Below are 56854 nucleotides of genomic sequence, written 5' to 3'. Positions count from 1 at the left end.
ATACCCTTCATATTTGCGATAATGGAATATGATGCCTGGAGTTGATTGCTGGTATCATTCAATTGGACGGAAACCTGTGCCAGATCTGCATCCTTTGCCGTTCCAAGCTGGGTCGTAAGAGCGGCTTTCATCTGTGCCAGCATCGTACTCTGACTGGTCAAGGTGTTCTGCTGTATTCCAAGTGAACCACTGATATCGGATAGCCCTTCTGTCACACCGGTATTCGTCGTCTGTAATCCTTGAACCAACTGTGTGTAATCTGTGGTCCCTGCGTCATCAGAACTCAGAGAGGCAACAACCATCAGGTTTCGCATGAGATCTCGGATCGGAGAGCCTGTTGACGTTTCTGACGATGTACTCCCCTCTGTCGCCACGATGCCTGCAGAAACTGTTTGATTAGTTCCAACGGTGATTTTTAATTTCTGCTGTGCAGCAGTAACCGGGTCAGTCGAAAGTGCAGCGGAAAATGGCTGATTCTGGCTGGTGTCTTTTGCAAGAGAAAGCGTCTCTGACAGAACATCTGACGCACTACCATTTCCCATGCTTTTCACAGTCTCCTGTATAGAAGATGCGAGGCTGGAACTGCTTAAGCTGGTGCTTACGGGAGCAGTGGAAGACTGCAACCCTGAAAAAATATAGCTCCCACCCTCCTGCGTGTTCAACAAATTACCCAAAGACGATAAATATGATTTAGCCTTTTCCGAGGCAGAACTTACGGCCGTTGGGGAAACATTCCCGACAAGAGTTGAAAGAGTGTCATTCAGATTATCTGCGATTGTCGCAATTTGGCTGACTGTACTCTGCGTGACCGTTAATCTGTTTTGTGCCATGGTCACGTTGGAGTTCCAGGACGAAACCTGAGTGATTGCAGGCTGGAGCGCTAGCGCCTGAGCACGCGTTTCCCCAAGCTGGGCGTAGTTGCTGGATTTTACGCCCGTAGAAGCTTGTTCCTGAAGATTATCTTTTATCTGGGATAACGAAGCCAAGTTTCGCGTCTGCTGATTCGATAATCCGCCATAACCAAACGATGCCGTAATTCCAGTCATAATCAGCTTCCAACAGCGTTTAAAAGGGCGGTGAACATGGACTGTACGGACGAAATAACTTTCGCATTGGCTGAATAGGCGTTCTGTAATGTAACGATATTTGCCATTTCAGTATCGACAGAGACAGTTGATGTTCCTGCCAGGCTTGAAGAGAGATTGGTCTGCGTTGTTTGTGCAAGAGAAAGACTGCTACTTGCATTATTAGCTGTCGCAGCCTGGTTGGCTGTCAAAGACGTCGCAAGAGCCACAAGACTTTGACTTCCACTATATCCGGTAGACAATTTCCCCGTCACACCTAAATTATTGGTAGGGGCGGCTACCTGTCCTGTGCCATCTGATTGAGTGGTTCCAAACGCATAAGACAGAATGTTCTGGACAACACTGCTACTTGCGGTCTCACCAGATACAAGAAGCGATGGATCGTCCTGATAGGACTGGGAAACCTGAATATTCTGGGCAAAACCAGCGCTTCCCTGAGGCACAATGGACGTCTGGGACGCAGAGGGAATATTGCCACTTGATGTTGTAAATAAAGACATGCCCTGCGCATCGAAGCGGCTGGCTACAGTATAGGCTAGAGAGTCAAATTGGGCCTGCATCGTTGGGAGCGTGGTATCTCGCAGCGTTATATCGGCTCCGAGGCTTCCACCGGTCAGATGACCAGTAATATCTTTTCCGTTCAGGGTAATTGCCGGAATCGCATTAGCGTCTGAGTTACCCGGATAGCTCATACTGGTTGAAATTTGCGCTGAGGCTGTCGTCAAAGGCCAGGTGCTGGAAATGGTATCTGCTGAACCCGAAGACGTATTGTGTGTAGGGAGCGTGACACCGTCTTGCGTAGTAATGGACATGTCTCCATTGGAGGAAACCTTCCAACTCACACCCAATTCACTGGAGAGCGATGACAAGGCCGTAAAGCGCTGATTTTCAATATCCGCAGTATCGAGCCCTTGCCCTTTAAGAGCCATGATCTTGGTAGACAAAGAGCCAATAGTCGTCAGGTTGGTATTGATATCCGAAACTGACGAGACAACACCATCCTGTGCGTTCTGACGTTGCTCCTGCACAGTGTCTGCAAGAGTGTTCAACGACTGGGTAAAGCTATTGGCCGCCGAAAGAACTGTGCTTTGAGTGGTCGAACTCGACGCGGAGCTGGTCAAAGAAATAAGGGCTGACTGAAGATTTCCCAACTGGTCAGAAAGTGTCCCGCTGCTACCAGAATCTGCAGAGGTTGAACCTTGTAGAGCCGTGACGACAGAAAGCGCGTTGCTTGTTGTCGTATATTGGGAAACATCTGAATTCTGGGAATATAAAGCAGTCTGGATATGTGCGTTTGTAGCCAGACTGGTCGTTGCGCGCCGTACGCCGCCACCCGTCCCGTCATTTACGACAGACTGAACGTTTGCGACTTCTTTGATGTAACCTGCAGTAGACGCATTGGCGACGTTCTGGGAGGCCGTAGACATTCCATACTGGACGGCCTGCAAGCCAGAGACGGCGATCGAAAGTGAATCAGTCAGCCCCATGATATAGAGTTCCCTTCACCCGGCCTTACTGAATCATCGCCAAAGTGGTCTGCAGAAGCTGATTTGCAGTGGTCACGATTTTTGTATTGGCTCCATAAGCCTGCTGCGCGACGATAAGTTTGGTAAGATCGCTGGTCAGATCCGTCGTTGAGCTTTCAGTGGAACTGGTGCTAAGCGTCCCTGCCCCATTCGTGTTCACTGCATTGACTGTCGGTGCACCAGATGACGCCGTTGCCGTATATGCCTGTCCGTTTTGGGCAGAGAGTCCATTAGGGTCTGCGAATGTTGAGAGTGGTATTTTTGCAAGGAGCTGAGAAAGCCCATTATCAAATGTCGCCATCACGGACCCGTCGCTTTGCATAGACAGACCCGTGAAGGTACCGCTTGTGACGCTGTCCGTCGTCATTGTGGGATTGGTGCTATAATTACTGCTGTCTGTTGCCAGGCTCACACCGGACGTGCTCCCGATGGTTCCCAGATTTACGGTCATATCCTGCGGCAGCCCCGTATATGAAAAGGTTGCCGCTGAACCCGTAGACTGGGACGCTCCATTTACAGACGCCAGAGAACCATCACTGTTAAACTTCACTGTGGCTGAATTGCTCGAATCTGCTGAATTACTGACAGTCCAAACCAAGGGATCCGTGGAAGACTGTTTCCAGTTCAGGCTCACCTCCTGAGCATTTCCCTTACTGTCATAGGCTGTTGCCGTAGATGTGTTGGTACCTTCTGCCCCAGAGGTGCTGCCAATTGCAGCAGACAGAGAAACAGTTGTGCTCTTGGTCGGCTGAAATGCGACGGAATCAGAGATTTTTATAGGTGACAGAGTGCTACTCAAAGCACCCTCTGAACCCACCTGATACCCTTCCAGATAATAACCCGAAGTGTTGACCAGATATCCCTGGTTATTTTGTGAGAAGTCACCATTTCGCGTATAAAACTGCTGGCTGCTGAACGTCGGCGCTGTGCTGGATGTCGTGCTTCCTGTGGGTTGGACAACGTTGAAGAATCCGTTGCCTGAAATTGCGAGCGCCAGCGTATTTGTCGAAGAAACAACCATACCCTGATTGTCAGTATGCTGCCTGGTTGTCGCAGCCACACTGTCGCTCAGTGACTCCCCGTCGCTTGCCAGATCATTGCTCGTCACATAATCGGCAAAGCTTGTTGTTGCAGCTTTATATCCTGTCGTTTGACTATTCGCGATATTGTTGGAGAGATCGCTGAAAGCATGTGACTGGGAATTGAGGCCACTGACAGCCGTGTTGAGAGAATTGATGATCGACATGGCGGACTCCGGCAGAAACTGGGATTCGGGCCTCACGCCCGGGTGTTATCTGACCTGACAGTTCCACACCATGCGTTAACGAAACCCTTACACTCGCGGAAAACCTCCTTCTTCCTCCCACGCTCCCTTTCCTTTCTGGCAGACAGAAAACCTTCCCAACAAAGCACTTCAGGCACTGGTTCTTTGTCACGGGACGAGGCAGTATATGCCGACATGCCAGTACCATCAGATGACCCATCCAAGCCCAGAATCCCTGACGATTCTCCCATAAAACCGGCGAGATTCGTACATGGCAGCATCATGCGTCATGTCATCACCATGGCGGGAACCGGGGCCATTGGCCTCATGGCAGTTTTTGCTGTCGATCTTCTGAACTACTTCTACATCTCCCACCTGCATGATTCTGCTCTGACGGCCGCCATCGCTTTTGCGACGTCTCTGAGCTTTCTGCAGATTTCAGTATCTATCGGCATGACCATTGGACTTGGTGCCTGTATTGGTCGACTGATCGGCGCTCGCCAGCATGCGGAGGCCCGAAGTCTCGCATCTGCTTTCATTGCTGTCATGGTTGGCATCGCGGCCGTTCTGGGCACGCTCACGGCGGTATTTGCCACGCCACTTCTCAGGCTGCTTGGCGCTCAGGGAGCAGCTTTGGAAAACGCGGCGACCTTCCTGCACATAGTGTCGCCAGCTCTTCCATTAGTGTGCCTGGGAATGGCTCTATCAGCTCTGTTGCGCGCAGTTGGTGATGCCAAACGGTCCATGCGCATTACCCTGACAGGTGCACTTGTTTCAGCTCTGCTGGACCCCTTGATGATCTTTGTGCTGCATCTCGGCCTGGAAGGTGCAGCCATCAGCACCATTCTGGCCCGATGTGCCATTACAGCGAGCGGCTTCCTGAACCTTCGGGGGCACGCCATGCTGGAATGGCCAAAGAAAGAAGCCTTTGAGCCTGCGATGCGAAAAATTGGCGGCATTGCTGTCCCGGCGATTGCAACCAATCTCGCCACACCAACCGGCGCACTGTTCGTAACTCATGCCATGGCACAGTTTGGGCTGGACGCTGTTTCGGGACAGGCAACTATCGACCGCATTGTGCCTGTTGCGTTTTCATTGGTTTTTGCTTTGACAGGTTCTGTCGGACCTATCATGGCGCAGAACCTTGGTGCCCAACAATTTGATCGGGTGCGTGAAGCCCTCATGGCCGCACTGAAGCTGACAGCGCTCTGTGTTGGAACCACCTGGTTTGTTCTTGCTGCCGGGCACAATGTCATTCTCCAGCTTTTCAACGTTCAGGGCATTGGGGCGGAAATCGTACGCCTGTTCTGTTGCTGGCTGGTCCTGAGTTATATGTTCGTCGGGCTGCTATTTGTCGCCAATACGGCGTTCAACAACCTTGGACACCCTTTCTATTCAACCGGCTTCAACTGGGGACGCGCCACACTGGGAACCATCCCGTTTGTGTGGTTCGGCTCAGCTTATGGCCCGATTGGTATTCTCGTTGGGCAGTCTCTGGGTGTCGTTATTTTTGGCACGTTTGCAGTTCTGACAGCTTTCCGCGTCATTGGACGGCTCGGGCCGCACACAGCCCACTGATAGATGCAGGCATGATCTCATGCCTGCATCGTTGAGACTCAGGGAGCGGGGTTTGAATGCACCTGGTGAATGGCGTTGATCTTGGCTTCCAGTTCAGGCGTGATCTGTAGACGGGTTGAATCCAGAATTGTCTGAAGCTGATCCGTGCTCGTGGCCCCAATGATATTGGATGTTACGAAGGGACGCGACGTCACAAAAGCAACAGCTAACTGAACCGGATCCAGTCCTTCCTCACGGGCCAAGGTGTGATAGGCCTCAATGGCAACATCCACACCGGGCTTCTCGTAACGCTGACCACGGTTAAAGAGCGTAGTGCGTGCGCCCGCAGGGCGCGCTCCGTTCAGATATTTCCCTGTCAGATATCCCTGAGCCAGCGGAGAGTAGGCCAGAAGCCCGACATCTTCCCGCAGGCACATCTCTGCCAGACCAATTTCGAACGTCCGGTTAATGAGATTGTAGGCGTTCTGAATGGATGCCAGCCGCGGAAGACCATTCTGCGAAGCCGCAAGGAATTGTGAGAGTCCCCAAGCTGTTTCGTTTGAAACACCGACATGACGGATTTTACCTTGTGCGACCAGATCACCCAATGCGCCAAGAGTTTCAGCAATCGGAACTTCATTGGCTGCCGGCACATCCCGAAACGTCGTCCCGCCTTCACCAAACAACCCGATTTTACGGTCGGGCCAGTGTAGCTGATAAATATCAAGATAGTCCGTCTGCAGACGACGCAAAGAGCCTTCAACTGCATAGTGAATCTGCTTTGGCGTCAAACGGGCTTCCTCACCGCCGGGCCGAAACCACGGTGAAGAACTGCGGCCAACAACTTTGCTCGCAATAACAAGTTTGTCACGGCCGCCCCGAGCTTTTAGCCAACTTCCGACAATGGTTTCAGTCGCGCCATAGGTTTCAGCACGTGGGGGAATGGAGTAAAGTTCAGCAGTATCAATAAAATTGATCCCCTGATCGAGCGCCATATCGAGCTGCGCATGCCCTTCGGTTTCCGTATTCTGCTGACCGAAAGTCATTGTGCCCAGGCAGATTTCACTGACCTGAAGACCGGTGCGTCCAAGTTTACGATGTTTCATAGAAGGTCCGATGAGATAATTTTTTGGATGTCAGGTTGCGCATCCAACAGTGAAATGCGCAACCGGTTAAGCTGAGTCTCTCCTGTGCCAGGATCAAACGCAAGGGCAGGCCATGCATGTTTGAGCTACCCGCGAAAAAGCAACTTCATTCTTTCCGATTGAATATTTCTTATTCAGAACATTCAAACATACCATTCCGGAATAAAATCGAATTTTTATAAAGTTTTCTATTTTGATTTCTTTATTCATATGGCCGGATCAGCGGATGTGGCAAAAACAGTTCGGTAAAATCTCAGCTCTCTCTCAAGAGCATCTTCGACAACCTCACGGGCTCTAAAACCGTGACCTTCGTCCGGATAAACATGGAGATCAGACTGTGCCAGTTTTGTTCTCATGGCTTCAGCCTGTGCGAGAGGCACCACCTTGTCAGCACTACCATGCAGGAACAGGACAGGAACGGAAATTTTCTCCGCATGTGTGAGAGGAGAACGTTCCAGATACATAGCTTCTTTTTCGGGATAAGGCCCAATCAGACCATCCAGATAGCGTGCTTCGAATTTATGCGTCTCTGCTGCCAAGGCCCTTAGATCGGTAACGCCATAAAGAGAGGCGCCTGCCGCAAAGAGATCAGACTGTGCCAGCGCAGACAGAACCGTCAGGCCTCCCGCACTGCTTCCGCGAATAACGCAGCGTGCTGGATCAACCAGCCCTTGTTCAATCAGGGACTCAACACCGGCCAGACAATCCTCGACATCTGCAACACCCCATTGTTCGTTTAGGGCTTCCCGATATTTGCGACCAAACCCTGTTGAACCGCGGTAATTGACATCAAGAACAGCGAAACCGCGGGAGGTCCACCATTGCACTTTGAAAGCAAAGCCTGAATTGGCACGCCCTGTTGGACCGCCATGAGCCATAACAACCAAAGGTGGTTTTTCGCCTTCTTCTAGATGCGAAGTGCTACTCGCAGGTTTATAGAAGAGCGCATATGCCTTCGATCCACCGGCTGTTGGAAAGGAGAACAAAGAAGGCTTGGCAATGTCGTCAGACGTAATCGTATCAGGCAGCACAACACTTGAGCGAAAAAGCTCGAAATTCCCATCCATGTCACCAATAGCCAAAGCAGGTGGAGCGTCTTCGGGGGCATCAATCCAGGCAAACTGTCCATTCGACAGACGCTCTGGAACGTTGACGGGCGCTCCCATCTGAACAGTTTTCCAATGTCCATCTGCAAAGAGCAGAACGCCAGTGAGGCCTTCCCGAATTCCTAATGCGAGAAGCTGGCCGTCAGGCAGTGGCGTGAGTGTTCTTTGTCCGAAGATCCAATGCGGCAGACCAATCTCAGCTCCAGCCTCTGGGAAAAACTGCTCTTTCCATCCCGTTTGATCATGCACAAATTTAACAGGCGTCCAGCAACCCTGAGCATCTGATGTCGCATAAAGGCTACCATCTGCTCCCCAACGCGGTTCAATAATACTGCAGGGTGTCTGGCCACTCAGATCTGTGGCTCGTCCAAGCTTGGGGCCGGTTCGGTCAATAGGTGCCACATACAGTCGGGTCACTGTCCATGGCATCTCCGGATTCGTCCAGGAGAACCAGGCCAGAGAGGCACCATTTAACGAGGGGCGAGGGGCTGCATAGAAATCAGCTCCGTCTACCAGAACCGTTTCCTGGCCCAACCGTGATACATGAACTAGCGCCGCTATTGGCAGACCTTCGTCATGCGTTTCACGAACGCAGAAAACACCGTCTCCGGCTGTATCCCATGTCAGATCAGCATAACGCATTTCCGGTGCACGATCGCCAGATAACGCCTGAAACGTGCCTTCTCTGTTGCTGAACCACAGGCCGCCGACCTTTCGGTCACTGAAAACAACTTCCGGATATCCGTTTTTCAGGCGGACATCCCACGCTCCTCCACCATATTCGTGAACACGGGTTCCGACAGTTCTCTCTGGCGGGATAAGGTCTACGAGTGTTCCATCGTGACGTCGTCCGACGATCACCGTGCGGCCTTGCTCTTCTGGTCGGGTCTCCTGCCAGAATACCCAGTCTTCGACCGTTCTGAGTTCAGAGAAAGAAAGAGTGCGGCCAGCCACGAGTTCAGGGCCAACCCAGGAGGGCCAGTTTCCGGCTACGTGAAGAGGGCAAAGCTCAGTCATTTTTCATCCCGTGTCTGATGTCCTAATATCGTAGCTGGCGGTTTTGCCTTCCGCCATATTCGCACAGGATCACGACACTGTTTCATCTCACGCAATTTCTCGATCACCTGCTCCAGGAATATGGCTACGGCGTTATCGGCGTGACAGTCATGCTGGAAAGCATGGGCCTGCCACTGCCAGCGGAAAGCATCATCATCGCTGCGTCCCTCTATGCAGGAAGTACGCATCATCTCGAGATTCGATGGATTGCCCTTGCCGCTGTGACAGGCGCCATCATGGGCGATAATTTCGGGTATCTGCTCGGCCACCATTTTGGCTACAGCATCCTGAAGAAACACGGCAAGAAAGTCGGCTTGACTGATGAGCGCCTGATGCTCGGCCGCTATCTTTTTCGCAAACACGGCGGGATTGTTGTCTTCCTCGGACGCTTTGTCGCTGTTCTGCGTGTGTTCGTTGCTCTTCTGGCTGGAGCAAACCGAATGCCCTGGCATTCGTTTCTTTTTTTCAACGCGCTGGGCGGTCTCTTCTGGGCTGGGGGCTATGCCTTCATCACTTATGAACTCGGTAAGCAGATTGAAAAGATCACCGGGCCGGTTGGAATTGCTCTGGCCGTCGTAGGGGCCTGCTGTCTGGGAGGAGCGTTTCTCTTTCTTAAAAAGAACGAGAAACGACTGACTGAAGAAGCCATGAAACAGGCTGAAGAAGATGAAAAGCGCTCAGCCGCCGGAGCCCACGAAAAAGGACAACACTGATGACCCGTCTTCCCCAGACCAGCTGGTCTCTTGATAATCTGAATCGTCTGGATGGTCAGACTGCGCTCATTACGGGCTCTACAGGCGGCCTGGGTTTCGAAATTGCCTGTGGGCTGGCTGAGCGTGGCGCTTCCATCATTTTGAGTGGGCGTAACCTGGAGAAGGGCAGGGCGGCTCTTAACCGTCTGTATGAACGTGTTCCAAGTGTGCAGGGCCGCTTTGAAGTGCTGGATCTTGCCTCACTGGCCTCTATTGCAGCTTTTGCCACCGCTTTGCGCGAGCAGGGACGCCCCATTCAACTTCTTGCCAATAATGCTGGCATCATGGGCCCTGCATCCCGTCTCACCACAAAAGACGGGTTTGAACTTCAGTTTGGTACCAATCACCTTGGTCACTTTGCTCTGACCGGGCGGCTGCTCCCTCTGTTAGCCGCGGGCAATGCGACAATCATGACTGTCGCGTCCCTTGCTGCCCTGAAGGGTGAAATTCCGTTTGGTGATCTGAATGCCCGGCACCGCTACAATCCGATGGCACGTTACCGGCAGAGTAAACTTTCAAATCTGCTCTTTGCTCTGGAACTAGACCGCCGGGCCAAGAAAGCTCCCTGGCCTATTCATTCACGGGCTGCTCATCCCGGCTGGGCGGCAAGCGATATTGTCTCCAATAACGGCTCGCTTGATCGGAATGGTACCCCGGTTGGTCGCTGGGGTCGTAAAATTGCCCGAAGCTTCGCCGGCCCTGTGTTTCATATGATGGGACAGACAGTGGAGGAGGGGGCTTGGCCGCTTCTCTATGCTCTGGCGTCTCCTGAAGCGCAGGACGGGGGTTATTATGGGCCTCAGGGCAAGGGAGAAAGAACCGGTCTCCCGGGTGACGCCGGTCTGCCAGAGACTGCGTCAGACCATACGCTTGCAAAACGCCTCTGGGCAATTTCTGAAGAAATGACTGGCGTCAAATACGGCCTTCTCTAAGGCCGTATTTTAACAGGCGACGTGTCTCAGGGCCGAACCATGATCATGATGACAATGATCACCATGAGAATGGTTGGTACTTCGTTTGCGATCCGGTAATATTTCTCGGAATGCGGATTACGGTCTTCTGCGAACAGACGACGCCATTTGCTGCATGCCCCATGAAAGCCCATGAGGCCGAGAACGCAGATCACTTTTGTCCACCACCAGCCGCTGTTCCAGTCCACCAGACCCGGCACAGACGACATCATCCCCCCCACGAGCACAGTAACAATCATCGCAGGCGTCATGATCTGACGGAGAAGCTTGCGTTCCATGATTTTGAAACGTTCGCTCTCCGCAGTACCAGGCGTTGTCTGGGTATGGTACACGTAGAGACGTGGCAGATAGAATGTCCCCGCCATCCAGGCCGTGAAAGCCATGATATGGAGGGACAGGAACCAGCTCAGGTGATCAACAACAAAGTCCATCAGTTCTCTTTCTGGCTTTGAAGTGTCTTGCGAAGCAGCGGTACCAGTTCAGAAAGGTGACCGATCCTGACAAAGCCTGGCGTTGGCCAAAATGCCGGAAGAGGGAGGTCTTCAGAACGAAGAAGCACACAACTCATACCAGCACGCCGGGCGGCTTCAGCACCCGTGTCACTATCCTCAATCACAACACAGTTTTCTGGCAGAACACCTTCTGCTTTTGCAGCGTACAGATAAACCTCAGGAGATGGCTTCGGTTCATCCATGTCATTTGCTGAATGGACCCGGTTTTCCGGGAAAAACATGGTCATCTGTGTCCGTTCAAACTTGGCATCCATCTCAACGACAGACGAGTTCGAACCAACACGAAACGGCAGTTGCAAACCACGTATTCCATGTAGCATTTCTGGCGCACCCTCTACAGGTTCTGCCATTTTCTGCATTAGACGTACAAGATTTTCCCTCATTTTGAGTGCCGTATTTTCAGGTAGAGCACGTCCTGTTTCGTGCTCCAGTTCCTTCACGACCTGAGAGAGTGCCTTACCTGAAAACCGGTCATGAGCCTCATCGTCTGAAATCTTAAGACCCAGGGACCGAGCGAACTCTGCTGTGGCCCGGCAGGACGCACGCTCACTGTCAACGAGTACACCGTCACAGTCGAAGATGACCAGTTTCAGCTGGCCTGCTGCATCCAGAGCCGTGGTCATATTGCGCGCACCGCTTCCACGAGAGCGCCGACATTTTCAGGCGGCGTGTGCTGCATAACGCCGTGTCCCAGGTTGAAAACATGCGAACGCCCACGAAGCGCATCCCTGATTCCCTGAGCCTCACGCACCATGGCCTCACCGCCAGAAAACAGGACCATCGGGTCCATGTTCCCTTGCAGCGTCACGTTTGGTACTAACTCCGCAATCTGCACCGGATCAGCCACTGTATCGAGCGCCAGCGTATTGATTCCGGTCTTTTCTGCGTATTCGCGTATCATGATCCCTCCGAGGCGCGGGAAACCGATAATCGGCGTATTCGGATGCTTCTCCTGAATATGACGCACGATCTGCCGGGTAGGTTCAATCACATAGCGACGAAACGCGTTGGGAGGGAGAATTCCTGCCCAGGAATCAAAGAGCATGACAGCTTCAGCGCCTGCTTCAATCTGACCGCAAAGCATCTCTGCCGTGCTGATCGTCAGGGTTTCAATCAGACGATCAAACAGCGCTGGATCAGTTTGCATCATTTTGCGGGTATTGGCGAAATCCCGCGATCCGCCGCCCTCAACCATGTAACAGGCGACCGTAAATGGGCTGCCGGCAAAGCCGAGCAATGTCGTGACATCTGGGAGTGATTTACTCAGTCGCGAGAGTGTTTCCCGAACAGGTGCCGTGGCCTCCTGTACACGCTTGGGATCAAGTTTTCCCAGATCTGCCTGAGAACGGATGGCGCCAAGAACCGGGCCCCGACCATCAATGAATTCAAGGGACTGACCCATTGCCCAGGGCAGAATGAGAATGTCCGAGAACAGGATTGCTCCGTCCATTCCATACCTGCGGATCGGCTGAAGGGTGAGTTCTTCAGCCATGTCTGGAGTCATGCAGCGTGTCAGGAAGTCAGCCTTGTCACGCATGGCACGAAATTCGGGAAGGTAACGCCCTGCCTGCCGCATGAGCCAGACCGGCGGGGGCCAAACAGCTTCACCCTTGAGAGCTCTCAGGAGCGGTTTCGAGGATGGGGAGAGGGGTGCGTTTTCCGAATTCATGCCGCTCACTAACCATGAAAGAAATAAGAAAGAAATCCTGGAGGATAGGATGATCCCTGTGGATACCGGGGTACCCGGCTCTCTAAAAATGTACCCCGTCTTACTCACACTGTGTACAACTGCAAAACCCGCAGTGGACAAGGGGGTGTAGGATTCTATCCCGATTTGCTCACAGACCCCCTGTGTACAACCCCCAAAAATTGGGGGCGTAACCAACAATCCACGGTACTCGGTACCTTCCCGCAAACTTCAAGTACTGTCCCCATGTACCCCAGTACTGACACAATCTTTTCACCGGGTCATACGCAGTACTGGTACTCGTGCTCGCCGTCGATAGTTTGGAGTCGCATCTTATGACCTTGCTCAATAATTCCATAATCCTCGCAAGTGGCTCGAGTGCCCGGCGAGTACTTCTGGAAGAGAGTGGTCTGATCATTCAGGTTCGACCGGTAGATCTGGATGAAGAGGCTTTGCGCCAGCAGTGTGAAAGTGAAGGAAAATCTCTGGGAGACACGGCTTTGGCTCTCGCGGATGCCAAGGCGAGGCTTGCGGCCGATGTCTCGTCTGACACCAGTCTGATTATCGCGGCTGACCAGATCCTCGATCTGGACGGAACAGCCTTTGCGAAGCCGCAGGATCTCAATGAGGCGAAGACGCATCTTAAATGCCTTCGAAACCGCACGCATACTCTTCAGACAGCTGTCGTTTTGTATCGGGGCACACAGAAAATCTGGGAAACACTCGCTACGCCTCAAATGACGATGCGCCCCTTTTCTGATGAATTTCTGGAGCTCTATCTAAGAGAAGAGGGGGACAGGATACTGTCCTGCGTAGGGGCTTATCGGCTGGAGGGCTTGGGTATTCAGCTCTTTTCCAAAATTTCGGGCGATCAGGATGCTATCCTTGGGCTTCCACGACTTTCGCTTCTTGAGAAGCTGCGTCAGGAGAACGTGATTCTAGCCTGAAAAAGTGTTTTTATGGCTTGTCACGATGAAAACATCCTTATATACCGCGCTCATCCGGCTCCACCCCAAAGGGGCTGTAGATGAAACACGTGGGGCCATAGCTCAGTTGGGAGAGCGCCTGAATGGCATTCAGGAGGTCGTCGGTTCGATCCCGATTGGCTCCACCAGTTTCTCCCAAAAAATCTGAAATTTCCGCTCTACGATTTTTGTGTCTTTATACACAAAGCCCGTATCGCCGGCCCAGACCTTGTCCTTTCAATATGAAGGGTCAGGTCTGTGTCCAAATTCAGGGCAGTGGGCGAACGAGGTCTGCAATCAGACCGTTCGTCGCTATGAGAGCATCCTGAGGTCCAAGTTCCAGAAGAAGGCCTCGGTCTCCACCATTGATGACGACAGGGGGGCCATCCATTGCACTCTGATCAAAAGCTGTTGGTACAATACTGCGCTGGCCGAATGGGCTGACACCGCCAATCTTGTACCCTGTCCGCTGTTCTGCCTCCGGGCGAGAGAGCATTTTGGCTTTTCTCCCCCCAAAGGCTGTTGCAACACGTGTGAAATCCAACTCGCGATCAGCAGGCAGGACAACACAGGCAGGGCGCCCGTCAATCTGCACCATCAGGGTCTTGAGAACATGATCCGGGGAAAGACCCAGAGCTTTGGCGGCGGCGATACCTAGTTTCCCAGCGGATGGATCATAGTCATAAATGCGACGCTGATAGGGTATGGACAGAGCATCCAAGGTCAGGGTTGCGGAAGTATCCTGTGTATTCATTCCTGTTGCTCTTATTCTTTCGGCTTGTTGTGTCAGGATGGCAGGTAGGGTCAGGGGATGCTAGACTATGAGCTTCTTTAATAAAGATGACAGGGTTTCATGGCCGCTGGTTTCCTAGCCTGTATGCTTGCTTCGGCTTTGCATTATCGTATTCCTCCCCGTGTTCTTCCTGCCATTCAGCGGGTTGAGGGTGGAGTGATGGGCAAGGTTAGCCAGAATAAGGATGGATCAGTGGATATTGGTCTCATGCAGATCAATTCGCGTTGGATCCTTCCTATTTCATCCATGCTGCACCAGAGCCCTGCCCAGATTGCAACGCGACTGGCCCTTGAGCCTTGTTTCAATGTTGCTGCCGCTGCGATGATCCTTCGCACCGCTCTGGATAATGAACACGGGAATCTCATGCGCGCCATTGGAGATTACCATTCACGGACCGTGCCATTGAATATGGCGTATCAGCGTAAGGTTCTTGCCGCAGCAACCGAACTTTACGTAAAGCCGCCGTCCCGAGGATAGCCAAAAGAAGAATGTTATCTTATAACGTTTTTCCTTTCCATCCGTCCGGGGAAACTCATGCGCTGTGTCCGAACCCTGTTTCTGGCTGGTTCGCTTCTGACTGCGCCTTTTGCGTATGCTGCTCCGCTGCCTGTGGTCTGCGTTGAGGCAGCCTGGTGTAATATTGCAGCGCAGATTGGTGGACCGGCCGTCCAGACACAGTCTTTAATTTCAACTCCGGGCATCGATCCCCATGAATTGACGCCAACGCCATCCATGGCGCGGAATATGGCTCATGCCGGCGTCATCGTTCTGAATGGCGCGACCTACGATGACTGGGCAGTCCATTTTTCTCCTTCATCAGCAACGCAGATTATTGCGGCTGAAGAAGCGGGATGGCGCGCAGGGGACAATCCGCATCTGTTCCTCGATCTGAACGCCGTGCGTAAAGTGGCCTCAGCCGTGGCGGACGCGTTTATAGCGCGAGGCCTGGATCAGACGGATATTCGTAGCCGCCTAACGAGCTTTCTGACTCAGGTTGATGCTCTGTCTGGCCAGACAGCAGTCATCAGGCAGAAACACGACGGGACTATCATCGGTGTCATGGAACCGGTGGGAGCTGATCTGATCCAGACGATGGGCCTCAGGATCATTGACCCCGGGTTCGCCCTGTCGGTCATGCATCATAGCGAACCGTCTCCGCGCGATGTGGCTCAACTGGAAACTGCAATCGACAGCAGACAGATCAGATTTCTGATCGTCAATCCTGCCGTCAGGTCTCCACAGATTGACCGTATGGTAGAGCGGGCCAGGGGCAGCGGTCTGCCGCTGGTTATGATAGGAGAGACGCTCCCTGTCAGCCAGCAATGGCAAGACTGGGTCTCGTCGATCCTTCAGTCCGTTCAGCAGGCACTTGATGGCCAGTCCCGATAACCTTGTTCTTGAGAATGTTACCCTCTGTGCAGGCCAGACACGTGTTTTAAATCAGGTTTCCCTGACCGTCCCTCTTGAAGGTATTACGCTTCTGTCAGGACGAAATGGTGCAGGAAAATCGACTGTTCTGCGGGCCTGTCTGGATCTTGTAAGGCCCGAAAAAGGACAGATCCTGATTGATGGCCTCCCACCCGGAATGGCCTGTGAACGCATTGGATACATGCCGCAGGGCTTGAGCGATGCGGCTCTCATGATCCCGGCGATCAGTCATGTGATGGGTGCCATGGATGGTGCGCGTTGGGGTGTGCCTGTTCGTTTTGGTCAAAGAAAAAGGGAGGCCGAGAGGCTTCTTACCCTGACTGGAGCACTCTCTTTCTCAAAACGGCCTCTGGGACATCTGTCAGGGGGAGAGCGACAGCGTGTCTGCCTGGCACAGGCACTTGCTGGTCAACCGGGTCTGCTCCTTCTGGACGAACCCCTTGCCGCTCTGGATCACGACGCGCAGCAGCAGATTGTTGCCCTGCTGGTATCACTCACCCAGACCCTTGGCGTTTCAATCCTTATGACATCTCATGAAACTGCTGCGCTGGAAGGAAAAGTAACGCGCGTTCTGGCTCTGGAAAATGGCGAGTTGCATGTTCGAATTTGAATTCATGCGGCATGCATTTCTGGGGTGCACGCTCGTCTCTGTTCTCGCAGGAACTGTGGGATGGTTTCTGAGCCTCCGGCGACAGGCTTTTGCCGCCCATGCACTGTCCCATATTGGCTTCAGTGGAGCCGCAGGGGCAGTCTGGCTTGGTGTTTCGCCTCTCTTCGGGATGATTGCTTTCAGCCTTCTGGCAGGCCTTGCCATAGGAAGCGAAGGTGAGGGACGCGGTAAAATTCCCCCTCAAAGAGACAGTACGATCGGCCTTGTGCTCGCCGCCAGCCTTGGCTTGGGCACCTGGTTCCTTCATGAGGCTAACGGAGCCTCCAGCATGGCGACGACACTGCTATTTGGGGATGTGCTCGGAATTGATACCCCGACGCTGTTCATTCTGGCTGGAGTGACAGCCCTCTGTCTGGCGGGCCTGGTTTTTCTTGGGCGGCCGCTCCTGTTTTCGAGCCTGACGCCAGAAGTTGCACGTGCACGTGGCATTCCTGTGCGTCTGACGTCTCTTGGATTTATGGCTGTAGCAGCTTTGGCCTGTTCAGCATGTGCCGAAGTCTCCGGGGCACTGCTGGCCTTCAGTCTCATGATTGGCCCGGCGGCTACGGCATTGAGACTAGGGTTATGCCCGGCGATGGGACTACTGGTTTCCGTATTGCTCGCGCTTGTCCTGTCCTGGGGCGGTCTGATGCTGTCCTGGATAACGGATATCCCCATTCCATTCTGGATTGGGTTGGGAGCAGGGATTTTTTATGGGTGGGCGAACCTCTGGACGAGGCTGAGGACTAATTAAGAGATCCGGCGAACCAGTGCACACATACGATGAAAGTAACCAGAATGATGTGCATGATGATCAGGGCTCTTCCAGAAATGTAGGGCACATCACGGGTGGTATCGGGTGTGGGCGTCAGCATAGAGGGTCTCCGGAGCAGTCCTGATATCCATATAGAATTCTGATTTTCGTGGCCAGAATAAGTGGAAGCTCACTTAATTTTCAAAAAAATAGAAAAATGCGGAAAAACTGAATAGATTGCGATATGTTAATGTCATTATGCCAAATGATACAAAAACATCTCGACCTGCTCGTGAACAAATAGACCTCTCACAAATTGAGGTCTCACCGAACGCGAAATTGATCCTGATGCTTGCAGCCATGGTTGCTGCAATCTGCGGTGGCCTCTACGGCTACGACACAGGCATCATCTCCGGCACATTGCCTTTGATTGGCGATGATTTTCATCTGAACTCTACAATGAAGGAAAGCGTCGCTTCGGCTATTCTGCTTGGTGCAGTATTCGGAGCCTTCGGTGCCGGCTCTCTCTCGGAGAAATTCGGACGGCGCACCACAACATGCCTCGTCAGTGGTGTCTTTGTTCTTGGCGCGACAGCGTGCGCTTTCTCGCCGGATGTATGGAGCCTCATTGCTGCACGATTTGTGCTCGGACTTGCCGTCGGCGGTTCCACACAGGTTGTGCCGATGTATATTTCGGAGCTGGCCCCCCAGGAACGGCGGGGAAGCCTTGTGACGATGTTCAACGTGGCAATCGGCCTCGGTATTCTGATTGCCAATATCATCGGTCTTACACAGCGCACGAACTGGGGCTGGCGCCCTATGGTGGGGATTGCCGCCATACCGGCTGCCCTCGTTTTTGTATCCATGTTCTTCATGCCAAAGAGCCCGCGCTGGTCTGCTGAGAATGAAGGCATGAAGAATGCCATCCTTCACCTTAGCCGTATCCGCACCACAAAAAGGGCAGTTCGCAAAGAAGTTGAGTCCATTCGTGAGAATGCAGAGGGCATCAAGCAGGAAAACCGGGGATGGCGCGGTCTTTTCCAGCCCTGGGTTCGACCGGCTCTTGTCGCAGCGCTGGGTGTGGCGTTCTTCACCCAGTGTGGTGGCTTGGAGATGATGATCTACTATGCTCCGACATTTCTGAATGATGCTGGTTTCGGAGCCTCTTCGGCACTCTGGGCATCGCTAGGTGTTGCGATCGTTTATTGCATCATGACCATTCTGGGCTGTCTCTTTGTGGACAGGATTGGCCGGCGTCGCCTGATGCTGATCATGGGGCCAGGGGCCGCACTCTCGCTGGTTGGCCTAGGCGTGATGTTTATGCTCCATCCTGCCGCAGGCAGTGCGGGGTCATATCTGATCGTAGCGTTCCTGCTGCTGTTCATGATGTTCAACTCGGGCGGTATCCAGGTCTGTGGCTGGCTGCTGGGTGCTGAGATGTTCCCACTGTCCATGCGTGGACAGGCGACCTCCCTGCATGCTGCCACCCTGTGGGGGGCTGATCTGCTTGTCACCAGCACGGCTCTTACGATGGCAGAAGGAATTGGCCTGACATGGACGATGTGGTTTTACGCCTTCGTTAATCTCGCTTCAGTTATCTTTGTCTTTTTCTTTGTTCCAGAAACGTCCGGTGCTTCTCTCGAAGATATTGAAGATGCTCTGGTAGAAAATCGTTTCCGGCCCACTCGCGACAACAAGCGTATTGTGCCGGAAGAGGATGAAGAGGACGCACGTTCCGCCGCATGATAGCTTTCCCTTTTTGAAGGGAAACATACATGTTGGATGTTATTGCAAAACGGGTTGTTGCCGCGCGAAGTGGCAGCAACCCGTTTGTCATTGGGCGTATGAAATCTGGCTGGCTTGTTATTGGTGAGACGCAGCCTCTTGCAGGATATTGCCAACTCCTCGCCGATCCTGTTGTGCCGTCCCTGAATGACCTGAAAGGTGAGGAGCGGATTCAATATCTTCTGGATGTCGCCGCTGTCGGGGACGCTCTTCTGGCTCTTACCGCCTCAAACCGCATCAATTACGAAACATGGTGCAATCTGGCACCGTCTCTTCATACGCATATTGTTCCGCGATATGGCTCAGAACCTGAAGACCTGCGCATCAAGGCAGCCAGTATTGCTTATGATTATGCGTCTGCGCGCCCGTTCAGTCTTGAGCATGACGGGGCCTTCATGGATGCCATGCGACGTGAGCTACATATTCAGCCTTGAGAAGGCTGCCGGACTGCAAGAAGAAACCACAGACGGAAAATAGCGGTCTCACAACGTGTCTGGCGCTGAAGCTCTCTTCGCCTCCAGAGGATTTTGATTCTGGCTCTTAACGTTCGGGCTCCGGCCAGTTCTGACAGAAGGGTCTGTGCGTCTTCTGTCAGGATATCCGGTTCCTGGAGCAAGTGCTGAACATTGGACTCAAAGATCGTCATGAAGACGCCGGGTCCACGTCTGAGAGCACTTAAGCCGCGGCTGAGAAGCGAGCGTTTGGCCCCGACGGTGTTGCGCGCGTGCTGGCGATAATAGCTGACACACCGCTCATCAAAAAAGACTTTGCCGCCAGAGGCCATCGTAACGAGATAAGCCCACCAGTCATGCAGGATGAAGGGCGGAGGTAGTCGCTCATATAAAAGCTCATATGTCGCTGCGTTGATAACAACTGTGTGCCCGGTTGCGATGTTTTGCGTCAGAGCGGATGCAAAGTCAGGAGTTCTGCTGAGGGACGCCGACTTACTGAACACGTTGAGCGAAGAATCTGTCAGATATTGACGGGCACAATATAAAGCGGGCACATCGAGCGGCTGTTTCTGGAGCCATTCCAGCGCCCATTCCAGCTTTTGAGGCTGCCAGACATCATCCTGATCCGCGAACGCTATGAAGGGCGTGGGAGGAATGGAATCCAGAAGATGCAGATAAGACCCCGTCACGCCCATATTGCCCATGACGGATGTAATTTCGACGCAACGCCCGTGTCCGCGATGCTCTTCAAATGAGAGCATGATCACACGGGATGCATCAGTTGATCCGTCATCACGCCAGTAAAGGACCCAGTCCGTGTGGGTCTGGGCGAGAATGCTGTCGAGCTGTGCGTTGAGATAGGTTTCGCCGTTATGCAAGGACAGTAGAATGGCGACACGGTCTGTCCTGTCGGCGGTCTGGCTTGCTCCTCCCCGTATCATCTGTGGGTTCCAGCGGCGAATGCCGGAGTGGGGAGAAGACATAATATCCTTGGTTAAGATGGGTCAGGGCAGGAGGGTCATCCTGCGTAATTGCCGAATGACCCATTTTTTCAGATCGCAGCGAAAAGCCGGTGGACTGTTCGTGCAACGCTTTCACGCCATTCAGGCAACCGAACGCCAAACACACGATAAAGTTTTGAACAGTCCAGCCGTGAATCCTGCGGACGCTTGGCCGGGGTCGGCCAGTCTTCAGTCCGGATTGCACTGACTGTCGGCATGGATTGACCATGCTTTTCTGCTTCTTCCAGTGCAGCGACAGCCAGACCGTGCCACGTCGTCTCGCCTGTGCCGCTAGCATGATAGATGCCAGCAAATTCCGGTTTCCAGCCATCTTTCTCGATGAGGGCCAGAATAGCGAGAATAGCGTCAGCCAGATCGTCAGAACTGGTGGGGTTGCCGCTTTGGTCGCCAACAACCTTGAGCGCCGGATTTTTGGCGCCAGCATTGATCATGGTCTTGACGAAATTTTTTCCGTGCGAGGAGTAAACCCAAGAGGTCCGAAGGATGATGCTCTTCGGGTTTGCCGCTAGAACAGCCTGTTCGCCGTCAGCTTTTGTGCTGCCATAGACTGTTTCAGGGCTGGTAGGATCCTCTTCCGTGTAAGGAGATCCCTTGTCACCGGAGAAAACATAGTCCGTTGAAACGTGGATGAACGGAATGCCAGCCTTTGCGCAGGCTTCTGCGAGCGCCTTAGGGCCGGAGCAGTTGGCGCGCTCAGCTCCAGCTGTTTCCGTTTCTGCCAGATCAACGGCCGTCCAGGCAGCTGCGTTCACGACAGCTTCAGGGCGGTATTTTTCGATAGCTGCGGAAATGGTTTCTGGCTTGTCAAAGTCGAATTCAGGGCGCCCAACACGGATGATCTGATCACCCCCGATGTTCGCAAGAGATGTCGCAAGCTGGCCATTGCCGCCCGTGACGAGGATAGGACCTGTGCTGGACATAATGCGACTCACTTTTCGTAAGAGAACCAGCCCTTGGCTGCGGAGAAGTGTGGAGCGACCTTATCTTTGTCAGAAAGGATAGCCTCTTCTTCGGCGATGGGCCAATCGATGTTCAGGTCCGGGCAGTTCCAGATGACGGCGCGCTCGGAAACCTTGCTGTAAAGCGAAGTGCATTTGTACTGAACTTCCGTGTTCTCTTCGAGAGTCACGAAACCATGCAGAAAGCCCGGCGGAACCCAGAGCTGAGACCAGTTTTCAGCAGACAGCTCTGCAGCTACCCACTGACCATAGGTTGGGGAGCCTGTACGGGCATCTACGGCAACATCCCAGATTGCACCGCGTGTCACACGAACCAGCTTTCCCTGCTCGTAAGGGGCAAGCTGGCAGTGAAGTCCGCGCACAACGCCTTTTTCGCAGGATAGGCTCTGATTGTCCTGAACAAAAGGAAGGTTGATGCCCGCTTCCGTCATACGATCGAAATTGTAAGTTTCTGAAAAGAAACCCCGGTTGTCACTAAAACGTGGCGGCGTGACGAGAATGACGTCGGGAATGGCGAGACGTTCAACCTTCATAACAAATTCCTTTTTTATAAATGACGTTTGAGAACCGGAGGCCAAATAGAGATTGCCTCCGAAAAAACGCTGCCTGAAAACTCAGACAGCGTTTGGGGTTTTTATTTCAGGAAGCGTGGTCCGCGAGTTCAAGCAGAAGGCGCCCAAGCTCCGTTTTGCCCATCTTCTTCGCATGGGCGCGAAGCTGGTCAGCGTTAATGAACTTGTTGCGGAACGCGACTTCAGCAGGTGAGCCAACCAGCATACCCTGACGGGACTGAATGGTCTGAACGAAAGTTCCTGCCTGCATCAGGCTGTCCGGCATGCCGGCGTCAAGCCAGGCACAGCCGCGTCCAAGGCGATCGACCTGCAATGTTCCTTCTTCAAGATACATCCGGTTAAGGTCGGTTATTTCCAGTTCTCCACGCGGGCTTGGCTTTACCTTTTTGGCAAAATCCACCACGCGGTGATCATAGAAATATAGACCTGTAACAGCCCAGTGAGATTCTGGCTCGGAAGGTTTTTCCTCAACCTTCAGTGCCCGACCGCTCTCATCAAACGACACCACACCATAACGTTCTGGATCGCGGACCTGATAGGCGAAGACCGTTGCCCCTTCCGGACGGTTTGACGCCGCACGGAGGAGAACGCCCAGATGTTCGGAGAAGATCAGGTTGTCGCCAAGGGCGAGTGCGCATGGGGCACCCTGGATCCAGTCTTCAGCGATCAGAAAAGCCTGCGCCAGGCCGTCCGGGGAGGGCTGAACGCGATACTCGAAATTCACGCCAAACTGTGATCCATCGCCTAAAAGGCGCTGAAACTGCGGCATGTCATGCGGGGTCGTGATGATCATGATATCCCGAATTCCCGCCAGCATCAGCGTGGAAAGAGGATAATAGATCATCGGTTTGTCATAGACCGGCAGGAGCTGCTTTGAGGAGGCAAGCGTCATGGGATACAGGCGTGTGCCCGAACCACCAGCCAGAATGATGCCCTTCATGGGCTTCGTCTTGATCGTGCTCATGAGCGTGTTCCCAGTCTCTGTCCCGTGTAACGCTTGGAGCGGATTCCTTCCCACCAGTCACGGTTGTCGAGATACCACTGAACCGTCTTGCGGATGCCGGTTTCGAAGTCGTTCTTGGCTTTCCAGTCCAGCGCTTTTTCAGCGTGGGACGGATCAATCTCATAACGGAAGTCATGGCCGGGACGGTCTGTCACATAACGGATCAGGCGCTCGCGCGGACCTTCCGGGTCAGGAAGAAGTTCGTCCAGAACAGCGCAGATTTTCTTCACGACTTCCAGGTTTGTCCGGGGCTGACGGGCACCAATAGCGTAAGTCTCTCCCGGCTCGCCGATTTCGACAGCGCGGACGAGGGCCTCGGCATGGTCTTCAACGAACAGCCAATCGCGGATGTTTTCGCCTTTGCCGTAAACCGGTAGTTCGCGGCCTTCGATGGCATTGATGGTCACGAGCGGAATGAGTTTTTCCGGGAAGTGCCAGACGCCATAGTTGTTGGTCGTATTGGTGACGAAAGTTGGCAGGCCGTAGGTGTGATACCAGGCACGAACCAGATGATCTGAAGAGGCTTTCGAGGCGGAGTAAGGGCTGCGAGGGTCGTAAGGGGTTGTTTCAGTAAATGGAGGATCGTTTGGCTCAAGGTGGCCAAACACTTCATCCGTTGAAATATGATGGAAGCGGAAAGCTGCTTTCTCATCATTCCCGAGGCTACTCCAGTATTTCCGGGCAGCTTCAAGAAGAGAATAAGTACCAACAATATTCGTCTGGATGAAAACGCCAGGACCATCAATCGAGCGGTCTACATGGCTTTCAGCAGCCAGATGCATAACGGCATCCGGGCGAAATTCCTCAAAAAGGCGTTGCATTTCAACGCCATTTACGATGTTCGCCCGTGCGTGGGAATAACGCGGATCAGAAGCGACTTCGGCGACGGTATCTTCAGAAGCTGCATACGTCATGCAGTCCACATTCAGCACGCTGTGTTCGGTGTTTCTGATAATATGACGCACCACGGCTGAACCTATGAAGCCGCAACCGCCTGTCAACAATATCCGCATTTCAACCTCTTAACATCACGGTAGGAGCTTCAGCCCCGTCACGAAGAAGTATCTTACAGTGTTGTACAAGAGGCGCAAACTTTGATCATGGTAATATTAATGAAACCAAGTCCCGTAACCATTAAGGCCTCGCCCCGAGTTCCTTAATGAGCTACCCAGACATTCCTGTTAGGCAGGAGATTAGAGGCATGCTGGCTGATATATTGACCCGATCGCTTGTAGATGTTTTGGCACGTCCGGATCTGAGGGTTGTTGCTGCAGGGCTTATGCCCGAGCTTGATATTTCGCTGGAGCAGTCTTTTCAACTCGGTGAGAATCTTCTGTCTGAACCGCATTCGGTTACAGGCCGCGCATGTCTGAAGCTGGGTGAGCCCTGTCTGCGAATGCCGGGTCTGGCTCCGACATTCCTTCGTCAGGCTGTTGAGCTTTTCCGGCTTCTTCACAACGGAGCTGACGCCCGGCTTGCGAGTTTTGCAGCCGCTCGTGTTGCCGCTCTCTTTCATGCGCTTGATACGAACGCGGTAAATCCACTTCCGCAGGAACTCGCCCTCTGCGCGGGAGACGTTCCGGACAGCACAACGCTTCTGTCCCTTTGGGGAACTCTGAAGAAACACCTTTCGAATACGCCTGAGTTTACCGAAGATGACGCAAAGCGCCTCAGACCCGTTCTGGTGCGTCTGTGGCACGTTATGGCGCCGGCAGAGACATTGATGAGTAGTGGCGGGGATTCCCGTCTGGCCGTTGATCCCGAAACTGGCCTGAACAAGTATTCCTGCTCTCATCGCCCACGTCCCTGGGCTGTGACGTTCGGTTCTTCCACAGCCTCCTCTTTGTCAGAGCGGGGGTTCGGGGGGGCAGAATTCGCGCGTTGCATGATGATGAATGCCCTTCTGTCCAAGCAGGACCCGGACCTTGTGCAAGAGGGGATCGTCAGAAGTGCGCGCGCAGGTATCGGGCGTCACTACAGTTTACCTGAAGATGCTGTTCTTTTGTCGGCGTCTGGCACGGATTGCGAACTTGCTGTTCTTGCCATTGTAGCCGCTGGAACAGATCGACCAGTCAGTTCCATTCTTCTCGCACCCGACGAGACAGGAAGCGGTGTGCCACTTGCTGCGCGTGGCCGTCATTTCGCGGGTGACAGCGCATGCTCCACGACAGTCGGAAAGGGAGAGCTGATTGAGGGATTCCCTGAAGACACACAACTGTTCGGGGTTAACATCCGGAATGAGGATGGAACTTCGCGTCCGCTTGAAGACATCAATGCCGAATGTAGGGAACTGGCCAGACGAGAAGTGAAGGCTGGCCGACATGTTTTGCTGCATCGTCTGGATCAGTCAAAAACGGGTCTTGCTGCACCTGATATGGAAACGGTTACAGAGTTGCAGGCTGAGTTAGGTGAGCATCTGAGTGTTGTAGTAGATGCTTGTCAGGCTCGCCTCAGCCCGTCGCGTGTTTCCGAATGGGTCAGGGATGGTCTGCTGGTTATGATCACAGGGTCCAAGTTCTTTACGGGACCGCCGTTCTGTGGGGCTCTCCTGCTGCCGAATGTGATCCTGGAGAAGATGCCAGAATTTTCGCTTCCAAAGGGTCTGAAGTCTTATGGAAATCGGGACGAGTGGCCTGAGCAGGCTGACAGGCATGCGTTGAATAATGGTCACAATATTGGTCTGGCCCTACGCTGGCATGCGGCTCTCGCTGAGATGGATGCGCTCTTTTCGCTTCCTGATTCCCTGATCCGTCAGAGACTAAGTGATTTCATGACCGAGGCTGTTAAGCTGGTAGAGGCCAGTCCTACTTGCACGTTATTGCCTGTCGGAAAGCCCATTGATGACGGTCGCTGGGACGCTGTGCCGACCATTCTGTCATTTCTGGTGGAAGACCCCAAAAATCCTGGTGCGCCTCTCGGACTGGAAGATGCCCGTAAGTTGCACCGGTGGCTCAACGCAGATCTTTCACCATGGGTAGGGGAGGGGGAGCCAGCACTTCTCTGCGTTCTTGGCCAGCCTGTTCCGGTTCCACATCCTTTGGTAGCTGGCCATGCCGGGGCTTTAAGACTGTGTGGCGGCGCGCGTCTGGTCTCAGGAGAGCCATCGCACGAAGGTCTGGATGAAAAGCAGCGCTTGCAGCGGGAATGCGCAGACGCGAAGCGGGTGCTTGCCAAACTTGAGCTCATTTTGGAAAACTGGGACGTTCTTCTGGACGCCAACCCTGTTCCCCGTTACGCGCCTCTCTCATGACACAGACAGACCAAGCCGTCCCTCATGGACACTTTCTTGATACGCCTGAACTGCCACGCGGTATTACCCGCTTCTGGCTGGTCAGACATGCCGTTGTAGAGGCGAGCGCGCGCAAGACCATGTATGGCGCAATGGACGTTCCGCTTTGCAGGGATGCGATGGCGAGCCAGCAGGGTGGATACGCTGCTTTGGCCCGACGTCTGCCGTCCGATGCTGTCTGGTATACCTCACCCCTGCAAAGGGCACGCGACACTGCCGCACAGATACGCTGCGCAGGAGCGTTTACACACGCTGACGTCACGGTTGATCCAAGATTTATTGAGCAATCTATTGGAGAGTGGCACGGAACGCCGCACGATCAGTTTCTCTCTCTGCTGAGGCTGCCGCCCAATCCATTCTGGTCTTTGTCAGCCAGTGAGCTTCCGCCGGGTGGAGAAAGCATGCTGGATGTTTGTGCGCGCGTCTCCCATGGGCTGGAAGATCTTGCTAACGCAAATGCTGGTCAGGATATGGTTGTTGTGAGCCACGGTGGCGCGATCCGGGCCGCACTTTCACATGCTCTGGCCATTCACCCTGACATTGCTCTGCGCTTCACTATTCAAAATCTGTCGATTTCGATTATCGAGCGTATCAATGGGCTGTGGCGTGTTGTGGCTGTTAACGAACTGCCAGATTTTCGGGCATAAACCGGAGATGCCTCTGAAGAGGTCTTGGTCAGGTATTCTTTTTCTTTAAGCGAGCACTTGTCACATCAACAATCCATTGCATCAGGCAACCGCCGAGTGCAGCCAGAATATAGGATGCGTGATGGTACTCTTGCAGAAGCTTGTATGCCAGAACTGCAAACAGCGCCGGGCAAAAATTCTTTAGAGCTTTTTCCATGAGATCTTTTTGTCGTCAAAAATGGCGATAGCAAGATTTCATTAGCACTAAAGAACGCTCTTCTAGGGGCTATCGTTTTTAATTTTTGTGAAAACGCTCGAGCGAATGCTTTTTAAAAGCGAAAGCAACCAAATTTAGAAATTCAGATGGAATACGTTAAAATTCATATTTTCAAGGGTAAGACCGGAAACGGAGCTTGGTGGGCACACAAGGGCTCGAACCTTGGACCCGCTGATTAAGAGTCAGCTGCTCTACCAACTGAGCTATGTGCCCGTCGCTCCGTTTCCGGTGAGGCGCCTTATAAAGGGGAAGCGGGAATGCTTGCAAGGGGTTTTTTCAGATTATAATGAATAAAATCAAAAAAAATGATGGCCCCCCTTTGATAACCGCCTCTTATTCCCGGTTGAGAAGACGCATGAGGCTCTCAAACTGTTCAAGAGATCGGTAATCGATCTTTAGCGAGCCGCCCTTTTTTCCATCGTAAGCGATGTGGACTTTAAGTCCCAGCCGAAGAGCCAGATCTTCTTCAATCTGGACAATCTCTGCGTCCCGGCGCTTTTTCTGAACAGCTTTCTTCTCTGATTTCTCAGCGACAAGAGCTTCTGTCTGGCGGACATTCAGTCCTTTTTCCAAAACAGTTTTGGCCGCAGCTATAGGGTCTGGATGGCTCAGAAGGGCCCGGGCATGTCCGGCTGAGAGTTCACCGCGGCGAACATGGGCCCGGATCTCAGGGGGCAGGTTCAGCAAGCGCATGGTATTGGTGATGTGAGGTCGGGATTTTCCGACAGCGCCGGCCAGTTCTTCCTGCGTTAGGGTATAATCCGTGATGAGCCGCTGAAGGCCTTCAGCTTCTTCGATCGGGTTCAGATCGGCGCGCTGAAGGTTTTCTACAAGCGCGGCTGCCATGGCATCCGTGTCATCCAGCTGGCGCACATGCACGGGGACACTATGCAGTCCGGCAAGCTGAGAGGCGCGCCACCGCCGCTCGCCAGCGATGATCTGGTATCGCTCAGGGTTGGCCGGGTTTGGTCGGACGAGGAGGGGCTGCAGAACGCCGCGGGACCGAATGGAATTGGCCAGTTCTTCCAGTCGCTCAGGGTTCATGTCCTGACGGGGCTGAAAGGGGCTGGGCTCCAGCACGTCAACAGGCAGGGACGTATGCTGCTGAACAGGCGCATTGGCGCGCGTAGCACGAGCCAGCTGGGGAGCCTGATCGCCCAGAAGGGCGGCAAGACCACGACCAAGGCGCGGGGAAGTGTCCTTTTTGGCCATCGCAGCTTACGCCTTTGTCCTGTTCTCGGTTCGCTTCAGAAGTTCGTCCGCCAGTGCCACATAGGCGACTGCGCCTGTGGAGCGTGCATCATAATTCAGCACGGGGCTGCCATGGCTTTGGGCTTCGGAAATACGAATATTTCTTGGGATCAGCGTTTCAAGAACCTGCTCACCAAAGAAACCCCGTGCATCCTGTGCGACGAGTTCTGAAAGGTTGTTCCGCCGATCGTACATGGTCAGTACAATGCCTTCGAGATGCAGATCCGCATTGAAAGCGCGGCGCACACGGTCAATGGTGCGCACAAGCTGACTGATTCCTTCGAGGGCAAAGAACTCACACTGTAGCGGCACGAGAACGCTGTCTGCAGCGACAAGGGCATTGAGCGTGAGAAGGCCAAGGCTGGGCGGGCAATCGATCAGGATAGTATCGTAGTCGCCTTCAAGGGAGCGCAGAGCATCCCGCAGACGATATTCACGACGCTCATCTGCGATCATCTCAAGTTCAGCACCAGCCAGCTCATTATTGGCGGTGATAATCGAAAGATTTTCGAACTCTGTCGGCTGGGCGAGGGCGTGTGGCTCTGCTTCCTGCATCAGGGCAGCATAGGTGCCAATATTTCGCTGATCATACTCAATGCCCAACCCGGTCGAGGCATTGCCTTGAGGGTCCAGATCAACGAGCAGGACGCGCTGTTTCCGTGCCAGCGCAGCAGCTAGATTGATTGTGGTCGTGGTTTTGCCAACACCGCCCTTCTGGTTGGTGACGGCAATGATGCGGGTGGTGGGGGATACGGAATTAGACGACACGCTTGAAATCACTGACCTTGATAATGGCTCCGCCGGGGTCGGTGCGGCTGGGAAGAATGGTAGATGTCATGTGCCAGTCACGGCTTGCCTCGGTCAACTCATCCTGCGCCTTTATGCCTTTGAGAAACAGACAAAATCCGTTTTCTTTCAGCAAAGGACGCGCCCATCCGAGAAGTTTGACCAGCGGGGCCAGCGCACGGGCGGTAATGATGTCGGCTTCTGGCGGGGTTGCCGCTTCAATGCGCTTTGGAATGACCGTGACTTTGGCTCCGCAGATGCGACCAGCCTCTCGGAGGAAGGCACATTTCCGCTGATCGGACTCAATCAACGTCACAGGATTATCTGTTGCGATTGCCAGAATAAGGCCAGGAAAGCCTCCGCCTGAGCCCAGATCAGTAATTGTTGCACCGGCAGGAATCATGTCGGCGAGTTGCAGGCTGTCCTGGATATGGCGTGGCCACAATTGGCCCAGATCTTTTGGGCTGACCAGATTGATCTTCGCATTCCATTGCACGAGCAGGTCTGCGAAGCGTTCCAGTCTCTCCTGCGTTTCACGTGAAACGGTGGTCATGACAGGGTCCTTACATGGGCCAGCAGGGCAACCAGCGCAGCGGGGGTTACACCTCGCACACGTTGCGCAGCTGCAAAGCTGGTTGGTCGTGCCTGAGTAAAACGCTCACGCATCTCACTGCTCAGGCCGCCGATAGCGTTGTAATCCAGATTGTCCGGAAGAGCGATGGCGCTTTCGGATGCGAGCTGCTTGATCTCGCGATCCTGCCGCTGGAGATAGCCGCCGTAGCGAGCTTCCGTTTCCACATGGCGGCGGATACGGAGAGGCAGGGCACCAAACCATGGCGCCAGATCCAACACCTTCGAATGATCGCCGTTGCTGGCAAGAACATCCAGAACGCTCCGACGTCGCCCATCCAGAGAGACCTCAAACCCGACGTCCTTAAGAGCCTGGGGCAGGAAGGTCGTCGATGCTGCCAGTGCCATGGCTGTGTCAATCTGGGTTTTCATGTTGGTAAAGGCTTCAGCGCGTTCAGAGAGAATACAGCCAGCTTCCATGCCTTTGGGCGTAAGTCGTAGGTCTGCATTGTCAGCCCGAAGGCTGAGGCGATACTCGGCCCGTGACGTGAACATGCGGTAGGGCTCGCTGATGCCATGCAATGTCAGGTCGTCGATCATGACACCCAGATAAGCATCGCTCCGATCCAGAATGAGCGGATCGTTTCCGGCAGTCGCGCGAGCGGCATTCAGGCCAGCAAGAAGGCCCTGAGCGCCGGCTTCTTCATAGCCTGTCGTGCCGTTAATCTGCCCTGCCAAGTAAAGGCCTGGCAGCCTGCGCAACTGAAGTGAGGGCATCAGTTCCCGCGGATCGACGTAGTCATACTCTACAGCGTATCCGGCTGTGACGATCCGCGCTTTTTCCAGTCCTGGCATCGAAGCGACCATGAGGGCCTGAACATCAGCGGGAAGGCTGGTGCTGATCCCGTTCGGGTAAACAAGGTCACCCCCCGGATTTCCAGGGAGCGCCTCGGGCTCAAGAAAAACCTGATGGGAAGGCCGCTCTGCGAAACGGACAACCTTGTCCTCAATTGACGGGCAATATCGTGGCCCACGGCCTGCAATCGCGCCACCATACATGGCTGAACGGTGCAGGTTTTCGTTGATGATCCGGTGCGTTTCCGGTGTGGTCTGGCTGATCCGGCACGAGACCTGGGCATTGGTGATGCTGCTCGTCAGAGGGCTGAACGGCTCTGGAATTTCATCACCCCGATCTTCAGGCAGGTTCTCCCAGTCAATGCTGTCTCGGACAATGCGTGGTGGTGTGCCAGTCTTGAGGCGGCCCATACGAAGCTTCAGAGCTTCCAGCCGTTCTCCCAGCTTGGTAGCGGGCGCTTCACCGATGCGCCCCGCAAGCTGCTGTTCGTGGCCCACATGAATGACCCCGCGCAGGAACGTGCCCGTCGTGAGCACCACGGCACCACAGCGGAAGGACCGACCATCTTCGCAGATCACACCACAAATATGCCCGTTCTCTTCAATCAGATCACCAACCGCACCCGCCATGATGGTCAGGTTGGGTGTTTCAGCCAGCAGGGTTTGAATGGCCGTTCTGTAAAGGGAGCGATCGGCCTGCGCGCGAGGACCATGCACAGCCGGTCCCTTGGAGCGATTAAGCAGCTTGAAATGGATGCCAGCGCGATCAGCGGCTTTGCCCATCAGGCCATCCAGCGCATCAATCTCACGCACGAGATGTCCTTTACCGATGCCGCCGATGGCAGGGTTGCAAGACATAGCCCCGATGGTTTCGAGCTTGTGCGTCAGCAGGAGCGTCTTGGCCCCAAAGCGTGCTGACGCTGCGGCTGCTTCACAACCAGCATGGCCGCCGCCGATCACGATGACATCGAAATCGCTCAAAACTTACTTCCCGATACAGAACTGCCCGAAAATTGCATCGAGCAGGGATTCAACATCAACACGTCCTGTCAGACGTCCCAGAGCCTGCATGGACAGGCGTAACTCTTCTCCGCGCAACTCGGGCCACGTGGCACCTCGGGCGAGATCCAGATGTGTAACAGCTTCCTGAATGCCTGCACGGTGGCGAGCACGGGTCAAAGGCGGCGCTCCGGCATTGGCCGTCATCGCAGAGACCCGTTGGGTCAGGAAGGCTCGCAGTTCTGACAGACCTTCACCCGTCTGGGTGCTGATGCCTAGCATGTTCGGGGGCGCTGGCGCGATGTCGATTTTTGTTCGGACTGCAATTTCATCGGAAGACAAAGCATCGGCTGTTTCGTCTGGCCCAATGAGGTGCAGAATAACGTCCGCCTGTTTCACGTGAAACAGTGCCCGGCGTATGCCTTCCGCCTCAATCTCATCTTCAGTTTCCCGCAGCCCTGCAGTGTCGATTAGACGAAGACGAACGCCATCCAGAACCCAGTCTACTGCAATGGCATCCCGTGTTGTTCCTGCGCGGTGAGTGACAATAGCTGCGTCATATCCGGATAACGCATTGAGAAGGCTTGATTTTCCAACATTTGGCGAGCCTGCGATCACGACCGTCAGACCCTGACGCATCAGTTCTCCACGGTTGTCCTGAAGATGAGCGGATATCTCGCTATGTAGAGCGGCCATCTCGGCCAGAAGAGTGTGTTCCACCTCGGGGGGAAGGTCTTCATCAGGAAAGTCGATCAGAGCTTCCTGATGGGCCAGAACAAGCCTTAATCGTTGAGCCCATCCGTCATAAAGGCGGCTTAGCGCACCATCGGCCTGTTGTAGGGCCTGTTTGCGCTGGCTTTCAGTCTCGGAATCGACGAGGTCTGCGATGGCTTCTGCTTGCAGGAGATCCAGTCGGCCCTTCTGCACGGCGCGCTTTGTAAATTCTCCCGGCTCTGCAGGACGGGCGCCCAGATCCGTCAGGGCGTCAGCAACACACGCAATAACGGCCGGACCTGCATGCAGGTGTAGCTCGAACCCATCTTCTCCGGTGTACGATTTTGGCCCTGGCAGCCAGAGCACCACAGCGTGATCCATCACCTCGCCCTGATGGCGAAGACTCCGGAGGCTGGCACGCCGAGGTTCGGGCAAGGACCCCCCGCACAGGCTTTGGAGAACAGAGGCGCTTCCCGGTCCGCTGGCGCGCATGATGGCGATCGCTGCGCGGCCTGCGCCTGTGGCCAGAGCAAAAATGACCTGAGGGTCCGAGGAAGAAAAGGGGTTCATGCCCCTTTATGTAATGCAGGACGTCGTCATGTGAAATCGGCCCGCACAAAAGAAAACGGGCGGCCCGTTTCCGGACCGCCCGTTCCTGTCAGACCGATAGGGTCAGAAGAGGCTTATTGAGCCTCGTCCACGCCCGTATGCGTCTGAGGGGAGAAGGTCCAGCCTTCGCCGTAAGGCTGTGGCATGTAAGCCATCCAGCCTCTGGACGACACGTTCCAGCCTGCTGTGGAAACCGGAGCACCTGTTGTACGGAGCTTGCGGATATCTGCGGCAGACAGTGTGCCTGGAGCTTGGTTGCCCCAGCTCTTGCGCATGAAATTAACGGCATCAGCGATCTGCTGGTCAGACAGATGATCGCGGAAGCCCGGCATGGCAACAGCAGAGGGTGCTGTGTTCGTCGGAGGCAGAATGCCGCCGAAGGTCACGATGTTGGCCATTGACGTTGCATTGTCGGTGATGACAACCGGATTGCCAGCCAGAGGCGGGAACATACGGTTGACGCCTGTACCGTCATTCATGTGGCAGATGGCGCAGTTATGCAGATAAACCTCTGCGCCCGCATCACCCTTGCCACCAGCTTCCAGCAGGGCTGTTGCCTTGCCATCGTCCTGACCAAGGTTCTTACCTTCAGGCACGGCAGGCATGCTTTTCAGGTACTTGGCTGTGGCGTGCAGATCGTCATCAGTCCAATGCTGCGTGCTGTAAGCCACCACGTCAGCCATGCCACCGAAGACGGCGGAATGGTCGATACGGCCGCTCTTCAGGAATTCAGCAATATCGTCTTCAGACCAGCGCCCCAGACCTGTGTCGCTGTTGCTGCGCAGGCTTGGAGCAATCCAGTTGTCGATCGGTGCACCACCGGACAGGTAAGCATTGCCGTCCTTGGCCGTGTAACCCTTGACCTGCATGGCCATGCCACGAGGCGTATGACACTCGCCACAATGGCCCGGGCCGTTCACCAGATACTCGCCGCGAGCCACTTCCGGATCGGAGATGCTCTTGTCCAGACCTGGTGTAACGGTAGGCACGAACATGGCGCGCCAGATGGCCAGAGGCCAGCGCATGTTCATCGGCCAGGAGATGTCCGGCTGCTTGTTCTGAAGGGCGACCGGCTTCACGCCATGCATGAAGAAGGCATACATGGCCTTGATGTCGTCGTCAGACAGGCGGGCAAACTCAGGATACGGCATGGCCGGATAAACCGTCGCGCCGTCCTTGCGGATACCTTTGCGGATCGCCTTGGTGAAGTCTTCCAGTGTGTAGCTGCCAATACCGTATGTCGGGTCAGGCGTGATGTTGGTGGAGTAGATCGTGCCGATCGGGCTCTTGATCTCCAGACCACCAGCAAAAGGCTGACCGTGCAGGCTTGTATGGCAGGCAACGCAGTCAGACAGGCGGGCCACGTAGGCACCGCGCTGAATCAGGGCGTCATCAGCGTCCTGGGCTTGGGCAGCGCCAAAAGACACTGCCATAAGGCCGACTGCGGCCGCGAATTTCCATCCCTGTTTCATCTCAGATACCAGTCTGTCCCGAGTTAATGCCTTGAGCATGTCACGTCATTCCTTTCAGCGTGACGGTTTCCCGTCACGGATGGTCCGGCGTTGCAGGCGCAACCGGACCCTGAGGGACGTTGAGGAATTCGGCGTTCGGGACGCCTGCCTCATTCTCTCGGGCCTTGACTTCGTCTGCGTAGGACTCGTTGGCGCGCTTTACGATGAAGTTGCGGATGTCTTCGATTTCAGCCGGAGACATGGACGTGTCGAAACGATCCATACCGTAGGCCGTCAGAGCACCCTTGCCGACGAGCTTGTAGAACTTCTCAGGCCCGCGGATGGCACCGGACCAACGCAGGTCAGGCAGAACGCCGCCAGAGATGCTGTTGTCGCCATGGCAGGCTGCGCAATAGGTCTGGAACTGGAAGTAGCCGTCCTTGGTCTTGGCTTCATCCCACTTCTCAGGCGGCTTCACCGGAACAAATCCAAGCTCGTTCTTGGCAGGCAACTTGTCGTTGCCATCAAGAGCGAAGGCGATGATCCGTGAGTGGTTGACGGTCCAGCCGGATGTCCGAGCTACGCCACCAAGGAAGAACGGATAGATACCGCCCCAACCCACTTCAACCGCAACATACTGCTTGCCGTGAGCCGTATAGGTCACCGGAGGAGCAATGATGGCGCTCTGGGCTGGGAACTTGAACAGATCCTTGCCTGTCGTAGCGTCGTAAGCATGGAATTCACCGGTCGCGAGACCCTGGAACAGGACGCCGCCGGCCGTGGCAAGAAGGCCACCATTCCACGGACCCTTGTGGTCAACCGTGAACGCTGCCTGCTGCTTCTGCGGATCCCAGGCCACGATCCAGCCCTTCAGATCCTTCAGGAACTGGGCTTTGTCAGCCTTGTGCTGCGGATCGTTGTCATCCAGCAGGCCGATCTTGTTCATGTCCAGACCAAGGTTCCAGCTATCGTGGTGAGCCTTGAAGCCACCCTTCTGCGGGTCATAGACGAATGGAACCTGCTGAGCCGGGATATAAACCAGCTTCGTCTGCGGGCTGTAAGCCATGGCAGCAAAGTTATGGCCACCCAGATCGCCCGGAATGCCATACCAGGGCTTGCCGTTCAGCGTCCACAGAGCGTCGGGGTTATAGTTCGGACGGCCCGTTACAGGGTCCAGACCATTGGCCCAGTTCTCGTAGGTGTAAGGCTTGCCGGAAATGAACTTACCGGTCTTGGCATCGAGGATATAGAAAAAGCCGTTCTTTGGCGCATGAACGAGCACATGGCGCATTTCGCCATTGATCGGCATGTCGAGCGCCATGATCTGCTGAACCGAGGTGTAATCCCACTGGTCCATCGGCGTTTCCTGGAAATGCCAGACGTATTTGCCGGTATCAGGATTGATGGCCACGATGCTGCCGAGGAAGAGGTTGTTCCCTTTTCCTTCAGAACGGAACTTGTAGTTCCATGGTGAGCCGTTACCGACGCCCAGGTAAACGAGATCTGTGACCGGGTCATAGATCAGCGAATCCCAGACGGTACCGCCGCCGCCCTGCTGCTTCCATGCGCCGCCCTTGCCCCATGTCGGGTAAGCCTTGGACATCAGCACATCGTCAGAAGCTGCGCCGTCCGGCTTATTGTCGGGGTTTGGAACAGTGAAGAAGCGCCAGTCCACCTTACCCGTTTCAGCGTCATACGCTGTCACAAAGCCACGGGCGCCAAATTCTGCACCACCGTTACCGACGATGACCTTGCCTTTGGCAATACGCGGGGCGCCATCAAGCGTGTAAGAGCGCTGATGACCGAGCTGTGCTTCCTTGGGAACCGTATAAACGCTCCAGACCAGCTTGCCGGTTTTGGCGTCCAGAGCGATCAGACGACCGTCGAACGTGCCGAAATAGACCTTGCCGTTCCAGTAAGCCGCACCACGGTTGACCGTATCGCAGCAGCCACGGTCAGCAATGTTGCCAGGAACTTTTGGGTCATAGGACCAGAGCAGCTTGCCTGTTGCTGCATCCAGAGCTTTCATCTTGCTCCAGTTGGTCGTGGCATACATGACGCCATCGATGATCAGCGGCGTACCTTCCTGCCCGCGGTTGGTATCCAGGTCATAGTGCCATGCCAGCTTCAGATTGCCAGCATTGTCCTTGGTGATCTGGTCCAGGGGGCTATAGCGCTGCTCGGAGTAGGTCCGACCATAGCTCATCCAGTCTCCTGGATGCTGGTCGGCGTTGGTGATGGCGGTACCGGTGTCCTCAGCGAGGGCAAGAGGGGAAGCTGCGCAGAATGCCAGTGCGGCCGCGCAGCCCAGAAGGCGCTTCTTCGTAACGTTGATCGGCGTCAGTAGACCAGAAACCATGATCCGACTGTCCTTTTTGCAAAGACTGTTCTTATTGCTGATATTCCGGACCGCTCAAGTCCTGATGGATGCCTTACAGGTAAGGAACCATCAGTTTTTGAAGTTGCCTGGAAAACCAGCATCACGAGAACTTACTACTCCTTATCTTATTGTTTATAGAAAACTGAGCTTCTGACGTTTCCGTGAGCGTTATGCTGACAAAAATCGAAAAACAACTAGATGAGAATTGTTCTCAAAAACTAATGACCTGTATCTGAGCGATCCTGTCGCAGTTTTGACACACGAATGGCTATTTCCCAACAGATTGCAGAGTATTTCAGGAAAGAATACGAAAATAGTTCCATATGTTATTTGAGAATATCGGCTTCCCGGAATATGCAGAGCATGCATACGTTTTTTTGATCGGGACTCTTTTAGGGAAGCATGATTGACGCTTTCCAAGGCATCAGGCAGCCTAGCTGTATGCCACAGCTATCCTGTTATTCTCCTCTTGGAGCCCTCACCATCAGTGAAGACGAAGGGCGTATTGTCGCTCTCGACTGGGGATGGGGACGTGATCAGGAGGAAACTCCGCTCCTCGTAAAAGTTCGGGATCTGCTCGAACAGTATTTCGATGGCGAAAAGGTAGATTTTTCCAGTCTGCCATTCTCTCCATATGGCACGCCGTATCGCCAGAAGGTCTGGCAGGCAATCCTTGAAATCCCCTACGGAGAGACCCGGACATACGCCCAGATTGCGGCACAGGCTGGTGGATCAGCCCGGTCCATAGGCGGAGCAATGGGCGCGAATCCGATCCCTGTTCTGATCCCGTGTCATCGGGTTGTGGGAACAAACGGGCTTGGAGGCTATTCGGGCCTGAATGGTGTTGTAGACAAGAGAATTCTCCTCAATCTCGAAAAGGGTGAGTGAGAGAGTCCAATAAAAAAGGGGAGCCATGGCTCCCCTTTTTTTGTGATGCAAACAACAGGATCAGTTGTTCATAGCATCGAAGAAGTCCTGATTGGACTTGCTGTACTTGAGCTTGTCCAGCAGGAAGTCCATGGCATCCATCGTGCCCATCGGGGCAAGGATGCGACGCAGGACCCACATCTTGGAAAGCTCACCGCGCTCAACAAGAAGCTCTTCCTTACGTGTGCCAGACTTGGTGATGTCGATGGCCGGGAAGGTACGCTTGTCTGCAAGCTTGCGATCCAGGATGAGTTCGGCGTTACCGGTGCCCTTGAACTCTTCGAAGATCACTTCATCCATGCGCGAGCCCGTATCGATCAGGGCCGTTGCGATGATGGTGAGTGATCCACCTTCTTCAATGTTACGGGCCGCACCGAAGAAGCGCTTGGGGCGCTGCAGGGCGTTTGCATCCACACCACCTGTCAGCACCTTGCCCGATGAAGGAACGACGGTGTTGTAGGCGCGGGCAAGACGCGTAATGGAATCCAGCAGGATGACCACGTCGCGCTTGTGCTCGACAAGGCGCTTGGCCTTTTCGAGCACCATTTCCGTCACCTGAACGTGGCGTGTTGCCGGTTCATCGAAGGTGGAGGACACGACTTCACCACGCACCGAGCGCGCCATGTCCGTCACTTCTTCTGGACGCTCATCAATCAGAAGAACGATCAGGAAGACTTCGGGATGGTTGGCTGAAATGGAGGCAGCGATGCTCTGAAGCATCACGGTCTTACCCGTACGGGGCGGAGCAACGATCAGGGCGCGCTGGCCCATGCCGATTGGCGTCACCAGATCGATTACACGTGGGGTGTAGTCGCGCTGGTCCTTTTTGCCCTTGCTACGCGGAGAAGACTCGCTAGCGGCTGGCTCGGACTGCTCAACTTCCATCTTCAGGCGGCGCTCAGGGTAGAGCGGCGTCAGATTGTCAAAGTTGATACGAGTCCGGACAACGTCCGGGTCCTCGAAGTTGATGGTGTTGACCTTCAGCAGAGCGAAGTAACGCTCTCCGTCGCGAGGCGCACGGATCTGGCCTTCGACGGTATCGCCAGGGCGGAGGCCGAAGCGACGAACCTGAGTTGGGGAAATATAGATGTCGTCAGGGCCAGGAAGGTAATTTGCTTCCGGGCTGCGCAGGAATCCAAAACCGTCTGGCAGGATTTCCAGCGTCCCTTCGCCGTAGATCGCCTGATCGCGCTCGGCAAGGGTCTTGAGGATGGCAAACATGATGTCCTGCTTGCGCATGGACGAGACGTTCTCGATCTCCAGTTCCTCTGCATAAGCCAGCAGATCGGCCGGAGATTTTTTCTTGAGTTCGGCGAGATGCATGAAAGACGCGCCTTATGTGCCCTTTGGGCAGACCTTAATGGGGGAGGATGTGCCTGCCTGATGCAAGAACTGGATCGGAAGCAGTGGTTCGGGATGTCTGGCACCCATGAAGGGCCGGGCATCGCAAACGGGCATCATCCGGTTAGGAAAGGAGACCGGGCAGCTGATAGCCACCAAGAAGTCACGCTCGAATTACCGGAGCGCACAAAGGGGTGTCAAGCCTCGTGCGCTCCGGGGTGGCACTTTGATATAAATCAGTTTTTCAACATGGCATCTGCGGTGCGCAAGGACAGGGCCATAATGGTCAGGGCCGGATTGGCTGCCGTTGCACTGGGGAAGGTTGAATGATCACTGATCCAAAGGTTCTCGATATCAAAACTCTGGCCGTATGGGGTGACGACAGCAGAGCCGGACTCCGTCCCCATCCGTGCCGTTCCCATCATATGGGCTGCCCGATCAAGAAGACGTAGATCCTTGGCTCCGATGGCTTGCCACATGCGCGTTAACAGACGCGATGCATGAGCGTGCATTGCCAGTTCGTTCGGGCCGTAGCTGTGGGTAATGAGTGGCTTTGGCAGACCCAGGGCATCCTTTTCGTCTGACAGAACAACCCGGTTTTCAGGGCTGGGCATGCAGTCGCCGTGAATCCCCATGCCGATACTGCGGTTGTACCCGGCCAATGTTCTTACGAGATCTGCTCCACGACGCTTTGACCCGCGTGCAATGTTGGAGGCCCAGGTGATCGGCATCATTCCGAGGGACTGAATCAGATAGCCCCCCGCAAAATCGGCATCTTTGGGGCGCATCATGTCTTCTGTGATTGTGAGGGACGGATAACCCCGGTTTGGGCGTACCTCCTCATCAATTTCTCCCCAGATCTGCGTCGAGATATGGGTCATGTAGTTTTCACCGACCTGTCCGGAGCTGTTTGCCAGTTCATTGTGAAGCAGCAGTCTTGCCGTTTCGACAGCACCAGCAGACAGAACAAGGCGCTCACAGCGTTGACGGACGTTTTCACCGTTTCGGGTGTAGACGACGCCGGTGACGCGCCCGGCCTGGTTCGTCTCGATTGTATGGACGTGGCACCCAGAGCGAATTTCAGCACCATGCGCGACAGCAAGCGGAAGCCACGTATTGTCTGCGCCTGACTTGGCCCCGTTGCGGCAGCCCTGATGACATGCACCGCAATTTGCACATGCTTTACGAGTTCCAAAATGGGGCTGGTTGAAATCGCGCGTAATGAGAGCCGTTGGCCCATCAGCATGACGAATGCCAACGGCGTCGCAGGCTTCCCGCATCTTCATCGCAGCCGGATTGGCTGGTGGAGGGGCGTAGGAATAACGCCGGGCAGGATCCCATGGATAGTTTGATGGCCCCGAAACACCAATGAAGGCTTCAACCTCTTCGATGTAAGGGAGGAGTTCCTCATAAGAAAAGGGCCAATCCACACTGCGGCCGGTTTCAGTATGAAGCCGAAAATCGCCAGCATGAGGGCGGGGTAGAAAAGCGCCGTAATGCAGCAGGGAGCCGCCTACGCCGGTGCCACTGTTATTTCCACCGAAAGGTTGAGGATTGCGGCCACCAGACAGACGTTCATGCAGCCAGTAGATTTCGCGCGCCTCGATCTCGTCTGATGTATAACGGGAGGGTGAAAAGCTTGGGCCAGATTCAAGGACCAGGACACTCTTTCCAGCCTGAGCCAGACGAGCAGCAAGAGGAGCGCCGCCTGCGCCACTCCCGATGACAATGACGTCCAGAATCTCTGTTTCGGCATAAGTCTTCATGGAAGGGTCTTGTCTCACGCTTTGGCTGAAGGGATTTTAGGGAGTGGTTCGAAGGGTTCCCGCTCATTGGCATCAACAGTCTGGAACCCTTGGAACACACCATCTCCACCGTTGAGGTTGGCGGAAATTCCTAGTGCATCCTGAACACGAGCATCGGCGAGGAAGCATTCAATCGCGTCTGCCCGAAGATCGAATGACCACTTTTGCATCTGCTCAGGCATCAGGCGGTTCGCCGCGTTTATGCCATGGAGTCCTTCCGCGAGTTCATCGAGCGTCTGACCAATTGCTGAAGCATTGAGCGCCGGAAAAGGCATGCTGTGTTGAGCTTGGGCAAGATCATCCAGAGTCAGTAATGCCTGCTCCCACGCCGTGACGTCTGGAGGAAGTTCTGCAAACCGCCAGCCGTCGCGTGGTCCGGCAAGCGCGGTATCTATGCGGACGGCCAGGTTAAGGGGACTGTTTCCCAGAATATCTTCCTGAGGAAGCAGAACCGGCAGAAGGGCTTCAAGAACTGCAAAGGCTCTTGGGGAAAGGACGCGTGGCGCCTGTAACAGGTCGTCCTCAAGGCGCGTGACGAGAATGTCGCGCGTCCTTCCAGAAAGATGATCGGATGCAAGAAATTCGGGATAATCCGAGGGAAGGGGCATGACGGTGTCCTTTGCTCTTCTTTTCAAAGTCCCGGCATAGGGATAGTTCCTGGCTCCCGTTTGACCGCAAGATGCACTATCCTGTTTTTGTGATCCTGTCGTATGTCCGACGGAACGGGAATTTTATAGAGATCCATCCCTTGATCGGGATGTTTGTGCAAGTAAGGAGTGACGATGGCGGTCGAAATCCGGGTACCGGCGCTAGGGGAAAGCCTGACGACCGCAATCGTCGCGCGGTGGCTGAAGCAGTCTGGCGACTATGTTCAGCACGATGAGACAATTCTCGAACTTGAGACAGACAAGGTCAGCGTTGAGGTGACTGCCCCGTCCGCTGGGCGTCTTGAGAATTGCATCGCGGTTGGCACAGAGGTGGAAATAGGGGGTCTTTTGGGAGAAGTGGACGAAACAGCTGAAGCGCCGACTGTCGCTCCCGTTGCTCCTGTCGAAGCAGTAAAGCCTGAGCCTGTTTCCACGCCTGCCCCCGAACCTGTGCCTGCTGCTGTTCTGAAGCCGGAACCCGTTGCGGCACCGGCTAAAGCACCAATTCCCTCAGCGCCAAGGGCAGATGATGGTCGCGAGCGTCGTGTTCCCATGTCACGCCTTCGTCAGACAATCGCACGGAATCTGAAAGCGGCTCAGAACACGGCTGCTATTCTCACGACGTTCAATGAAATCGATATGTCAGCGGCAAAAGCGTTGCGGGCAGAATATCGTGAAGAGTTTGAAAAAAAGCATGACGGTGCCCGGTTGGGCTTTATGTCATTTTTCGCTCGGGCTGTTGTTGGAGCGCTGAAGGATTATCCGGCACTTAATGCACAGATCGAAGGCGATGAGATTGTCTATCGCGATTTCGTCAATCTGGGTATTGCCGTTGGTACGGAACGGGGACTTGTCGTCCCGGTTCTGCATGAAGCCGATCAGATGAGCTTCGCTGAATTGGAGCGTCGGATCGCCGACTATGGAAAACGTGCGAGGGTTGGGTCTCTCAAGCTTGATGAGCTTTCTTCTGGAACGTTTTCCATAACGAACGGAGGCATTTTCGGCTCACTTCTGTCCACACCGATTCTGAATACTCCGCAATCGGGTATTCTGGGGATGCATGCCATTCAGGATCGACCCGTTGTGCGGGACGGTCAGATTGTTGTCAGACCGATGATGTATGTCGCCCTTTCCTACGATCATCGAATTGTCGATGGTCGGGAAGCGGTCAGTTTTCTTGTTAGAGTGAAGCAGCTTGTTGAAGATCCAAGACGCCTCTTGCTCGACCTGTGACTTTTTGGGGAGATGGCGCGTTAAGGCGTGGCGTCTCCTGCTGAACGCTGGACGGTTCTGCCGATCCCCTGCGTTCATTGAACCATTATGAACCGAGGGTAATCCTGTCCATGCGGCCTGTTTCCACATTGTATCGCTCTGCCAGACTTCTTGTCGTGACAACCGCATTATGTGGTGGCGGTCCTTTGTTGTCGGCCTGCGCGCATGCGGACCCAACCCCTCCTGTATCGAGCGCACCAGGTGAAGACGTTTCTGTTCCTCCGCCTGCCAGTAATCCTGTGACAGATGCTACTCCGGTAGTTCCTGCGGTTCAGATTCCGCCACTTCCTGTCGTCAGCAATGCAGAGGCCCACAAGGAAGCTGCGCGCCTCGTGAAAATGATGGCAAAGACCGTGAAGGGTTTTACGACTTATAAGCAGGACCGTCGGGAGGCTTTTGTCTCTCTCGCCCAAGCTGAAGTTGCAAAGGCCAATCAGCCTGTATCACGTCCTCAACTGATTATGGTTGTGGATCGGAATGAGCGTATCCAGCATCTTGATTTTGTTCTGGCGTTACCAGACGAACCTTGGGTGTCGCTGGGAGGCACTCCTGTTTCAACAGGAACAACAGGCCGAAAATACTATTATATTACCCCGACAGGCGTATTTCAAAATTCAGCCGACCGCTTGGGCTATCGCGCTGAAGGCACAAAAAACAAATATGGTATCCGCGGGATTGGTGCCAAAGGATCCCGTGTTTGGGATATGGGATGGCAGACCGCAATGAAGGGCTGGCTCCCAAAACATGAAACCGGGCAGATCCGGCTGGAAATTCACGCTACGGACCCACAGTTTCTCGAGTGGAGACTTGGTCACTCTGCGTCTGAAGGGTGTATCCGAATTCCAGCGACGATGAACCGCTTCATGGATCATTATGGTCTGATAGATGCGCTTTACGAACAGGCGGCCAGCTATGATCCGCGCTTTGCGGCACTCCTGCCCAAGGACCGGGAGGCGACCCCGATCGCGGGAGATCTGGTTGTTGTAGTGGATTCCGGCCCATTGACGGAGCCGAAGATTGACCCCATCGCGGACAAGCGACCGCTACCCTGATACATTCCAATACCAAAATATTTCATAATATTTATGACAGATTTTGGTATTCCGTATGAAGTTTATATTACAGGTTGGTAATTCCTGTTCTCAGCGTCGGGTAGTAACAGTAATGAGCGTTCTCTATTCCACGGGAGCGCGCAATTCCAATGATCAGTACCAGAAAAAAATTCGTCCTGCAGACCGGCGTTATGGCTGCGGCGATATTTTTTGGTTCAACGACCAACGCGGCAGAGCTCAAACAGGCTGACACCGAAAAGGATGCTTCCAAAGAAAAGCCGAAGGTCGAAAAGCTCACAGTTCTTGGGCATGCTGCACGTATCGCTCCCGCAACGGTACCACTAGACATTACGCAGCCGACATCAAAAATTCAGTCGGGGTTTTTGGCAAATAATATTATTCCGCTCGCAAGCGTTGATGACATTATTCAATTCCAGCCAAGCGTGTTTTCTCAGAACCCGAATGGTCCGGGAATGGGAAAAGCTGAAACCATGAGTCTGCGTGGTTTTCAGGACGGCCAATATAATATGACATTCGACGGCATTCCTTTCGGAAACGCTTCCGATATGGGCCATACGACGTCATCGCTGTTCATCTCTCACTTTTTGGGGGAGGCGCAGATTGATCGTGGGCCTGGCACAGCGTCAACGATAGGAAATGCGACGTTCGGCGGAACCATGGGATTTACGTCTAAAAATCCAGCAGCGCGGATGGGAACAACGCTTTATGGGACGTACGGTAGTTTCAATACTCGCGCAGGTGGTATTGAATTCGATACAGGCAAGACAAGAATGGGCCGTGCTTTTATCGATATGCAGCACGAGGAAACCAATGGTTATCTGACCAATTCTTCTGAGCGTCGCAGCAACCTGATGTTCAAGGATGTTATCGATCTGGCGCCAGAAACAACGCTTACGATTGAAACGACGTATAACAAGGAATGGCAGTACACGACCCAGGGCGCTACCTTGGACGATTATAAAAAATATGGAAAGAACTACGGGTTATGCAATGATCCGTCGAAGCAGTGTTATTATGGGTATCAGCCAAGCGTTTATACATCTGATTTTGATTATATCTCCCTTAAAACAAAGCTTCTGTCCTGGCTCACTTTAGAAAATCAGATTTACACCAGCGGCTTTGAGCATGATTATTCTGAAAGCACAGACGCAAGTCAGGGTGATACCGCAGCAAACGGTGTGACATTTTATAATGCCGCCGGGAAAAAGGTGGCGACCTATAAAAACGATATTCCTGGAAAATACGCAGATGCGGCGTATCGGACATATGGCGATACCCTTCGTCTGAAAGGGCATACGTCTTACGGTGATATTCTTCTGGGTGTGTGGGCTGACGTTCAGAAAGATCGCCGCTACACATATGCCATTGATCTGAGCCAGAACTCCGTTCCGGTTCTTGGTAAAAATGGTTCAGCATATAGCTACGATATTTCAGACCTGAACACGACAATTCAACCTTATCTGGAGCTGAATTTTCATCCGTGGGCAGGGGTGACGATTAAGCCGGGTATAAAATATTCCATTTTCAAAAGGGATTATGACGCAGGTATTAATAAGGGGACAAAGCTCCCACTGAAAGATACACAAAGCTATGGATCATGGCAGCCGTCCATTGCGATTAATCAACGTATTATGAAGAACTGGAGCGCGTATGCTCAGGTTGCGCGCGGCTTTCTCGCGCCACCACTGTCTGTTTTCCAGGTTAGTTCAGTTGGAAATGTAAAGCCTGAAACCACCATGAATTATCAGGTTGGATCGGTATATCATGGCCGCAACTGGATGCTTTCTCTGGACGGATATTACATCAATTTTTCGAATTATATTGCCTCTGCGCAAATTCAGGTTCCCAATATCGGTACGACATCGACATATGTGAATAGCGGTGGAGCAGTTTACCGAGGAATTGAACTCGAAGGGCAATATGTCATTGGTTACGGTTTTTCCCTTTATGGGAATTACAGCGTCAATGACGCAAAATATAAGCACAGCAATGTTCGCGTTGCCAAAAGTCCAAACGCTTTGGCGTCTTTCGGGCTGCTCTATGAGAGTGAGCATGGGCCCTATTTCTCCATTATGGGGAAATATGCGGGAACGCATTGGGGCTTGGACAGTACGACTGATGATGCAGATAATACGGTCTTCAAAAATCAGTACAAAATTGGAAGCACTGTAACGGCGGATCTCGCCATGGGCTGGCGCATTCATCATATTGGCTCGTTTTTCAGTAATGTGACTCCAAGCATCAAAATTGCCAACCTGTTCAACAACCGCGCCATCAGCGACTTTGCGGGTAATCAGTCTTATGGCGATGCCCCACTGTTTTGGCGTATTGCTGGCCGGAGTGTGTTCTTCAACATGACTGCAACGATGCCATGATGCGGCGACTGTCTTCGCTTGCTATTTTGTTTGCCTTGGGGGGCTGTACCTCTCAGGCGCAGCCAGACGTTCTCGAAAAAATCGTTTTTCTCGGCCGACACGGGATTCGCAGTCCGACGCTCTCACCGCAGGAAATGCAGCATCGGACGGGTCATATTTGGCAGACATGGTCTGTAGCGCCTGGAGAAATGACACAGCACGGTGCCGCAGCATTGGCAGCGATGGTGCAGGCTGTTCAGAGAAACTATAGCGCAAGCGCTCTGTTTCAGGGCTCCGAGACGTGTCAGCTCCTGGAGCAGGAGACTGTTGTCTGGGCTGATACGGCTGATCATCGGACGCGACAGACGGGGGACGTCTGGGCCAAAGAAATAGCCCCAGGATGCGCTATAAAGGCCCATTGGGCGACGACAGGTGTCGATCCGGTTTTTAATGCGCTTGGCACTCAGGCAGGCCAGATTGATCGTGGAGTTTTGGAGCAAGAATTTGCAGCCGCCACGAAGACATTGTCCGAGCCGGCCTCTCATAACGCTCTGAGAGCTGTTCAGTCGCTCATGGCGCCGGATGCATGCTCGGAGAGTAATTCGTCGCCTCAATGCTTTTCAGGTGCGACGAAGATTGAGTGGAAAAAAGGAACGCCACATCTTCAGGGCGGCTTCGTAACGGGAGGCATGGCTGCAGAAAGTCTGTTGCTGATCTATGCCGAAGGTTTGTCTCTTGCTGACTTCAAGGTGGCCGACAAAGATGCGCCGCACCTTCTGGAAGCTGTTATGCCCGCGCATGAAGCGGAAAATCATTTTCTGAGGCGTCTGCCCGAATATGCCCGCGCCAGAAACGGGGTGATGGCAGAGAGTATTCGTGCGTTTTTGTCTGATCGCCCGGTTCGGTCTATCCCCGGGATATCACCTTCCACAAAGGTGCTTGTTCTGGCTGGCCACGATACCAATCTGGCTGCCATGATGGCCCTGTTCGGGCTCGACTGGTCTTTCCCCGATCAACCGGATTCTACGGCCCCGAATACCGTTCTGGCGTTCGAACGCTGGCGTCACCTAGATGGCTCACGGGATGTCAGGATCAGGGTTTTCCACCAGTCTCTGGCAGAGCTGCGTCAGGGGAGGGCGCCTGATATTGAGACGTCTGCCTTAGCACTGTCCCCTTCGCGGCCCATTCTTTTTTCTACACAGTGAAAAATAAAAAAGCCCGGATGAGAGCATCCGGGCTTTTTCACTAACTGATCCTGTTGGAAAGGCTTAGTGAGCCCAGCCTTCAGGAACCTTACCGCCGTTCTTGGCCAGCTCGGCATAGACCTGCTTGATGAGCCAGACGTTCATCGTTGCTGAGTCATCCGTGCTGCCCGTGTAGTGCAGTTCGCCTGCAAGCTGCTTGCGTGATTCCAGGGAACTATCAAGGCCGAGCAGCTTCAGAAGATCCACAATCGAGGTCTTGTAGTTCAGCGGCTGGCCAGCCTTGGATGCCAGATCCGAAAGAACGGCATCCACATCTACTGGTGCGGCTGGAGTTGCAGGCGTCGCTGGGGCTGCGGCAGCCGGAGCGCCAGCGGAAGCCTGTGCATCAGCCGTGCCGGAAGTTGTCGGCGTGGCTGCTTCTGCATGTCCGAAAATCTTGGACATGATCGAGCTGAAAAGACCCATAGGAAATTCTCCTGACGGTTTGAAAAACAGTGTCGGGGTAGACAACGCCTACCCCGTGTCACCTGTTCCGCTCAGTAACGATATTCTTCGTGCTTGAACGGACCGGCAACCGGAACGCCAATGTAGTCAGCCTGCTTCGTGGACATCTTGGAGAGTTCGGCGCCAACCTTTGCGAGGTGCAGGGCAGCAACCTTTTCGTCCAGAGCCTTCGGCAGAGTGTAAACCTTCACCTCGTACTGGCCCGGCTTGGCGGTCCAGAGTTCGATCTGGGCCAGCGTCTGGTTGGTGAAGGAAGCGGACATCACGAAGGACGGGTGACCCGTGGCGTTGCCAAGGTTCACGAGACGGCCTTCGGAGAGCAGGATGATGCGGCGGCCTTCGGCCAGCTCGACTTCGTCAACCTGCGGCTTGATGTTGTTCCAGCGATAGTTGCGCAGGGCTTCAACCTGGATTTCGCTGTCGAAGTGACCGATGTTGCAGACGATCGCCCGGTCCTTCATTTCGCGCATGTGGTCGATCGTGATGATGTCCACATTGCCCGTGCAGGTGACGAAAATGTCGCCGCGCGGAGCTGCGTTTTCCATGGTAACGACTTCATAGCCTTCCATGGCAGCCTGCAGGGCGCAGATCGGGTCGACTTCGGTCACGAGAACGCGGCAGCCTGCATTGCGCAGGGAGGCAGCGGAACCCTTGCCTACGTCGCCATAACCGGCAACGACGGCAACCTTGCCAGCCATCATGACGTCCGTGCCGCGACGGATCGCGTCCACGAGGCTCTCACGGCAGCCATACAGGTTGTCGAACTTGGACTTCGTGACGCTGTCGTTCACGTTGATGGCCGGAACCTTCAGCGTGCCAGCTTTTGCCATCTGCCAGAGACGATGCACACCTGTCGTCGTTTCTTCAGACAGACCACGGACGTCCTTCAGAAGTTCCGGGAACTGGTCGTGCATCATGACCGTGAGGTCGCCGCCATCATCAAGGATCATGTTCGGCGTCCAGCCGTCCGGACCCGTGATGGTCTGCTCGATGCACCAGTTGAATTCTTCTTCCGTCAGGCCCTTCCAGGCGAAGACGGGAATGCCTGCCGCGGCGATGGCTGCTGCTGCATGATCCTGCGTGGAGAAGATGTTGCAGGACGACCAGCGGACCGTTGCGCCAAGAGCTGTCAGCGTCTCGATCAGCACGGCGGTCTGGATGGTCATGTGGAGGCAGCCAGCGATACGAGCGCCCTTGAGCGGCTGGGTGTCCTTGTATTCTTCGCGGAGTGCCATCAGGCCGGGCATTTCGCCTTCAGCGATGGAAATTTCCTTGCGGCCCCAGTCTGCCAGGGAGATGTCGTGTACCTTGTAGTCCTGCGTGGTCATGATTGGCCCTTACTGCCCGTCTTTGATGGCAGCAGGTATAGAGATTTGGCGGAGCCACGCAAAGTGTGGCTCCGTCGCACCTGACCTGTGTCAGTTCGGCTGTGCGGTGTCAGGCTTGGTTTTCACCGTCAGGTGCGGCTGATGTGTCCGCTTCAGATGTTGCTTGTATTCCGTCTTGCCCTGCTTGGTAGTGTCCGACATGGCATGTGGAGCCTTGGGCGCGGGCTGATCCGGCTGCTCTTCAATCGTGTTGGGATTGGTTGGCAGGTGGTTGGATGGCTGGTCGATAGTAGAATTCTGGGCCTTCTGCGCTGCGGTATTGGCCGTTTGCGTCTGGTCGTTGCTCGGGCTGCTGATGGCCTGTGCGAAGGCTGTTGAGGACACGGCAGGGGCGGCCATCAGAACAGCAGTGGCAAGCAGGGAGGCTTTGAGGCGAATGGACATGATTATATTTCCTTTGATGGTGAAGAGCTGGCTCTTCCAGGAATAATCTGTTAACTCCCAGCCAGCGTAACAGTTGCCATAAAGAGCATATTGCGTCTGCTGTGCGGCCATGTCAGAGAACGGCAGATTACCTTCTGCCGTGCTGTTTAATGCCGACGAAGGTCCAGAATACCCCCTGAAGAACAGGAGGATACCGTGTCAGAGAACTCCACCTACAATTTTCCTTTCACGGTGATCGATCCTGCATATCAGGAGACGGGGAAGCCTGCGTTTGCGAACGGGCTGGTCTGGGCTGTTCATGCTGTACCCGGACAAGACTTGCGACCTTTGGGTCAGGAAGAGGTTGAAGACCTTCTGACGCCGGGCCACGAACTGACGTCGCAGGGCTGGTTCTGGCTTCATTTCGATACGGTTCACAGCTCCGCACGGTCTTTCGTTGCGCATTTACCCGACCTGCCTGAAGACGTGTGCGGGATGCTGGCAGAAACGGAATACGGGATCGCACTTGAAGCGGCCGATGACCTGATTTGGGGCGCGCTACCCGCTTTTGATGATGCCTTGTCTGAAGATGACCGGGAGATCTGTGCATGGCGTTTTGCAACGCGGCCCGATCTTCTGATTACGACGCGGCGCAATCCGATTCCGGTTCTTGGAGCGGCTTACCGGTCTTTGAAAGCTGACCATATTCCGCCGACGCCGGCAGGGATTATTGATCGTGCCCTTCGGGAGTTCACAGGGACGGTGCGGCGTCAGCTCGGCCAGCTTGATGACGACCTGGATCGCGCGGAAGATGCTCTTCTACTGATCGAGCATCGTTCTGATCTGGGTCATCTGGGTGGTATCGTTGGTAAGGTTCGGCGTCGGGCGACGGAGCTGCGTCGTGTTGTGACGCCAATTGATCGCGTTCTGAAAGACGAGGATCTGGATCTTCCGGATTGGGCAGAGGATGAACTGCGGGATCGGGCAGAACGTCAGGTTCATGCTGCTCTGGACGATCTTATCGCGCTTCAGGACCGTGCCCGGTCATTGCAGGACGAGCTGGGGTCCAATCAGGCAGAAGAAACCAACCGACGGCTCTATATCGTTTCTGTGGGAACAACATTGATGCTTCCCGCTACGTTCGTGACGGGTTTCTTTGGAATGAATACCGGGGGAATGTTTCTGGCTCAGGGAGCATGGGGAACTGTTGAAGCCGGTTTTGTCTGCTTCGTGTTCATGAGCGTGACGTTTCTGTTTATGAAATTTGCCCGTCTTCTTTGAAGACGCTGCAGCTTGAAATTTCTGGACATATTCCGGGGTAAGGTCTTGGCCTCATCGTTGAAGCGGTTAATCTACGCAGCCGTTACGAAAAGATACAGTTATTTGGGCTGTACTCGATGATAGGAACCAGACAGTGATAGCGCGTTTTCAAAAGACCATTGCTCTTGGTGTCGTGGGTATCAGTCTGGCTGCGTGTTCACCTGATGCGTATACGCCTGAAAAAGCTATTGCGGCGGCAGCGGCAGACCCGACAGGCGTTGTTGGCAAATTCGAGATGACTGTCCAGCGCGTCGGGCGGCAGAACAATATGGTCTATCTCGATTCCGCTGATAACTATCGGGATCCGAAGACGCTTATCATCTCCATTCACGAGAGCACGGTAAACGACCTGCTACAGGGAACATCCCAGACCGCAGAGCAATATTTCATGCATCGTCACGTTCAGGCTTCAGGTCTGGCCAAGAGGGTTTTAATCGACCGGCTCAAGGCAGATGGCACTGTCGGCAGCACTTACTATCAGACACAGGTATTTATTGGCGGCGTTGAAGACATAAAAATTCTGCCCCCGAATTAAATGCACATATTCCAGAGTGACTATAGTAATGTGATTAGGGGACGAAAACCGCACTAGGTCTTACACAGGGTTGGTCTGCGATATGGCTGGGGATTTCTAGATAGGCCGGTTTTTTCTCGCGTAGAGCTGTTTGAATAATCTGATCTATTCGCTCTGGGGCTGTCTCAGCCGAATTAATCTTTTCTGCAGCCACGATGATGGGACCGACTGTGGCGATCTGACTGGGTAGAGCGCAGCCTGCCTCTTCGTCATTAGCACTTGATATCCCTGAAATCAGGATGACAGGCAGGTTTTCAGCATAGGCTTCACCTATGACGTTCAGGGCGGAAATTGCTCCAGTTCCAAGCGTCATGATCGCCGCAGCTGCACCATTAACACGGGCATAGCCTTCTGCGGATAAGCTGCAATTCAACTCATTGCAGCTGTAAATCTGCTTCATGCCGCCGTGAGCCAGCATTTGATCCAGCAGGACGAGATTGTCGTCGCCCGTCACTGCGAAATGATGCTTCAGCCCAATCTGGGTAAGGCGTTCGGCAAGATAGTGCCCGACGGTGAAGGTCATGATGCACGCGCCTCGGGGGCGAGATCAGTTATTTGCCTGTTGCGGGCAGGTTTGGTGCCGGTGGGCTTGCCGTCGGCGAAGTAGCTTTACCGAGGGTTGGTACGCCATGGGGTTGCTGTGCCGCATATTTTTCGAAAGCTTCCTGCGTGCCGATATAGGCGCAGTCGCAGATGTCACGGTCTGCGTAGATATAGCGCAGGCCTTCAGGTGTGGTGCGGGTCAGGAAGACATGCTGGGGCATGAGTTGAAGTTCGGCCCGGCGGGACGGGGAATTGGCCGGATGCCTGACAAACCCTGCTGAAGCGAGTTGCTGCTCCTGCGGGCTAAGAGGTTCGGACACGCAGCCTGCAAGGCTGAATGCTGCGAGGAACAGGGCGGCCGGTACGGAGAGGGGAGAAGAGAGTTTAAGCATAGCAAAGATCCTAACTGTCTGGGCGGTGTGGGGTTCCATTGCATGCGAAGAGTGGCTTGCACGAGATAGGTTGAGGAGGGCGTTTACAACGCGTCTTTAGGCAGGTGGATCATCTGGCCTGTTCTGGCGGACTGATAGAGCGCTTCCATCAGTTTCTGATCTCGCAGCCCCTCTTCGCCAGACGTTCGGGGAGGATGGTTCTGGAGAATGCATTTGGCAAAATGATCGATTTCCAGAGTAAACTGGTTCCCGGCCGGGATGTGCCATTCGCTGACTATTTTATGGTCACCCTGCCGTCGTCCAATGCGAAGACGATGCCCTGTATAGGCAAATGCGTTTTCCAAAGAGATCCATCCTTTTTCCAGGTGGATGCGCAAGTCTTTGCTTTCATGTGCGCCGTAGCTGGTGGCGCAGTTGGCGATTACACCTGACGGAAAGCGGAGCATGAACGAAAATGTTTCGTCCAGATTTTTGTAGCGTGGATCATCAGGAGGGCTGACCATCTGTGCGAACAGACTTTCAGGCTCTTCTCCAAGCACAGAGCGTGTCCCGTTGAGACAATAGAGACCGATATCCGGAAGGGCTCCTCCGCCAGCCAGTTCGGGTTTGAGGCGCCATTGATCGGCGTTTCCCTGCATCTGGGTATTGATGGCTTCTACAAGTTTGGGGCGTCCCAGTTCGCCGCTTTGAACCAGTTTTCTGACAAGCTGATTGAAGGGCTCATAATGGCAGCGATAGGCAACCATGAGCTTCACACCGGCAGCATGGCAGGCTTCAATCATACGTTTGGCGTCTGCGCTTGAATTGGCCATGGGCTTCTCGCACAGGACGTGTTTGCCTGCGGCGGCAAGTGCTTCCACCTGACCGGCATGCAATGCGTTGGGAGTTACGACATACACGGCCTGAATGTCGGGCCTGTCTGCCAGTTTGTGAATTTCATCATAAGTGAAAAGTGAATCTTCCCCGATCCCGTAAGCATGCCCTGCGGATCTGGCCTTTGCCCTGCGACCGGAAATGAGCGCTACGGGTTTGGCGAGCCGACATTGAAGGAAGGCAGGAAGAATTTCCCCGAGGGTCAGCCGTCCCAGTCCCATGATTGCAAACCCGATACGCTCGGATGGTGGAAGTGCGTGTGGAGGCTGTGCTTCAGGAACGTCAGCGTCTCCGCGCCAGTTTCCAAAAGTAATCTGACCCTGTTTGACTGTTCCCGTATCCAATTCGGAAGGGAGAAGATGTTTGAGGTCAGAGGACGGTGTTTGAGGCATTGTCGCAGCTTTCCCTGAGAGGTTTTCAGGAAAAGCAACGCAGGTTCAGCCATGAAAGGTCTGGAAATCACCTGCCCTCACGACAATCGTGAATTCCGTGTCCTGATATGTCAGCTGGGTCGCCTGACGTGAACTCGGCAGGGAGGCTGATCATCGTTTCGAATAAACGAGATTTCGGCTTCGTGCCGTGCGGGGAGCCGTCCGATCTGTTCAATATTCTGAATGTTGGCGGCGAGGGGAATAGGCGTTTCTCCCAAGGGCCACAGAAACCCTACGCCGGGTTTGATGGGCGGAAGTACTTTCCCGGTGGCTATATCAATCAGGCTGGCGGATTGAGGGGTTAGAAGAGTGGACAGGCCACGCATGAAGTCTTCCGTCATGGGGAGAAAGCGCTCCCAGTTTTTTGGAATGGAGGCGTCGGTGTTGATTTCGCCTTTTCCCGGCCCGGGGACGCTTTTCAGAAATTTGTCGTGCCCTTTTAACTGAAAAAACAGCAGCCCGTTTTCAGCATCACGGGCTTCAAATACGGGCAGCGGGCGGGGCATTGAAACGCGCTTGGTAAACGTAATGTCGCAAGGAAGGCTTAGGGGAAGCGCAATCAGGGCCGACATGCCAGGATAGACGCCAGGCTGAAAGGGCGTCGGAGAAAAATAGTCGCTGATCGGGTCATGATCCAGAACGCGGCTGTGCCAGTCCATGAACCACAACTGGGTTTTGGGAAAAGTCTGGCTCATTTTTTCTCCATATCAGTAACTGCAAGGGCAAGGCATTTCTTCATAACGCCCGGCAATGCTGCGCGTGTTGTTGACCGAAACGCGCCAAAGGATGGGTCGATCCCTGCATTATGTCCCGCAGGGAGGGTCTTTGCGTAAACCATGAGCTTAAGTGTGAAATGGGTAAAGACATGAGTGACCTCTCCCCGTAGAGACCACGGCCCAAGTGTTGGGGCATGATTCATGGCATCAGCTTCAGTCCAGGGGGCCTCGCGCCACTCTGTCCCCGGAAATTCATCCATGCCGCCGAGAAGACCTTTTTCAGGTCGGGCTCTCATCAGAACCTGCTGGCTTGTATCCAGAAGGATAAAGTGCACGCCGTAACGCGTGGGACGTGCCTGTTTGGGCGCTTTGCGAGGAAGTGTGGACGCTATTCCTCTGGTATGGCCAAGGCAGGATGGACGCCAGGGGCATGTCAGACAAGACGGGTTGCGGGGTGTGCAGATTGTGGCCCCAAGATCGAACAGGGCTTGGGCAAAGTCTGATGGACGATCCTGTGCTTCTGCGGACTGGTTGAGGAGCGCTGCCTGTTTGGCCAAAAGCAGGCGCGAGGCGGGGAGAGGGTTTTCTATGGCAAAAAGGCGTGATGTCACGCGCTCGACATTTCCATCGACCGGTACGACGGGGCGGCCGAAGGCAATTGCGGCGATGGCGCGCGCGGTATAAGCGCCGATGCCTGGAAGCTTCAGGAGGTCTTCGACTGTGTCCGGGAATTGCCCGAGTTCTGCAACGCGTTTGGCGCAGGCATGGAGATTACGGGCACGGGCATAGTAGCCGAGCCCGGCCCAAAGATAGAGAACGTCTTCCTGTGGGGCTGCGGCCAGATCCTGCACGGTCGGGTAATGCGTGAGAAAGCGTTCGTAATAGGCTATGACAGCCTTTACGGTCGTCTGCTGAAGCATGATTTCGCTCAGCCAGACGGCATAGGGGTTAGGCCGCTGCCCCGGGAGGCTGCGCCAGGGAAGGGTGCGGCGGTGAGTGTCGTACCAGCGGAGCAGGTCGGAAGCATTAGGAGTCACGGAGAGGGATATGACGAAGGATCACGGTCCGGACAAGAACCTTCGTGGTCGGGCAGCGGGACTGGACCAAAAGCCCGCATGGATTCCCAAGCGTGGAGGAGCGCGGCAGATCGGCGCTCTGGTGCCGGGAATTACCAAGCCGGCGTTCAAGAAGAAGTCTCCGCTTCTGGTTCGGCTTTCCATGGACTGGGAAGATTTTATCGGTCCACGTCTGTCTCGTGTGACCGAGCCGCGTCGGCTGTCGGCAGGGTCTCTGACGCTGGCGTGTTCGGGGCCGATTGCCATGGAATTGCAGCATCTCGCACCTCAGATCATTGAACGGATCAATACAGCCTGTGGTCTGCGGGGTGAGCATCTCATTCTTCGGTTAAAGATTGTTCAGGACATGACAGCATTTGAGAGGCCGAAGCCGCCAAGGCCCAAGCCCGTTCAGGTTGATGTTCCTGAGATTGAAGATGACGAGTTGCGGGATGCCCTGCAACGCCTTGGTGGCCATATCGGAGCGCGGGGTGGCCGCAGGCGTCGGTGACAGAAGTGTTTCACGTGAAACGACTTGTTTCATGCCCTGAAAGAGCCCTTTTCAGGGACCAGAGTTCTGACGATATGGAAAGTTGAAAAGCGGCTATTTCCAAGGAGACAAGCCATGAACATCACGAAAAAATCTGCTGGAGCCTTGGTGCTGGCCGCATTGATTGGTTCTGCACCGTTCTCGGCCATGGCGCAGCGTGGCGGCGGTCCGGGCGGTGGCGGCGGTGGTGGCTTCCATGGTGGAGGTGGAGGCCGCGGTGGTCCCGGAGGTGGCGGGATGGGCGGATTTCGTGGTGGTGGCGGTTATGGTGGTGGCCCGGGAGGTGGATTCCGTGGCGGCCCTGGCATGGGTGGCTTCCGGGGTGGTCCGGGCGGTGGCTACGGGTATCGTGGAGGCCCAGGTTGGGGGTTCCGTCCCGGCTATGGTGGCTGGGGCGGTGGATGGGGTGGCCCGCGCTTCGTCGGTTGGGGCACGCCTGGTTGGGGTGGATGGAATGGCTGGGGCGGCCCGGGCTGGTTCGGTTACGGCTGGGGTACGCCGGGCTGGGGCGGCGGCTGGGGCTGGGGCGGCTGGGGCATTGGTGCTGCCCTTGGCGTCGCAGCTGGCATGGCGATCGAAGGTGCTGCCAATTCCTATCCCGGCGGATACTACCCTGGTGGCTATCAAGGAGGTGTTCCTGCTGGCGGGTATGCCGTTCCGCAGGGATATTA

At 54.4% G+C, this 56854-nt stretch carries 53 protein-coding genes, 2 tRNA genes and 1 pseudogene (1 of these 56 cut by a window edge); 22 read left to right on the top strand and 34 right to left on the bottom strand.

Annotated elements, in window-relative coordinates; all coding sequences use genetic code 11:
* The 3 genes in view from KP705_RS08330 to flgE are tightly spaced (at most 25 nt apart) and all read right to left on the bottom strand, a layout consistent with a single transcriptional unit that may run on beyond the window.
* Positions 1-1046, bottom strand: the 5' portion of a protein-coding gene (locus KP705_RS08330) for a flagellin (protein WP_215764297.1). 22 nt of this gene lie to the left of the window's left edge; 1046 of the gene's 1068 nt are visible here — the first part of the coding sequence; the start codon lies at positions 1044-1046; the stop codon falls past the left edge of the window.
* 2 nt (positions 1047-1048) lie between these two features.
* Positions 1049-2572: a flagellar hook-associated protein FlgK gene (gene flgK, locus KP705_RS08325; RefSeq protein WP_215764296.1), complete on the bottom strand. Its 1524-nt coding sequence runs from the start codon at positions 2570-2572 to the stop codon at positions 1049-1051.
* 25 nt (positions 2573-2597) lie between these two features.
* Positions 2598-3857, bottom strand: a complete 1260-nt coding sequence (gene flgE / locus KP705_RS08320) for a flagellar hook protein FlgE (protein ID WP_086633296.1) — start codon at positions 3855-3857, stop codon at positions 2598-2600.
* A gap of 300 nt (positions 3858-4157) precedes the next feature.
* On the opposite strand from flgE, the gene KP705_RS08315 reads away from it, so the two are divergent.
* The gene (locus tag KP705_RS08315; protein WP_046900427.1) at positions 4158-5453 is read left to right on the top strand and encodes an MATE family efflux transporter; all 1296 of its coding nucleotides are present in this window, start codon (positions 4158-4160) and stop codon (positions 5451-5453) included.
* Positions 5454-5491: 38 nt separating this feature from the next.
* Here the strand turns inward: KP705_RS08315 and KP705_RS08310 are convergent, their stop codons facing one another.
* Together KP705_RS08310 and KP705_RS08305 are read right to left on the bottom strand one after the other, a co-directional pair.
* A complete protein-coding gene (locus KP705_RS08310; RefSeq protein WP_215764295.1) occupies positions 5492-6538 on the bottom strand; it encodes an aldo/keto reductase in 1047 nt (348 codons plus the stop codon).
* A gap of 245 nt (positions 6539-6783) precedes the next feature.
* Positions 6784-8700, bottom strand: coding sequence for a S9 family peptidase (locus KP705_RS08305; RefSeq protein ID WP_215764294.1), 1917 nt, complete (start codon positions 8698-8700; stop codon positions 6784-6786).
* Between the two features lie 149 nt (positions 8701-8849).
* Between KP705_RS08305 and KP705_RS08300 the strand changes: the two genes are divergently transcribed.
* Together KP705_RS08300 and KP705_RS08295 are read left to right on the top strand one after the other, a co-directional pair.
* A complete protein-coding gene (locus tag KP705_RS08300; RefSeq protein WP_198150526.1) occupies positions 8850-9452 on the top strand; it encodes a DedA family protein in 603 nt (200 codons plus the stop codon).
* Complete coding sequence (locus KP705_RS08295) at positions 9452-10423, top strand: SDR family oxidoreductase (RefSeq protein ID WP_203548070.1); 972 nt, start codon at positions 9452-9454, stop codon at positions 10421-10423. Before KP705_RS08300 ends, KP705_RS08295 begins: the two co-directional genes overlap by 1 nt.
* Before the next feature lie 26 nt (positions 10424-10449).
* Here KP705_RS08295 and hemJ read toward each other — a convergent pair whose 3' ends face one another.
* Genes hemJ through hemE form a run of 3 tightly spaced genes read right to left on the bottom strand, consistent with a single transcriptional unit; the run spans position 10450 to position 12643 of the window.
* A complete protein-coding gene (gene hemJ / locus KP705_RS08290) occupies positions 10450-10893 on the bottom strand; it encodes a protoporphyrinogen oxidase HemJ (RefSeq protein ID WP_369826506.1) in 444 nt (147 codons plus the stop codon).
* Positions 10893-11597 carry an HAD family phosphatase gene (locus KP705_RS08285; protein ID WP_046900421.1) on the bottom strand — a complete coding sequence of 235 codons (705 nt, stop codon included), beginning with the start codon at positions 11595-11597 and terminating at the stop codon, positions 10893-10895. Before KP705_RS08285 ends, hemJ begins: the two co-directional genes overlap by 1 nt.
* Positions 11594-12643, bottom strand: coding sequence for a uroporphyrinogen decarboxylase (gene hemE / locus KP705_RS08280; protein ID WP_215764293.1), 1050 nt, complete (start codon positions 12641-12643; stop codon positions 11594-11596). Before hemE ends, KP705_RS08285 begins: the two co-directional genes overlap by 4 nt.
* A 353-nt stretch (positions 12644-12996) precedes the next feature.
* Between hemE and KP705_RS08275 the strand changes: the two genes are divergently transcribed.
* Both KP705_RS08275 and KP705_RS08270 read left to right on the top strand, forming a co-directional pair.
* The gene (locus KP705_RS08275) at positions 12997-13608 is read left to right on the top strand and encodes a Maf family protein (protein ID WP_046900419.1); all 612 of its coding nucleotides are present in this window, start codon (positions 12997-12999) and stop codon (positions 13606-13608) included.
* 91 nt (positions 13609-13699) lie between these two features.
* A tRNA-Ala gene (locus KP705_RS08270) sits at positions 13700-13775 on the top strand.
* Between the two features lie 119 nt (positions 13776-13894).
* On the opposite strand, the gene KP705_RS08265 is transcribed toward KP705_RS08270, so the two are convergent.
* The gene (locus KP705_RS08265) at positions 13895-14380 is read right to left on the bottom strand and encodes an aminoacyl-tRNA deacylase (protein ID WP_046900418.1); all 486 of its coding nucleotides are present in this window, start codon (positions 14378-14380) and stop codon (positions 13895-13897) included.
* 99 nt (positions 14381-14479) lie between these two features.
* Here KP705_RS08265 and KP705_RS08260 point away from each other — a divergent pair, with 99 nt between their 5' ends.
* From KP705_RS08260 to KP705_RS08235, 6 genes are all read left to right on the top strand, one after another.
* Complete coding sequence (locus tag KP705_RS08260; RefSeq protein ID WP_046900417.1) at positions 14480-14896, top strand: lytic transglycosylase domain-containing protein; 417 nt, start codon at positions 14480-14482, stop codon at positions 14894-14896.
* A gap of 57 nt (positions 14897-14953) precedes the next feature.
* Positions 14954-15808, top strand: coding sequence for a metal ABC transporter solute-binding protein, Zn/Mn family (locus KP705_RS08255; RefSeq protein ID WP_046900416.1), 855 nt, complete (start codon positions 14954-14956; stop codon positions 15806-15808).
* Entirely contained in the window at positions 15792-16457 is a 666-nt protein-coding gene (locus tag KP705_RS08250) for a metal ABC transporter ATP-binding protein (RefSeq protein WP_046900415.1), read from the top strand. Before KP705_RS08255 ends, KP705_RS08250 begins: the two co-directional genes overlap by 17 nt.
* Positions 16444-17250 (top strand): metal ABC transporter permease, encoded by an 807-nt coding sequence (locus tag KP705_RS08245; protein ID WP_046900414.1) that lies wholly within the window; start codon positions 16444-16446, stop codon positions 17248-17250. The genes KP705_RS08250 and KP705_RS08245 overlap by 14 nt, the downstream gene beginning before the upstream one ends.
* Positions 17251-17508: 258 nt before the next feature.
* Entirely contained in the window at positions 17509-18996 is a 1488-nt protein-coding gene (locus KP705_RS08240; RefSeq protein ID WP_046900413.1) for a sugar porter family MFS transporter, read from the top strand.
* A 29-nt stretch (positions 18997-19025) separates the two neighbouring features.
* Positions 19026-19469 (top strand): HIT family protein, encoded by a 444-nt coding sequence (locus tag KP705_RS08235; RefSeq protein WP_200898324.1) that lies wholly within the window; start codon positions 19026-19028, stop codon positions 19467-19469.
* On the opposite strand, the gene KP705_RS08230 is transcribed toward KP705_RS08235, so the two are convergent.
* The 5 genes from KP705_RS08230 to rfbB all read right to left on the bottom strand — a co-directional run bounded on the left by KP705_RS08230 (position 19460) and on the right by rfbB (position 24056).
* Entirely contained in the window at positions 19460-20470 is a 1011-nt protein-coding gene (locus tag KP705_RS08230; protein WP_252348301.1) for a glycosyltransferase family 2 protein, read from the bottom strand. The genes KP705_RS08235 and KP705_RS08230 overlap by 10 nt on opposite strands.
* 68 nt (positions 20471-20538) lie before the next feature.
* Positions 20539-21429, bottom strand: coding sequence for a dTDP-4-dehydrorhamnose reductase (gene rfbD / locus KP705_RS08225; RefSeq protein ID WP_235271744.1), 891 nt, complete (start codon positions 21427-21429; stop codon positions 20539-20541).
* A gap of 8 nt (positions 21430-21437) precedes the next feature.
* Complete coding sequence (rfbC, locus tag KP705_RS08220) at positions 21438-22001, bottom strand: dTDP-4-dehydrorhamnose 3,5-epimerase (RefSeq protein ID WP_046900410.1); 564 nt, start codon at positions 21999-22001, stop codon at positions 21438-21440.
* 106 nt (positions 22002-22107) lie between these two features.
* Positions 22108-22980: a glucose-1-phosphate thymidylyltransferase RfbA gene (gene rfbA, locus KP705_RS08215; protein WP_198150525.1), complete on the bottom strand. Its 873-nt coding sequence runs from the start codon at positions 22978-22980 to the stop codon at positions 22108-22110.
* 20 nt (positions 22981-23000) lie between these two features.
* Positions 23001-24056, bottom strand: a complete 1056-nt coding sequence (rfbB, locus tag KP705_RS08210) for a dTDP-glucose 4,6-dehydratase (protein WP_046900408.1) — start codon at positions 24054-24056, stop codon at positions 23001-23003.
* 188 nt (positions 24057-24244) lie between these two features.
* Here rfbB and KP705_RS08205 point away from each other — a divergent pair, with 188 nt between their 5' ends.
* Both KP705_RS08205 and KP705_RS08200 read left to right on the top strand, forming a co-directional pair.
* On the top strand, positions 24245-26293 hold the full coding sequence (locus KP705_RS08205) for a hypothetical protein (RefSeq protein ID WP_046900407.1): 2049 nt from the start codon (positions 24245-24247) through the stop codon (positions 26291-26293).
* Entirely contained in the window at positions 26290-26979 is a 690-nt protein-coding gene (locus tag KP705_RS08200; protein WP_046900406.1) for a histidine phosphatase family protein, read from the top strand. Before KP705_RS08205 ends, KP705_RS08200 begins: the two co-directional genes overlap by 4 nt.
* 28 nt (positions 26980-27007) lie before the next feature.
* On the opposite strand, the gene KP705_RS08195 is transcribed toward KP705_RS08200, so the two are convergent.
* From KP705_RS08195 to KP705_RS08155, 9 genes are all read right to left on the bottom strand, one after another.
* On the bottom strand, positions 27008-27175 hold the full coding sequence (locus KP705_RS08195) for a hypothetical protein (RefSeq protein WP_160298809.1): 168 nt from the start codon (positions 27173-27175) through the stop codon (positions 27008-27010).
* A gap of 197 nt (positions 27176-27372) precedes the next feature.
* Positions 27373-27448: transfer RNA gene (locus tag KP705_RS08190), tRNA-Lys, on the bottom strand.
* A gap of 120 nt (positions 27449-27568) precedes the next feature.
* Positions 27569-28447 (bottom strand): ParB/RepB/Spo0J family partition protein, encoded by an 879-nt coding sequence (locus KP705_RS08185; protein ID WP_215764292.1) that lies wholly within the window; start codon positions 28445-28447, stop codon positions 27569-27571.
* Between the two features lie 6 nt (positions 28448-28453).
* Positions 28454-29254 carry a ParA family protein gene (locus KP705_RS08180; RefSeq protein ID WP_046900404.1) on the bottom strand — a complete coding sequence of 267 codons (801 nt, stop codon included), beginning with the start codon at positions 29252-29254 and terminating at the stop codon, positions 28454-28456.
* Entirely contained in the window at positions 29244-29825 is a 582-nt protein-coding gene (rsmG, locus tag KP705_RS08175) for a 16S rRNA (guanine(527)-N(7))-methyltransferase RsmG (RefSeq protein WP_046900403.1), read from the bottom strand. Before rsmG ends, KP705_RS08180 begins: the two co-directional genes overlap by 11 nt.
* Positions 29822-31678: a tRNA uridine-5-carboxymethylaminomethyl(34) synthesis enzyme MnmG gene (gene mnmG / locus KP705_RS08170; RefSeq protein WP_046900402.1), complete on the bottom strand. Its 1857-nt coding sequence runs from the start codon at positions 31676-31678 to the stop codon at positions 29822-29824. The genes rsmG and mnmG overlap by 4 nt, the downstream gene beginning before the upstream one ends.
* A 3-nt stretch (positions 31679-31681) precedes the next feature.
* A complete protein-coding gene (mnmE, locus tag KP705_RS08165) occupies positions 31682-32980 on the bottom strand; it encodes a tRNA uridine-5-carboxymethylaminomethyl(34) synthesis GTPase MnmE (protein WP_046900401.1) in 1299 nt (432 codons plus the stop codon).
* A gap of 113 nt (positions 32981-33093) precedes the next feature.
* Complete coding sequence (locus KP705_RS08160; protein ID WP_046900400.1) at positions 33094-34530, bottom strand: cytochrome c; 1437 nt, start codon at positions 34528-34530, stop codon at positions 33094-33096.
* Positions 34531-34564: 34 nt separating this feature from the next.
* Positions 34565-36829: a PQQ-dependent dehydrogenase, methanol/ethanol family gene (locus tag KP705_RS08155; protein ID WP_046900399.1), complete on the bottom strand. Its 2265-nt coding sequence runs from the start codon at positions 36827-36829 to the stop codon at positions 34565-34567.
* Between the two features lie 423 nt (positions 36830-37252).
* Here KP705_RS08155 and KP705_RS08150 point away from each other — a divergent pair, with 423 nt between their 5' ends.
* A complete protein-coding gene (locus KP705_RS08150) occupies positions 37253-37738 on the top strand; it encodes a methylated-DNA--[protein]-cysteine S-methyltransferase (RefSeq protein ID WP_046900398.1) in 486 nt (161 codons plus the stop codon).
* A 60-nt stretch (positions 37739-37798) separates the two neighbouring features.
* On the opposite strand, the gene rho is transcribed toward KP705_RS08150, so the two are convergent.
* From rho to KP705_RS08135, 3 genes are all read right to left on the bottom strand, one after another.
* Positions 37799-39100, bottom strand: coding sequence for a transcription termination factor Rho (gene rho / locus KP705_RS08145; RefSeq protein WP_046900397.1), 1302 nt, complete (start codon positions 39098-39100; stop codon positions 37799-37801).
* Between the two features lie 254 nt (positions 39101-39354).
* On the bottom strand, positions 39355-40884 hold the full coding sequence (locus KP705_RS08140) for a GMC family oxidoreductase (RefSeq protein WP_046900396.1): 1530 nt from the start codon (positions 40882-40884) through the stop codon (positions 39355-39357).
* Between the two features lie 14 nt (positions 40885-40898).
* A complete protein-coding gene (locus KP705_RS08135; protein WP_235271743.1) occupies positions 40899-41531 on the bottom strand; it encodes a gluconate 2-dehydrogenase subunit 3 family protein in 633 nt (210 codons plus the stop codon).
* 174 nt (positions 41532-41705) lie between these two features.
* On the opposite strand from KP705_RS08135, the gene sucB reads away from it, so the two are divergent.
* From sucB to KP705_RS08115, 4 genes are all read left to right on the top strand, one after another.
* Positions 41706-42803 (top strand): dihydrolipoyllysine-residue succinyltransferase, encoded by a 1098-nt coding sequence (sucB, locus tag KP705_RS08130; protein ID WP_046900394.1) that lies wholly within the window; start codon positions 41706-41708, stop codon positions 42801-42803.
* 110 nt (positions 42804-42913) lie between these two features.
* Entirely contained in the window at positions 42914-43894 is a 981-nt protein-coding gene (locus KP705_RS08125; RefSeq protein ID WP_046900393.1) for a L,D-transpeptidase, read from the top strand.
* Positions 43895-44043: 149 nt separating this feature from the next.
* Positions 44044-46290, top strand: coding sequence for a TonB-dependent receptor (locus KP705_RS08120; protein WP_215764291.1), 2247 nt, complete (start codon positions 44044-44046; stop codon positions 46288-46290).
* Positions 46291-46478: 188 nt separating this feature from the next.
* Positions 46479-47474: a phosphoanhydride phosphohydrolase gene (locus KP705_RS08115; protein ID WP_252348300.1), complete on the top strand. Its 996-nt coding sequence runs from the start codon at positions 46479-46481 to the stop codon at positions 47472-47474.
* 63 nt (positions 47475-47537) lie between these two features.
* Here KP705_RS08115 and KP705_RS08110 read toward each other — a convergent pair whose 3' ends face one another.
* From KP705_RS08110 to KP705_RS08100, 3 genes are all read right to left on the bottom strand, one after another.
* Positions 47538-47939: a DUF3597 domain-containing protein gene (locus KP705_RS08110; protein WP_086634721.1), complete on the bottom strand. Its 402-nt coding sequence runs from the start codon at positions 47937-47939 to the stop codon at positions 47538-47540.
* Positions 47940-48010: 71 nt separating this feature from the next.
* Complete coding sequence (ahcY, locus tag KP705_RS08105) at positions 48011-49306, bottom strand: adenosylhomocysteinase (RefSeq protein ID WP_010504430.1); 1296 nt, start codon at positions 49304-49306, stop codon at positions 48011-48013.
* 90 nt (positions 49307-49396) lie between these two features.
* Positions 49397-49750, bottom strand: a complete 354-nt coding sequence (locus KP705_RS08100; protein WP_046900952.1) for a hypothetical protein — start codon at positions 49748-49750, stop codon at positions 49397-49399.
* A 195-nt stretch (positions 49751-49945) separates the two neighbouring features.
* Between KP705_RS08100 and KP705_RS08095 the strand changes: the two genes are divergently transcribed.
* Both KP705_RS08095 and KP705_RS08090 read left to right on the top strand, forming a co-directional pair.
* On the top strand, positions 49946-51010 hold the full coding sequence (locus KP705_RS08095; RefSeq protein ID WP_215764289.1) for a transporter: 1065 nt from the start codon (positions 49946-49948) through the stop codon (positions 51008-51010).
* Between the two features lie 133 nt (positions 51011-51143).
* Positions 51144-51584: a hypothetical protein gene (locus tag KP705_RS08090; RefSeq protein WP_203549296.1), complete on the top strand. Its 441-nt coding sequence runs from the start codon at positions 51144-51146 to the stop codon at positions 51582-51584.
* A 46-nt stretch (positions 51585-51630) separates the two neighbouring features.
* Here the strand turns inward: KP705_RS08090 and KP705_RS08085 are convergent.
* The 5 genes and pseudogenes from KP705_RS08085 to mutY form a co-directional block, all read right to left on the bottom strand.
* Positions 51631-52146 (bottom strand): annotated as a pseudogene (locus tag KP705_RS08085) (thiamine pyrophosphate-binding protein); the annotation flags it as partial.
* 28 nt (positions 52147-52174) lie between these two features.
* Complete coding sequence (locus tag KP705_RS08080; protein WP_252348299.1) at positions 52175-52558, bottom strand: hypothetical protein; 384 nt, start codon at positions 52556-52558, stop codon at positions 52175-52177.
* A gap of 83 nt (positions 52559-52641) precedes the next feature.
* Positions 52642-53823, bottom strand: a complete 1182-nt coding sequence (locus KP705_RS08075) for a Gfo/Idh/MocA family protein (protein WP_215764287.1) — start codon at positions 53821-53823, stop codon at positions 52642-52644.
* Positions 53824-53933: 110 nt separating this feature from the next.
* A complete protein-coding gene (locus KP705_RS08070; RefSeq protein WP_215764286.1) occupies positions 53934-54557 on the bottom strand; it encodes a hypothetical protein in 624 nt (207 codons plus the stop codon).
* Entirely contained in the window at positions 54554-55615 is a 1062-nt protein-coding gene (mutY, locus tag KP705_RS08065; protein ID WP_215764285.1) for an A/G-specific adenine glycosylase, read from the bottom strand. The genes KP705_RS08070 and mutY overlap by 4 nt, the downstream gene beginning before the upstream one ends.
* Positions 55616-55625: 10 nt before the next feature.
* Here mutY and KP705_RS08060 point away from each other — a divergent pair, with 10 nt between their 5' ends.
* Entirely contained in the window at positions 55626-56144 is a 519-nt protein-coding gene (locus KP705_RS08060; RefSeq protein WP_046900385.1) for a DciA family protein, read from the top strand.
* A 114-nt stretch (positions 56145-56258) separates the two neighbouring features.
* Positions 56259-56854, top strand: a 596-nt coding sequence (locus KP705_RS20615) for a hypothetical protein (RefSeq protein ID WP_215764284.1), incomplete at its 3' end; no start/stop codon positions are given.

This window comes from Gluconobacter sp. P1D12_c, assembly GCF_018812105.1.
Lineage (GTDB): Bacteria > Pseudomonadota > Alphaproteobacteria > Acetobacterales > Acetobacteraceae > Gluconobacter > Gluconobacter oxydans_A.
The sequence above is the reverse complement of the archived record's forward strand: the minus strand, read 5'-3'. Positions and strand labels throughout refer to the sequence as shown.

Bases quoted from the DNA above. Each gene is read 5' to 3' on its own strand.
- KP705_RS08275 (WP_046900419.1), top strand. From the start codon at position 12,997: ATGACCTTGCTCAATAATTCCATAATCCTCGCAAGTGGCTCGAGTGCC.
- KP705_RS08120 (WP_215764291.1), top strand. From the start codon at position 44,044: ATGATCAGTACCAGAAAAAAATTCGTCCTGCAGACCGGCGTTATGGCT.
- KP705_RS08080 (WP_252348299.1), bottom strand. From the start codon at position 52,558: ATGCTTAAACTCTCTTCTCCCCTCTCCGTACCGGCCGCCCTGTTCCTC.
- KP705_RS08310 (WP_215764295.1), bottom strand. From the start codon at position 6,538: ATGAAACATCGTAAACTTGGACGCACCGGTCTTCAGGTCAGTGAAATC.
- KP705_RS08250 (WP_046900415.1), top strand. From the start codon at position 15,792: ATGGCCAGTCCCGATAACCTTGTTCTTGAGAATGTTACCCTCTGTGCA.
- KP705_RS08265 (WP_046900418.1), bottom strand. From the start codon at position 14,380: ATGAATACACAGGATACTTCCGCAACCCTGACCTTGGATGCTCTGTCC.
- KP705_RS08155 (WP_046900399.1), bottom strand. From the start codon at position 36,829: ATGGTTTCTGGTCTACTGACGCCGATCAACGTTACGAAGAAGCGCCTT.
- KP705_RS08115 (WP_252348300.1), top strand. From the start codon at position 46,479: ATGACACAGCACGGTGCCGCAGCATTGGCAGCGATGGTGCAGGCTGTT.
- KP705_RS08135 (WP_235271743.1), bottom strand. From the start codon at position 41,531: ATGCCCCTTCCCTCGGATTATCCCGAATTTCTTGCATCCGATCATCTT.
- rfbA (WP_198150525.1), bottom strand. From the start codon at position 22,980: ATGAAGGGCATCATTCTGGCTGGTGGTTCGGGCACACGCCTGTATCCC.
- KP705_RS08110 (WP_086634721.1), bottom strand. From the start codon at position 47,939: ATGGGTCTTTTCAGCTCGATCATGTCCAAGATTTTCGGACATGCAGAA.
- rfbC (WP_046900410.1), bottom strand. From the start codon at position 22,001: ATGAAGGTTGAACGTCTCGCCATTCCCGACGTCATTCTCGTCACGCCG.
- KP705_RS08070 (WP_215764286.1), bottom strand. From the start codon at position 54,557: ATGAGCCAGACTTTTCCCAAAACCCAGTTGTGGTTCATGGACTGGCAC.
- KP705_RS08235 (WP_200898324.1), top strand. From the start codon at position 19,026: ATGTTGGATGTTATTGCAAAACGGGTTGTTGCCGCGCGAAGTGGCAGC.
- hemE (WP_215764293.1), bottom strand. From the start codon at position 12,643: ATGAATTCGGAAAACGCACCCCTCTCCCCATCCTCGAAACCGCTCCTG.
- KP705_RS08195 (WP_160298809.1), bottom strand. From the start codon at position 27,175: ATGGAAAAAGCTCTAAAGAATTTTTGCCCGGCGCTGTTTGCAGTTCTG.
- rsmG (WP_046900403.1), bottom strand. From the start codon at position 29,825: ATGACCACCGTTTCACGTGAAACGCAGGAGAGACTGGAACGCTTCGCA.
- KP705_RS08205 (WP_046900407.1), top strand. From the start codon at position 24,245: ATGCTGGCTGATATATTGACCCGATCGCTTGTAGATGTTTTGGCACGT.
- rfbB (WP_046900408.1), bottom strand. From the start codon at position 24,056: ATGCGGATATTGTTGACAGGCGGTTGCGGCTTCATAGGTTCAGCCGTG.
- KP705_RS08150 (WP_046900398.1), top strand. From the start codon at position 37,253: ATGATTGACGCTTTCCAAGGCATCAGGCAGCCTAGCTGTATGCCACAG.
- rfbD (WP_235271744.1), bottom strand. From the start codon at position 21,429: ATGTCCAGCACAGGTCCTATCCTCGTCACGGGCGGCAATGGCCAGCTT.
- KP705_RS08060 (WP_046900385.1), top strand. From the start codon at position 55,626: ATGACGAAGGATCACGGTCCGGACAAGAACCTTCGTGGTCGGGCAGCG.
- KP705_RS08075 (WP_215764287.1), bottom strand. From the start codon at position 53,823: ATGCCTCAAACACCGTCCTCTGACCTCAAACATCTTCTCCCTTCCGAA.
- KP705_RS08305 (WP_215764294.1), bottom strand. From the start codon at position 8,700: ATGACTGAGCTTTGCCCTCTTCACGTAGCCGGAAACTGGCCCTCCTGG.
- ahcY (WP_010504430.1), bottom strand. From the start codon at position 49,306: ATGACCACGCAGGACTACAAGGTACACGACATCTCCCTGGCAGACTGG.
- KP705_RS08255 (WP_046900416.1), top strand. From the start codon at position 14,954: ATGCGCTGTGTCCGAACCCTGTTTCTGGCTGGTTCGCTTCTGACTGCG.
- KP705_RS08125 (WP_046900393.1), top strand. From the start codon at position 42,914: ATGCGGCCTGTTTCCACATTGTATCGCTCTGCCAGACTTCTTGTCGTG.
- KP705_RS08185 (WP_215764292.1), bottom strand. From the start codon at position 28,447: ATGGCCAAAAAGGACACTTCCCCGCGCCTTGGTCGTGGTCTTGCCGCC.
- KP705_RS08295 (WP_203548070.1), top strand. From the start codon at position 9,452: ATGACCCGTCTTCCCCAGACCAGCTGGTCTCTTGATAATCTGAATCGT.
- KP705_RS08315 (WP_046900427.1), top strand. From the start codon at position 4,158: ATGCGTCATGTCATCACCATGGCGGGAACCGGGGCCATTGGCCTCATG.
- KP705_RS08245 (WP_046900414.1), top strand. From the start codon at position 16,444: ATGTTCGAATTTGAATTCATGCGGCATGCATTTCTGGGGTGCACGCTC.
- hemJ (WP_369826506.1), bottom strand. From the start codon at position 10,893: ATGGACTTTGTTGTTGATCACCTGAGCTGGTTCCTGTCCCTCCATATC.
- KP705_RS08300 (WP_198150526.1), top strand. From the start codon at position 8,850: ATGCTGGAAAGCATGGGCCTGCCACTGCCAGCGGAAAGCATCATCATC.
- KP705_RS08260 (WP_046900417.1), top strand. From the start codon at position 14,480: ATGGCCGCTGGTTTCCTAGCCTGTATGCTTGCTTCGGCTTTGCATTAT.
- sucB (WP_046900394.1), top strand. From the start codon at position 41,706: ATGGCGGTCGAAATCCGGGTACCGGCGCTAGGGGAAAGCCTGACGACC.
- rho (WP_046900397.1), bottom strand. From the start codon at position 39,100: ATGCATCTCGCCGAACTCAAGAAAAAATCTCCGGCCGATCTGCTGGCT.
- KP705_RS08230 (WP_252348301.1), bottom strand. From the start codon at position 20,470: ATGTCTTCTCCCCACTCCGGCATTCGCCGCTGGAACCCACAGATGATA.
- flgE (WP_086633296.1), bottom strand. From the start codon at position 3,857: ATGTCGATCATCAATTCTCTCAACACGGCTGTCAGTGGCCTCAATTCC.
- KP705_RS08140 (WP_046900396.1), bottom strand. From the start codon at position 40,884: ATGAAGACTTATGCCGAAACAGAGATTCTGGACGTCATTGTCATCGGG.
- KP705_RS08285 (WP_046900421.1), bottom strand. From the start codon at position 11,597: ATGACCACGGCTCTGGATGCAGCAGGCCAGCTGAAACTGGTCATCTTC.
- KP705_RS08240 (WP_046900413.1), top strand. From the start codon at position 17,509: ATGCCAAATGATACAAAAACATCTCGACCTGCTCGTGAACAAATAGAC.
- mnmE (WP_046900401.1), bottom strand. From the start codon at position 32,980: ATGAACCCCTTTTCTTCCTCGGACCCTCAGGTCATTTTTGCTCTGGCC.
- flgK (WP_215764296.1), bottom strand. From the start codon at position 2,572: ATGGGGCTGACTGATTCACTTTCGATCGCCGTCTCTGGCTTGCAGGCC.
- KP705_RS08200 (WP_046900406.1), top strand. From the start codon at position 26,290: ATGACACAGACAGACCAAGCCGTCCCTCATGGACACTTTCTTGATACG.
- KP705_RS08160 (WP_046900400.1), bottom strand. From the start codon at position 34,530: ATGCTCAAGGCATTAACTCGGGACAGACTGGTATCTGAGATGAAACAG.
- KP705_RS08100 (WP_046900952.1), bottom strand. From the start codon at position 49,750: ATGTCCATTCGCCTCAAAGCCTCCCTGCTTGCCACTGCTGTTCTGATG.